The following is a 56,657-nucleotide window of genomic DNA, read 5'->3' on the forward strand; positions in this document are numbered from 1 at the left end:
CGCGCAAAGGCGGCTTCAATAGTGTCATATTTTCGTGGCGTTCGCCCAGAAGCCTTGCGCTTCTTCTCAATCCATTCCGCCATGCGTTCCGGGTAAGACGTTTGGCGCTGCTTCGCCTGCCATTCCGGGCTTGGCCCGAGCCCCTCAATCGCCACGATCTTGCTGACCATGTCGGGGAACATTCCTGCATACCGCAGCGCGACGTTGCCGCCCATGGAATGGCTGACAATGGTAACCGGCCCTACGCCCAGCTGATGCACCATCTGCGCCAGATCATAGACCATATCGTTAGAGTTATAATTGCCGTCAGACACCCAATCGCTGTCGCCATGCCCGCGGTGATCCATCGCGACAACATGCCAGTCTTCGCGCAATTGCTGCGCCACCCAATCCCAGCTGCGCGCGTGATCGCGCCCGCCATGTACCAGAACCAGCGGGGATTTCCCACGATTGCCCCAATCGAGATAATTGAGCTTCAGCCGTTGGGAGATAAAGGTTTGCGAAGTTGGGCCAGCACCGTTCATGCAGCTGCTTTGCGACAGCCGGCCAGGCGATGCAACCTTACCTTTCCTTAGTCGCGGAGAAGGCAAGGCCAGGATGCTTCTCCTGCTGGTAATTCACGTCCCACGGGCTCTTGGCCATAAACACCAGATCGCCATCGCGGTCGCGGGCCAGGTTGGCTCGGTTGAACTCCTCAAACGGCTTCATCGCTTCGTCCGCCCCACTGACCCAGCGTGCCGTGGCAAACGGGGCCGCCTCCAGCTTCGCCTCTACCTTGTATTCCGCCGAAAGCCGCGAAATCAGCACTTCGAGCTGAAGCTGGCCAACTACGCCGACGATCCATTGCGCGCCAATCTCTGGATAGAATACCTGGATCACGCCCTCTTCCGACAAGTCGTCGAGCGCTTTGCGCAGCTGCTTCGTCTTGGTTGGATCGACCAGCACGACACGCCGCAGAATCTCTGGTGCAAAGTTAGGCAGGCCAGTGAAACGAATACTGTTTTTCTCGCTCAGCGTATCCCCGACCCGCAATGTGCCATGGTTGGGAATGCCGATGATGTCACCAGCCTCAGCGGTATCAGCAATCTCGCGATCCTGCGCAAAAAACAGAATGGGCGAGTGGATCGCGATAGGCTTGCCAAGGCCCGAGGGCGTCAACTTCATACCGCGTTTAAAGGTGCCTGAAACCTGCCGCATAAAGGCAATACGGTCGCGGTGATTGGGGTCCATATTGGCCTGAACCTTGAAAATGAAGCCGGTGACTTCATCATGTGTCGGCGCGATGTGCTCTTCGCCCGCTGGTTGCGGACGCGGCGGCGGCGCAAATTTTGCAATCGCCTCAATCAATTCGGTCACACCGAAATTCTTGAGCGCAGAACCGAAATAGACAGGTGTCAGATCACCATTGCGATAGGCATCGAGGTCGAACTCAGGATAGCCGATCTGGGCCAGCTCAATTTCCTCGGCGAACATCTCCGGGATTGCAGGGTCGCAATCGCGCGTGCCGGTGAACTCCTTGGACGGACCTTCTGGCCGCGCGACGCATCCGCTGGCAAAATCGAGTACGCCCTCAAACTGTCCACCCATCCCAACCGGGTAGGCTTGCGGGCTGACATCGAGGGCGAGCATATCGGCTATCTCGTCAAGCAGCTCGAATACTGGGCGACCCTCGCGGTCGACCTTGTTAACGAAGGTGATGATCGGCACGCTGCGCAACCGACACACCTCAAATAGTTTGCGCGTTTGCGGCTCAATACCTTTGGCCGCGTCAATCACCATAATCGCAGAATCGACCGCAGTGAGCGTGCGGTAAGTGTCTTCGGAAAAGTCCTCGTGCCCTGGAGTATCAAGCAGGTTGAACGTCACGCCTTCACGCTCAAACGTCATCACGCTAGACGTAACGGAGATTCCGCGTTGCTGCTCAATCTTCATCCAGTCGGATCGGGCGCGCCGCGCTTGTCCGCGCGCCTTGACCTCACCTGCCAAGTGGATTGCGCCGCCGGTCAGCAGCAGCTTTTCCGTCAGCGTGGTCTTACCTGCATCAGGGTGAGAAATAATTGCGAAAGTTCGGCGGTTGGACATGGATGATCGCACTGCGTCGGCTTAGCCGCGCAGTTCCGCCCCCTGCTTTGCCGCGCTAGCAACAATTGCATCGGAGATCGCCTTGATCTCCTCGTCGGTGAAGCTCTTCTCGCCCGGTTGCAGCGTGACCTCGACAGCGATGGATTTTTTGCCCTCTGCCACGCCTTGCCCCGCGAACACATCAAACACGCGCGCATCCACGATGTTCTTTTTGTCCGCACCCTTAATCGCGCGCAGAAGGTCGCCCGCCGCGAGTTCAGTCGGAACAAGGAAGGCGAAATCGCGGGTTATCGCTTGCAAAGCAGGCGGCGTATAACGCCCACGCGCAAAACTTGCCGCGCCCTTCTTAGCCGGGATCGCATCGAGATGAATCTCTGCAGCGACAACAGGGCCATCAACATCAAACGCCTTCAGAGTGGCGGGGTGCACCGCACCAAAGCGCGCCAGAACATTCTTTGGACCTAGCCTCAGTGTCGCGGACTGACCCGGATGAAATTGCGCCCCGGCATCTCCCATCACCATCAGCTTTTCAACCGGCGCGCCAGCCGCTTTTAGCAGCGTTTCGACCTGCGCCTTGGCATCAAAGGCATCGAAATGAGTCGCTTTGCCAGATGTCCAGCCACGCTGAGTACGTTCTCCAGCGAGGACAATTCCCAACGTAGGCTTCTCATCGCTCGCGCCGTCTTTTCCGCGGAAATAGCGACGGCCAATTTCGAAGACCCGGCTGTAGGACGCACCGCGATCCGCGTTGCGTTTGGCCGCAGACAACAGACCCGGAAGCATTGAAGGACGCATTGCCTTCATGTCCTCGCTGATGGGGTTGTCGAGCACCCATAGCTCAGCGCCATCGGAAAAATGCTCTGCCTGATCGGTCGGAAGGAACGACCATGTGATTGCCTCATCCAGCCCGCCAGCGGATGCCGCACGGCGCAGTTTGCGCTCCAGCACTTGCTCTGGCGAGGCGGTGGGTTTGGCAACGCCCTCTGCACGCGGCAGAGCGACGCTTTCAACCTTATCGAGGCCGTGAATGCGTACAACTTCCTCGACCAGATCAGCAGGACCTTCAATGTCGTGGCGCCGCAATGGGCAGGTTACGTTCCAGCTGGCATCAACCGCAAAATCGAGACCTTCCAGAATGCGCTTTTGCTCATCGGCGGGAATCTCGACACCGCCCAATCGCGCAGTGAGGCCTGTGTCGAAGACAATCACTTTCGGATCGCTTGGCGGAGAGCCTGCACGCACGACTTCGCTGGCCGTACCGCCACCAAGCTCGACGATCATTCCGGTCAGCAGGTCCAGTCCATCGTCAAGAAACGCCGGATCAACACCGCGTTCAAATCGCGTGCGGGCATCGGAAGCAAGGCCGAGCTTGCGCCCGGTCACCCCGATGCGGGGTGGGTCAAAATAGGCAATTTCGAGCAAAACGTCTGTGGTATCATCCGAACAGCCGGAGTGCTCGCCGCCCATAATTCCGGCAATGTCATGCACGCCCGCATCATCGGCGATCACGGTCATGCTGTCATCAAGCGTGTACATCTTCTCATTGAGCGCGACGACCTGCTCACCATTGGACGCGCGCCGCGCGACCACGGCACCGGTCAGCTTTGCAAGATCATAAGCGTGCGCGGGGCGGCCATAGGCCAGCATCACATAATTGGTGAGGTCGACGATCAGCGAGATTGGCTTTTGGCCTGCGCTTTTTAGACGCTGTTGCAGCCAGTCCGGCGATGGGCCGTTTTTGACGCCTTTAACGACGCGACCATAAAATGCCGGGCAACCTTCCGGGTCATCAGTGCGGATTTCAATTGGGCACGCGCCGCTCTCCTCGAAGCTTGGAATGGCTGCAGGCTTGAGTGTGCCCAAACCCGCTGCGGCCAAATCGCGTGCAATGCCATAAACGCCCATACAGTCCGAGTCGGTTGGGCGTGATCGCGACATCAATGATGGGCGATGAGCCATGATAATCGGCAAAGCTATGGCCGACGCTCGCATCATCAGGCAGCTCAATAATCCCGTCATGATCCTCGCCAAGATCAAGCTCGCTGACCGAACACATCATGCCGTTGGACTCGACGCCGCGAATGGCGCTCTTGCGCAATTGCATGCCGTTTGATGGGACGACCGCACCGGGCAGACCAAGAACACCTTTCATCCCGGCACGCGCGTTGGGCGCACCGCACACGACCTGCAAAGGCTCACCCTCGCCTGTATCGACCGTCAGCACTTGCAGCTTGTCTGCATCGGGGTGCTTCTTCGCGGTCAGAACCTCGGCCACAGTGAAGCCAGCGAGCGTTTCCGCCGGGTCCTCGACCCCTTCAACCTCGAGGCCGATCGCGTTCAGCGTATCTGTGATTTCAGAAAGGCTCGCATCCGTTTCGAGGTGGTCTTTCAGCCACGTTGTGGAGAACTTCATGAGCGCGCTCCCACACCAGCGGAAAGGGTCGGCTGATCGAACGGGCTAAACCCATAATGCGACAGCCAGCGCCGGTCTCCGTCGAAGAAAGCACGCAAGTCGTCCATCCCGTATTTCAGCATTGCGAGGCGATCGACGCCCAAACCCCAGGCAAAACCTTGCCATTCGCTTGGGTCCAGCCCCGCAAACTCCAGCACGCGGGCATTGACCATGCCGCTGCCGAGCAACTCCATCCAGTCATGGCCATCGTCGTCACCATGGCCGCCAACGACCCAGCGTCCACCTTCTTTGGAATAGCCGACATCGACCTCAACCGATGGCTCGGTGAACGGGAAGTAAGACGGGCGTAGGCGGAGCACGATGTCATCACGCTCAAAGAATGCCTTGAGGAAAGTCTCCAGCGTCCATTTCAAATGGCCGAGATGGATACCCTTATCAATCACCAGCCCCTCAACCTGATGGAACATCGGCGTGTGCGTTGCATCGCTATCGCTGCGATAGACACGGCCCGGTGCGATGATGCGGATCGGCGCGCCTTGCTTCGCCATGGACCGGATTTGCACCGGCGAGGTGTGAGTCCTGAGCAGCATCTTGTTGCCGTCAGCATCCTGATCGGGGAAATAGAATGTGTCGTGCATAGCGCGCGCGGGATGGCTTTCATCCATATTGAGCGCGGTGAAATTGTGCCAATCGTCCTCGATTTCCGGCCCAGTCGCGACCGCGAAACCCAGATCGGCAAAAATCTCGGCGAGCTCGTCCATAACCTGGCTCACCGGGTGCACACTGCCCGCCGCAGCGGCTGGCGCAGGCAGCGTCAGGTCCAGCGTTTCAGAGGCCAGGCGTGCTTCAAGCTCAGCAGCCTCGAGCACATCTTTCCGCGCCGTCAACGCATCAGCCACGCTGGCGCGCAGCCGCTGAATCTTCGGCCCTTCGGTTTGACGCTCTTCAGGTGTCATCTTGCCCAGCGTCTTGAGCAAAGCCGAAATCGAACCTTGCTTGCCCAAAAACTCAACCCGCAGGCTCTCAAGCGCCGCGGCGCCATCAGCCGCTTCGATCCGCGCAAGTGCGTCACCTTCAAGGGTCGTAAGGTCAGTCATGATCGGTGTCTTTTTTGATAAGTTTCTCTTTGAGCAATGCCCCTAGCGGCACAGGATCAGTTGCCCAAGCCCGCAAATGCACTTTTTCGCCCCGGGGGTGCTACGCCTCTGGAACGTGCAAGACCTGCACTGCTGCCTCCATCCGCCCCCGCATCGCCGCCATCAAAATGGGGTGATCAAGCTGAGCATATTGGCGCGGCGTCATGGTCATAAACCGCTTGAAATCACGAACGAAATGCGCCTGATCGTGATACTGGTTGTCCAGCGCGTCGATCCAGGTCATGGATGGGTCGAGCATATATTTTGCCAGGCTGCGCAGGAAACGTTGGCGGCGTAGCAGCAATTGCGGTGAAAACCCGAAGACCTCTTTGCTAAAGCGCTGCAAAGTCCTTTGCCCAATTCCGGCAGCCTTTGCGAGGTCTGCAGCCGACGCGATTTGCTCAGAAACCAGCGCCTGATGGATAGTCGTAATTCGCGCCTCATTGTGGACCGGGTGATGCAAAAGCCCACGGAATGTATAAATCAACGCCCTAACTTCGCTATCGCGGTCGCCGTCGGCCTCTTTGAGCAATTGCGGTAGCTTGCCGAGCATGTGAGGCAACGCCATCTCAGCGCCATTGTGTACACTGTCGACATAGTCACCCGCAGGCAGACCGACAAACTTGGTCCAACCTAAAGGCAGCAAGCCTATACCCCAGGATCGGCCATCAGCGACCTGAAATCGGGTCGAGAGACTGGTCGGGCCGGACACTGCAAAATTCGGAATGGGTGAAAGTTCTGCGGTACCAATTGCGGCGCACCATCCGTCGCCAAATGATCCGATCCGCAAATTGGCCCATTCCGGATGCAGCCAATCTTCAACCGGACCATCCGCGCCCGCATTGGCGTCTAAGGAATAAAAGGTGGTGATGTAGGGCGCAAGATCAGGTGGCGGCATAACGAAGCGCACCCGCACATTTGCCCCCATTGATCCTGTTGCCTGCATGATCCAACCTCGAATAGCGATAACGGTGCGCCGAGTTCTGGCGCGCGCATCAGATGTAAACTGCTCTAGCGCCGATCATTTTTCAGACACAAGCAAAGCGTAGACCACGTCTCTCAGCAAGACATCCGGCAAACGAACCGCTTCTCTGACAGCCCAAACAAAAAGGGCGACCCAATGGCCGCCCTTCTTTTCAAACTAGCAATGTGTTCCGCCAATTAGCTTGGCCTAGCTTAGCCTGGAAGGGCATCTTTTGCTTGTTTGATGATGGTCGCGAAAGCAGCACTCTCGTTCATCGCGAGATCCGCCATCACCTTACGATCCAGCTCAATACCGGCGAGCTTTACGCCGTGCATGAACTGCGAATAGGTGAGACCTTCTGCGCGGACGGCAGCGTTAATCCGCTGAATCCACAATGCGCGGAAGTTACGCTTCTTAACTTTGCGATCACGATACGCGTACTGGCCGGCCTTTTCGACAGCCTGACGCGCGATGCGAATCGTGTTCTTGCGACGACCGCGATAGCCCTTGGCTTGATCGAGTAGACGCTTGTGCTTCTGGCGTGTGGTGACGCCGCGTTTAATGCGAGGCATGTTTTTATCCTTCTAGAATTCTGTGCCAGCCCGCGCCCTCCACCCTTCCACCCGGATTGTCCCCCGGTAGGCTCCGGGTGGAAGGGTGGAGGGCGCGGGCGGCCCGGCAAATCATATCAACTGAGCCCGTAAGGTGCCCATTTTTTCACGGTCTTGCTGTCAGCTTCGGAAAGGACAGTCGTGCCGCGGTTCTGGCGGATATACTTCGCATTGTGGCTGATCAGACGGTGGCGCTTACCAGCAACACCGTGCTTAACCTTGCCAGTGGCGGTGATTTTGAAGCGTTTCTTCACACCGCTTTTGGTCTTCAACTTGGGCATTTTTATCTCCTTTGATCAGAGACACATTGGACCAGCCCTGGCAGCCCTTGTCGCCAGGCCGGACTCGCAAACTGTGTCGTGAAGGGCGCGCAATTACTCTCGTCGTGCAAAAATGCAAGCGTTTTCGCATGGTGGCCAAGGCTATTTCCTAGAGCACAAATGGTATCCGCAGGATCATCCGCATATCGGTCGCGTCGTCGGTCAATCCGGCCTCAATGCCGAAATTGACGCTGGTGCGCTTGTCGATCTTGTACGTGCCGCCAAGCAGCAGCCGCCCGACTTGCAGATCACGCGACTTTTGCGTCACCGACTCTGCGTCTTCAACCAGCGCCCGTGTGGTGGTTTCCGTACCGAAACCCCAGCTATGCGCATAACCAAAATTGAGAGACAGGCGCGGATTAAGCGCCAAACCTACACCTGCGCTGAACCCGATTGAATCGCCCGGATCGACCCGCTGGATCTCCACGGGAGGAATGGTGGCGCTGACGTCACTCGCGAAGTTCTTCGTATAGCTGATGCTACCGAAGACGACGCCTGGGTCGCTAGGTACAATGGCCGTTACGCTAGGCGTCAGGCTCCAGAAGCCCGAACCCGTAGCGGCTTCACTTGCCTCACCAAATTGGTTACGATTGACTTCAAAAGGACCCTTTCCGGTTGGAATGGTCGCCTGCAATCCGCCAATTACATAAGGGCCAAAGCCGCGGGGGGCGTGCAATTGCTTGCGCACCGACACTTCGAGATCGCCAATTCCATAGCCGTTGGCGCTGTTGTCGACTTCGCGTGTTTCTCCGTCTGCACCCGGTCCCGCGACGGGCGTGAGGATCGAGGTGTCACCACGCGCAATCATCGGCACATCAACGCCGATCTCAATGTCGTTCGTCAGGCCATATTGCAGGCCAACTTTCTGCGTGAACACATCCTGACGGCTCTCGTTGATATCGAACACGCCGATCAACACCGATTCAACCACTTCAACGCCGCGGAATAGTGCACGGTTACGGTCTGCGCGGGCATAGCTCCATTCAACCTCGCCCGACAGCTTACCCTTTTTGGTGATGGCGCTGCCCTGGCGACCTAGCGCAGCAACCTCTGGCTGGCGGTCCTGATCCTCTGGTGCGACACCAACGGCGCCCTGCGGCTCTGAGGAGTCCTGCTGCGCAGGTGATGTCACAGGCTGCGATGCACGTGCGACACGCTCAGGAGCTCCCTGAGGAGCAACGGGCGGCGGTGATGACGCCGTGACGTCATCGCCAATATCGCCCTCGTTAAGCTGCGCCGTTAACATTGGCTCTTCACCAAGCGCGGTTGCCAAACGCCCTTCCAGTGCCTCCAATTGTGCCTGCTGTGCCTGAAGCGCGCGAGATCTGCTGTGCTACCGAAGCCCGCTGTATCGCGACCTCGGCGCGCAATTGTTCAAGCTCGCTGTGATCGCCGGCCTCTTGCGCAGATGCCGCTGACGCAAAAAGAGGCGGCGCCACGAGAAACGCGGCGCCCATGAAAGCCCAAAATACCTGCAATGCTTTGCGCATTGTATGCCACCCGTCTGGTCTCCGGTTGTGGGTAGTCCTAAAGAAGGAAAAATCCCTTAAAAACCGAAGCTTGCTGTCTCCTTAGCAAGTGCGCCCAGAGTGGGGATAAGCGATCCAATTGACCCGACTTCCATGTTCGACAAGTCCAGATCAATCGTGGTCATTGTCGAAATGCTGCGGTCATTGGCGGTGTTGGTGATGACGCTGCCCGTTGCACGGCCAGCGAGGTGAGAAACTTGTGTTCCTGGAACCTCTATGGTTACACGGCTACCTGTATTGTCGCTTTCGGATTGTACCGAAACGCCCTGAGACACTTGCTCAATCGATACAACAGGTCCGCCTTCGACCAGCGTATAAGAAGATCGTAAAACGAGCTCCCCATCAATGCTGGTTTCCTGGATGATGGCCATGTCCAGCTCAATACCGCCGGGAAGAGTAAAGCCGCCGCGCTCTTGTGCCAATGCGGTTTCATCCATCGCCGCGACATCACCAAAAGGCGATTGCGCGGCAACAGGTGCAGCCACAAAAGCGAAAAACGCAACAAGAAGACGTACAATTTTCATCTTCAAAACTCTCCGTAGCCCGGCGCAGTAAGAGTCAGCACTTGCTGACTTACTGGCTGGAACATGCCATGGTCCGGTCCAAAAGCTGCGACGCGGCCCCATTGCGCGTCCGCATTAAAACCATAACCGTTAATATTTGCTCCGCCTGTCACGACAAAATAGACGCCGTTCCAGGTTTCCTCGAATTCATCGCGATCCATCCGGCGCAATCCCAGTGCGGGATCTCCGACCAGAACGAACCCGTCTTCAACGCCCTTCACCACGACGAAGTGGCGGTATCCGTCGGGCGCGATCAATGCGATTCCGGGCACTTCTGCCTCACGCACCTGATCGAGCGTGACCTGAAAGCCGTTCGCCTCAATCCCGCGCGCGCCCAGATATCGCTTCATGTCAAGTAGCGAGAAACCAAGCCGCTGGATCGCATCCTGGTCGCCGTCGCGCCACATACCTTCGAAAACCTGCGCCTCGCCGCGATCCTGACCGTAGTGATACGTCAGCAGGGTTGCGAGGGCTGCCGAGCCACAGCTGAAATCGAACTGCTGCCGAACAACTGTGTCGTACCGGGTCTCCACCAGGCTACGCGGGGCAGTATCAAGCGCAAAACCGCCCTCATGCCCTGCGAGCTGGAACCGGTTGTCATCAACCGGAACTGACGCGCATGCGGGCAGGAGCAGAGCCCCTGCCGCAGCGATTGCCAGTTTAGAGATACCCCGTGACGCCATTCTTACTCGCCGGGCAGCGCGATGTTCACCTGGATAGAGGCGTTGATCGCAACGTTGTTGCCCGTGTTTGCGTTGAGGATCGTCATGCCGTTCATATTGCGGAACGCATTGTCCCGCAGCACGATTGTACCGGTGTTCGAATTATCGCCCACGCTGTTGCTTTCAACCGAGTTGCTCTGATCAGCGTTGTTCAGCTGAGTAAGGTCTTCACGGCCAGCAATCTTGGCGAGTTTACCTTCGCTCACTGGCTTGGCTGTCGCAAAAACAGCCGACTTTTCAGCTGGTTTCGCCTCTCCAGCCAGTGCTGGCGTTGCAACAGCGGCGCAAGCGATAGCGAATGCCATAGATAGTTTGGTCATTGCTTGTCTCCCTAGAAACAAAAGCGGAAACATTGGCAGATCAGGTTGCCCGCACCCGCAAAACAGGGAACGAGTGCGGGCTATCTGAAAAAGCCGCTTAGTTGCCGCCGAAGCCGTCGCCAGACACAGCGATAGTCACGCTAGCGTTCTGCGAAGCGCCTACGCCTGTGTTCTGGTTGAGAGCATTGTTGCCCGCATAGTTGCGGAACGCGTTGCCCGAGTTGCTGAGGCGATTTACGACCCGCGCACCTTCAGCAAGACCGCTATAGTCTACGTCAACGCCGGTTACGACGTTGGACAAAGCCGATTCAGCGACAACCGCGGCGCCGTTGAAGTTGAACTGCTTGTTTGAGCCGACACCCTGGTTGATGTTGTCAGAGTTGTCGTCAAAGCTGTCTTCAAACATGTAATCACGGTTATCGTCGAAGCTATCCTCGATCACATAATCGCGATTGTCGTCAAAGCTATCTTCGATAACGACCGAATCGGCGCCTTCTACGGCAGCTGCATCGACATTCTGCGCATATGCAGTTGTGCCCGTTGCAAGAGCTGCGACCGCAGCAAGAGTTGCGTATTTCATATTCCCGTCTCCTTGGGTGTGCCCCGACCAATCATGGCCTTCGCATGCCGTGCTTTTACGCAGGGGAGTTCTTACGAATGGGAAACCAACGCAGTTAAGGAGAGGTTATTTTTGGTGTGTTTTTGGCGGTTTTCTGCCGATTTTACATCATTTCATGGATTCATAGCTTCGAGAATATCCTCGAGCCGCGCTGGCTCACCCATCGCCAGAACACTACCGTCACTATCGGCATCCAACGGATTGCCCTGCCAATCGCTCATCATGCCACCTGCGCCCTCGACCACAGGCACCAGCGCAGCATAGTCATACAGCTTAAGGCCACTTTCGATCACAAGGTCGATGTGGCCAGAGGCGAGCAACGCGTAGTTATAGCAATCACCACCATAGACGGGGAACGGGTTGTTTGGGTACGCCTTCGCGACCACACGCAGATACGCATCGGCCTCCTCTTCAGAGAAACAATGCGGGCTGGTGGTCGCCACTGATGCACCCTCAAGCGCTCTGCAGCGCCGTGTCGAGACGGGATCGCCGTTAAGGGTGGTTCCATGGCCGATAACGCCAACCCAACGCTCTTTGAGAATTGGCTGGTCGATCACACCCATGACGGGCCAGCCATCCTGCATCAGCGCGATAAGCGTGCCAAAGATCGGTCGGCCTGCGACAAAGCTTTGTGTGCCATCAATCGGATCGAGCACCCACTTGCGACCAGCGCCCTCATTATGGGTGCCGTATTCCTCACCAATAATGCCATCATCAGGCCTTTCCGCCTCAATAAGCGCGCGCATTGCAGCTTCCGCAGCGCGATCAGCCTCCGTCACAGCGGAATGATCTTCTTTGCTTTCCGCTTTCCAATCACCGCGAAATAATGGACGGATTGCGGCACCAGCGGCATCGGCCAATCGGTTCGCAAATTCCCGGTCGCGCGATGAAATCATAACAATATCCTATGGTTGCTGGGAGTATTCGCACGGCGACGTTTCGCCAGACAAGAAAGTTCCAGTTGTACAAAATCGTCACTACAGTTTACATAACGTTACACAAGGGACAGATTCGAGGGTCGTAGAGCATGTCAGCCGCCGGGGCAGATCCAGACATTGTGCGCAGAGGATTCGCGCCAATATCTGGCACGTCCACCGGTGGCGCGCCCCTATCTGAAAACCGGCCACCTGCTGAAGACCTTCGCCCGTGGGTGGCGCGGCTTGTCGCGGCCAAGGTTACCGTCCCACCAGGCACTGAGTTCGCTTGCGGTATGTTGAACGATCTGGTTTATACCCGCATCATCTTCAACGCGAAGTGGTCGGCGGAGACGATCGACGGGCACGGCGAATATGAAAACGAAGTGCTGCAATTCGGGCAGCATTCCAAGTTCATGCCGCTCACTTGTTCCGGCGATATCATGTCAGCGGGTTTCGGACTCAGAGCCGGAGCGTTTCACGCGCTATTCGGTCGTTCAGCTCATGATATCGTGGACCGGATTGAGCAGGTGGATCTGTTTGGATTGATGGATTCCGATTTGCGCGAGCAGTTTACCGGCGCCCATTCCCCCGAAGAGTGGAATCTGGCCATGGAAGAGGGCATCCGGCGTACCATCCGGCGCATCGATCCCGAGCCGCCAAACCCGATCTCGATAGATTTTGAACTGGCTGCTTTTGCCGATCCGACACTTGTTCTGTCAGAATTTGCCGAAGACCAAGGCATCAGCCTGCGCAAGCTGGAGCGGCTGGTGAAACGGGATTTCGGGATGCCGCCCAAAAAAGTCCTGCGCCGCGCACGTGCGCTCGATCTGGCGGCGCAGCTATGCGGTGTTGCGGATGATAAGGAAGAGGAGGAGATGATCCTCCGCTATTTCGATCAGTCGCATCTGATCCGCGAATTTGCCAAGTTCTTCAACTTCACACCGCGCGAATTCCGCTCAAAACCGCGCCCGCTCCTGACCATTACGCTCGAGCAACGGCAGGCGCGACGGCTCGAAGAGCTTGCGCGTATTCCGGAAGGTGCATCGAAGCCCTGGCGGACTGACTAGAATTGCTCTTGAGCAGGGTCAGTCAAACAGGCTGGATACCGAACTTTCATCAGCAATACGGCGCACAGCCTCACCGATCAGCGGGGCAATCGTCAGCGTGCGAATGCGCTGAGAGTCGTTGGCCGCATCGGTCGGATTGATCGTGTCGGTGATGACCAGTTCTTTAAGGTCCGAACCATCAATACGCGCCACAGCACCGCCGGACAGGACGCCGTGCGTTATGTAAGCCGCGACGCTTTTCGCTCCGTTTTCCAGCAAAGCCGATGCCGCGTTACATAAAGTGCCGCCTGAATCGATAATATCATCGATCAGAATGCAATGACGCCCCGAAACATCGCCAATGATGTTCATCACTTCGCTCTCGCCAGGGCGATCACGGCGTTTGTCGACAATGGCGAGCGGTGCGTTATCGAGCCGCTTTGCCAAAGCGCGAGCACGAACCACACCGCCAACATCTGGCGAGACCACCATCAGATCCTGATCGCCGTAGCGTGCCTGAATATCGGCAGCCATAACCGGCGCCGCATAAAGGTTATCGGTTGGGATATCGAAGAAACCCTGAATCTGGCCCGCGTGCAGATCCACAGACAGAACCCGGTCAGCCCCCGCCTGCGTAATGATATTTGCAACAAGCTTCGCCGAAATCGGCGTGCGTGGGCCGGGCTTTCGATCCTGCCGCGCATAACCGAAATAGGGCACAACCGCCGTAATCCGCTTTGCCGATGCACGCTTCAGCGCATCGATGCAGATCAGTAGCTCCATCAGGTTGTCATTAGCCGGGAAACTGGTCGACTGGACCAGAAACACGTCTTCACCGCGCACATTCTCATGAATTTCGACGAATATCTCTTCATCGGCAAACCGGCGCACGCTGGCATCGGTCAATTGCATTTCAAGATATGCCGCAATCGCACGGGCGAGCGGCAGGTTTGAATTGGCGGCCATGATCTTCATGCTGCGCGAATCCCCTCTGTGATATAGCCAGACCGGCTTAGGCGACCGTCATGGTATTGCAACAGAGAGCCCATGCGTTTTCACCGCGCATTTACGCTCAGGTCATCGCGAGATATTTGTTTGCTCGCTTGGCAACCGATTTGCGTGTGTCAGCCGCACATCTCTCCAAGTGAGGGATGAGCCAGATTCGCAAGGCTGGATCATCACTCGACCAATTGAACAACGCCTCCATTGTGAAGTTGAGCACAATCCAATCGGAGTGCTCAGCCATGTTACGCTGAAGAATCGCCAAAGCACGGGTGCGTTGATCCGCAGACATATCGTCTTCGAAGACCATGAATAGCTGCGCCAGAGTCCACTGCGCCGATGGTTGGTCGAGCGCACCGATCTCATCGATAAAGCGATCAAGATATGGCAGCAGCAAATCGTGGCGCTCTTTCTCAATGCGTTTCATCGCATTGGAGACGCGCAGACGCACAACCTCGTCCTTGCTTTGGTAACAGTCGAACAATTCGGCGAAGCGACTCTCGTCTGCCAAAACGCTATTTACGACTTCCACGGTGCGCCCCAATGAGTTCGGGTGCCCGCCGGTCAGCATCACCTCGAACTGTTCGGGCAACCTTGCCTCCGCTACTTTGGGCTGTGTTCGCCCTTGATCCAACGAACCGTGCCAGAGGAAGAGCGCATCACCACGCTGTCTGTCGTCATCCGACCGTCTCGGCGATATTTGACGCCATCGAGCAGTGACCCGCTGGTGACGCCCGTCGCGGCAAAGATGCAATCACCCTTTGCCAGATCGTCGCGTGTATAGATGCGATCCAGATCATCAATGCCCCATTTGCGGGCGCGGGCGCGCTCGTCATCATTACGGAACAGCAGTCTGCCGTTGAATTGCCCGCCAACACAGCGCAGTGCAGCCGCGGCAAGCACACCTTCCGGTGCGCCGCCCTGCCCCATATACATGTCGATCGTGGTGTCCTCATCCGTCACAGCGATGACGCCCGCGACGTCACCATCGCCGATCAGCACGACGCCGCAGCCGATACCGCGCAGTTCCGCGATTAAATCAGCATGGCGCGGGCGATCAAGCACGCATACGATGATGTCACTTGGCTGGACCCCCTTGGCCACAGCCACCGCCTCAACATTCTCGGTCGGGGATTTCGCAAGGTCAATGACGCCATCGGGATACCCAGGGCCAACCGCCAGCTTGTCCATGTAAACGTCCGGGGCGTTAAGCAGATTGCCTTCTTCAGCCGCCGCCAGAACTGCCAGCGCATTGGGGCCAGCCTTGGCGGTAATCGTCGTCCCTTCCAGCGGATCAAGCGCAATGTCGATCTTCGGCCCTTTGCCCGGCGCACCGCCAACTTTCTCGCCGATATAAAGCATGGGCGCTTCGTCGCGCTCGCCCTCTCCAATCACAACTGTTCCATCCATATACAGCTCGTCAAAGGCCTCCCGCATCGCCTCAACGGCGGCGGCATCGGCCGCCTTTTCATCTCCGCGACCAATGAGCTTCGACGCAGCAACAGCAGCCGCTTCGGTGACGCGCACCATTTCCAAAACCAGTACGCGATCAAGTGGGTTTTCAGCAGAATTCATGGTCGGTTCAGTCCCTCTTGCCTTTGACGGTCAAACGTTTCGAAACGGGCGTCACAGGCGGCGCTGCCAAGCAGCAAAATATCCGTGAGCCGATAAACACAGGAGGGGGCATTTGTCGAGTAGCGTGACACGCCTCTTACCAATCGGGACAGCTTCTTGGGCTTTTCTTACTCTAGCCCCTGCCGCACCGCTTTCCGCACAAGATCAAAGCCCGCCACAGTCAGAGAGCGAAACAATCGACATTCTGATCGAGCCGCTGCCGGACCAGCAATTGGTCGAGCAATGCGATGAGGATCAGGAAGCGGCAATCATCTCCGGCGAAATCGTCGTTTGTCGCCAAATTCGCGATCAGAGTGAGTTTCGCTATTCGCGAGATGTGGCCGGAGACGGCCCATCGCGACAAGAGCAGATCGACAATTTTGGACTCCCCAAAGGCCTCCCGGCAGATTTTGCAGGCCCGGGAATATTTAGAGGCAAGCCCACCGCTGGTGAAGGATGTTTGCCGGGATCATGCCCGCCACCTGCGGCCATAATCATTGATCTCGAGGCAATTCCAGAAGCCCCGCCCGGCTCGGATGCTGATCGAATCGGGCGAGGATTGCCGCCTTTGGGAAATGACGAAGGTACGGGGTCCCAGATTGACGAAAGTGAGCTCGCTTTACCTCCTTCGCCTGTGAGGGAGTCGGAGCCAAACTAATCCCGGAGTATCGGCAGGACTAATGGCTCAGCTGTGAGGCTCGGCGATCCATCCAGCAGTTCAAGCGCTTTGGTGACCTTACGTTCTTCGCCTTCATGCGTGACCATCGCGACGAGTACTTCGCTACCTGCGCTTTCGCGGCCCTGCTGGATCAAGCTCTCGATTGAAACGCCCGCATCGCGCATCGCAGCGGTAATCTCTGCCAAAACGCCGGGACGGTCAGTGACAGTAAAGCGGATGTAGTCACGCCCTACGCGACCGCCTGGATCGGCCGGGGCCATGGCCACCAGTTGATCCACGGGGAGCGAAAATGGTGGACCAGTATCGCCCCGCGCAATGTCGACAATGTCGGCGACAACCGCACTCGCAGTAGGGCCTTCGCCCGCACCCGCACCTTGGAATAGCAGGCGGCCTGAAAAATTGCCTTCCGCAACAACAGCATTGGTCGGCCCTGTCACATGGGCAAGCGGATGACGTGTTGGGACGAGGCAGGGTCGCACGCGTTGCAGCAGGCGACTATCGCCTGACGTGCCAGCATCGCAATCGGCCACACCCACCAAGCGGATCACAAAGCCGAGCGCCTTTGCTTGCGCAATATCAGCCGCGCGAACTTCGGTGATGCCAGTCGTTGCAACGGCCTCGAAATCGACTTTAGACCCGAAACCAATCGAGGCGAGGATCGCAAGCTTGTGCGCCGCATCAATCCCGCCAATATCAAACGTCGGATCTGCCTCGGCATACCCTTTGGCCTGCGCCTCGCTCAGCACATCGGCAAAGTCTGCGCCGCTTTTCTCCATCTCTGACAGGATGAAATTACAGGTTCCATTGAGAATGCCATAGATGCGCTCAATGCGGTTAGCGCTCGCCCCTTCGCGCAGGCCCTTCACCACCGGGATGCCGCCAGCAACCGCCGCCTCGAATTTGAGCGACGCCGCATTGGCAGACGCGAGTCCAGCCAACTCAAGGCCGTGATGCGCAACCATGGCTTTGTTAGCGGTTACAAACCCCTTGCCGGATGAGAGCGCACTGCGTGCAAGATCCAGCGCGGGCCCTTCAGACCCCCGACCAGCTCGACAACCACATCGACATCGTCGCGCGCGGCAAGATCGACCATATTATCGACCCAATCGATCCCGGACACATCAAAACCGCGATCTTTTTCGCGGCTACGCGCATTGACGGCGACGACCTCGACCTGACGGCCTGATCGCGCCTCCACCGTACTGCGGTTCTCCTCAAGCAGCCGCAAGACGCCCACGCCAACAGTGCCCAGCCCGGCGATTGCAATGCGTAACGGATCAGTCATTCGCCAAGACCTCTTCGCTAAAACCAAACGCTTCACGCAGCGAGTCCGGAATTCTCAGCGCCGCACCAGTGGCCAAATCGACATGTACCTGAACCAGCGTGATCCGCGCCCGTAGATCGCTGGCCGCATTGTCGCCGACCAGATCGACCGTCATCGTCATACTGCTATTGCCAATCTTGGTGACGGTCAGCTGGCCCTCAATCTCTTCCTCGGCCCTGATCGGCTTGAGGAAATCGACCTCGGCCCGACGCACGTGAAACTCCATATCCGCTGGCATGCCCGACGCGCGCCGATCGCGGAAATATTCGCTCACCAAAATGTCGGCATATTCAAGGTAGCGTGAATTAAAGACCACAGATTGCGGGTCAAGCTCAGCATAGCGCACACGGAAACGGTATTTGAACGGGTTCATAGGCTAGGCGCCTAGCCTACATCACGGCACGCATGGAACCAGTTTGTCTTGATATCGCCCTAGAGCAGATTTGCAGTTGATCAAACGTGGGTCAGCGATTGCGCTGACAGGCCCCCATGTCCTGCATCACGAAGGCATAGTCCGCCTCGGCAACTGAGCGGCTCTCTGCATCACGAGACAGATTCACCCCGGTCGGTAAAGTCGCTGGCAGGCTGCAGGCTAGGCGGAACCACTCGAGAGAATTTGGTTCGGGCGGTCGCGCCGACTGGTCTACGAGCTCGGTAAAAGAGACACCCCAGCGCGGAGCCATACCTGGGCGACGCGTGATGGTAAGCGATACTGGGCGGCCATCGGCAGTTTCGAGAAAAATCTGTGTTTCCGATTCACCCACCAGATTGCCCGGAACGGACAATGCATCGCGAATACCGACAATTTGCGGCGGCGCATCATTTGCAACGAGATCGGTCAAAATGGGCCTTAGCCTTGCCTCGAGCGCTGCCGTCCATGGCAATTGCGCCGATGGGTCCACCAATTGCAGCTGACGCGGTGAGCCTGGCACGGGCTTTGCAAACAGCATCACCTCTTGCTTCTTCAGCTTGGGAGCTTTGCCACGATCAGTCCGCGGAAGGTCAACCAGATAAGTGAGCGATTCGCCAACCGGCACGGAGCCGGAAAGCAAAGCCACCGTCTCCGCTTCTATATAAAGACGAACCATATCGGGCGCGACGTCAGGCGCACGCTCTGGCTTGAGCTCTGCCTGACGGCGAACCTGCGCGCGAATCACCAAAGGAGCGGCGTCAGAAAGCTCTGTAAGATCAGCGTAAGTTGGTTTCGCCCCGACGCTATTGCCGTTTATTTGTTGTGCAGAAAGTGGCGATGAGACCACCAGACAAAGTATGATCGAAAAGGCTTTTGCCCTTTGGTCCAGAGTTCTGTTGCAGGCGGCAGTCACCACATTATCACCTTTAATTGTTCGCAGTCTCAGGCTGAGACGAGTCACACTGAATTACGGCTTAACCCATAAAGCGTTTGCGGTGCTCCGTCATGATGGCTAAGACTTAACAGGTAATAGCCGCCAGGGATTGTGGCTTTGCAACGTCCGTGGGTGGACTTTTCCGGGGAACTTGGGGTGGCGAAAGCCAATCTCTCCGCAAAAGTGTGTCCATTGGTAAATGAGAAATGGGCGCCTGTGCAGAAACTTACGTCTGCACCGGTGCTTTGGGTTGCCGGGCACATCCCGGTGCGGATGATGGAGTGATGCTACCGAATGGCATATGCTGATCAAGAGATGAGTGGCAATCGCGTATTCGCGATTATTGTTGTTGCCCTCCTCCATGTTGGACTTGCGTATGCGCTCGTAACCGGCCTTGCTTACGAAGCGGCCACTAAGGTGATTGAGCGTGTGACTACAGTCGATGTAACTGAGGAACCACCACCGGAAGAACCGGAGGAGCCACCACCACCACCAGAAGAAATTCCGGAAGTTCCGCCTGTCGTGGCGCCGCCACCTGAGCTTCCGCTGACGAACACAGTTTCGCAATCGCAGACGGTTGACGATGCAGATCCAAATAGAGACGTTGATCCTTTGCCAACGACTCGTGCCTGCCCCGATGGGTCGGTGGTTTCTGCAGGGTCACCATGTCCAGAGGCGACGAAAGCCTGCCCAACTGGCGTTCGCGTTCCTGTGTCGCAGGCTTGCCCTGCGCCATCACAGGCTCGCAACGCGTCACCCAAGGGTCAAAATCGCTGGGCTCGCCGGATTCAGGAAAACTACCCGTCCCGTGCGCTTCGCGAGGAAGTTGAAGGGACTGTAGGTGTTTCGGTTACTGTTGGAGCAAATGGCCGAGTGTCGGGATGCAACGTAACACGCTCAAGCGGATCTAGCGTGCTTGATGATGCAGCATGCAAAGGCATGCGGCGTTACGCAAGATTTGATCCCGCATTGAACGACGCAGGAACGCCGACGACTGGTAGCTACAACACGTCAATCCAGTATCGTCTCAACTAAGCACAACAATTTTCCTGCCATGCGGGACAATCAAATTACCTAAAAGGACTATTCGCTATGAACATCCAAATTCTTGCAGCCGCTGGCGGCGAAGAGATCAAAAACTCATTCGGCTTCATGGAGGCGATGAACCAAGGTGGCTTTGTTGCCTGGTTTATCCTCGGTGTCATGGTCATCATGTCAGTGGGTTCATTCTACATTCTGTTCACCAAGCTGCTCGAGCAGCGCAAAGTGATGAACCAGTACAAAGATGTTCGTTCAAAGTTCTGGTCAGCAGGCAGCCTCAAAGAGGGTGCGACGAAGCTCGAGAAGAACAGCGCGTGGCGCCAGCTCGTGGATGATGCGCTGGTTGCCGACGAGCAGCACTCTAAAATGACCGACAAGCTTGAGGCGCATGACTGGATGCACGGTTCGCTCGCGCGTTCAGAAGATGCCATTAACTCAAAGCTGGCTGGCGGCCTGCCGTTTCTGGCAACCGTAGGCGCGACGGCTCCATTTGTTGGTCTGCTCGGTACGGTGATCGGTATTTACCGCGCGCTGATCAATATCGGCATCGCTGGTTCAGCATCGATCGACAAGGTTGCGGGCCCCGTTGGTGAGGCGCTGATTATGACCGCTATTGGTCTGCTGGTCGCTGTTCCTGCCGTGTTTGCCTATAACTGGCTGCAGAGCCGGAACAAGCGTATCGGAGAAATGCTGAGTGCGTTCTCAACCGACCTGCTTGCCTACATCAACTCGAATGGTTCGGTTAAGCCATCTGCACCTGCAGTAGCCAAGGCGCGCACCACTGCGGCTCCAAAGCCTGCAGCTGCCGCACCAAAGAAGTAATTGATCGGTGAATTCCGGGTGGCGGGCACTCTGCCACCCGGACGAGCCCATCAATCCATAAATTCGAGAGATAGGATTTAAACTATGGCGATTTCGACAGGAGGAGGCGCAGAGACGCCCATGTCGGACATCAACACCACGCCGCTTGTGGACGTGATGCTGGTGCTTCTGATCATCTTCCTTATCGCGGTCCCGGTCGCGATCCAGACGATTGAGAAGCTGCGCGTGCCGATCATGGAATCGGAAGAGTCCGATGATAAGGTTGAAAACCTGCTTCTGACTGTCACCACGACCGATGCGGCTGGACGCAGCGCTGGTGAACCCGGCTTCGAGGGCGCATCACGCGAGGGCGAATGCCGGGTGTATTTCAACAATATTACTCCGGTATCGTCAGAAGAGTTGCGCGAGCAGGCTTTCGAGCGGCTTGATCGGATCGTGCAGGCCGCTGGCGGGGCGGAAGTGATTATGGAAGACCCCGATGCCATCCCTCAGGTCCATATTCGCGGCGATGTGAATGCGCCTTGGTCCTGCGTTGCGGGAACGATTTTCAATATTCAGGCCGCTGGTTATCCAACCGTTGGCTTCATCTCGAACCCGGTTGACCCCAACGGTTAATCGGTCGGGATAGAAGGAATTTAGGAGTACAACACTATGGCAATGTCAGGCGGCAAGGATGATGGAGCGCCGATGATGGAAATGAACATGACGCCGCTGATCGACGTCTTGCTCGTTCTCCTCATCATGTTCATCATCACCATCCCCGTGGCCACACACTCGGTCGATATTGACCTTCCTTTGCCGAACCCCAATCCGCCGCCAGTGCTGATTGAGCCGGACAAGAACAAGCTCGTGATTAACGCGCAGGACCAGCTACTCTGGAATGGCGAGCAAATCACAGAGAACGACCTTAGTCACTTTGTTGGCGCAAACGATGGCAATCCAGCCAGAGCCGGAATTGCAGTTCGAACCGGAGGCGCTTGCAAGCTATGAGCAATCTGCACGAATTTTGAACATCATCAAATCGAGCGGTGTGACCAAATTCGGCTTTGTCGGTAATGATCGCTATCGCAGTTTTGGTAAGGCGGCTGGCGTTCAATAACGCTGAGAGCGGAAACAGAACCCAAAGAGGGGGCGGAGCGATCCGTCCCCTTTTTTGTTGGAAAAACAACAACCATTACATGATGTGACTGATCACAGCGGTTCATGCAGAGACCGCTCAAATTTGGTCGATATGCATATTGATGGTATAATATATTCTGACATAACAGGAGAGTGCCGTTGCCTTACGCCGCCGCCCTTTCATCCCGTGCCATCCCTCGCACCCGTTATCAGCGATCATCCGGCTTCAACTCTCCCAAGCGCACGAAATTTTCAAAGCCGATGGGGGAAATGAACACGACACCGCTCATTGATGTACTGCTGGTGCTCATCATCATGATCATCATCACAATTCCGATGGCGACGCATGTGGTCGAAATACCGCTGGCGACTGGAAAGGGAAAATTCGAAATTCAGCGCGAGAACACCGTCACCATCAGCGCGCAGGATCAGCTGTTCTGGAACGGGCAACCGCTCACACGGCAAGAGCTGGCCAACCAATTGGTAAGCGCAGCTAATCGGGTTGAGGAACCCGTGCTCCGGTTCGAGCCCGACGCGCTTGCAAGCTACGACCGGTCAGCCAAGACCATTGCTCTCATAAAGGATTCAGGCGTCACCAAATTCGCCTTTGTCGGTAATGACCGGTTTCGGAATTTCAGGCGTTGATTCAACGTCGATGACCCTGAGCGACACTCCTCGCATAATCGGGCATGGTGTGCATTTGCGTAATGCGTCGCTCTGACATCGCCGTGGGAACAGATGTAAGTATGGTTCGCGCGATGCCTTGAATAATGGCCGGGCCATGTGCACCCCGTCCCGCCAGAGAGGATTCCTGAACAAACATTCTCGCACGTTTGAGCCTCAGACCCTCATACGATTTTGCAACCTGTTCAGCCGGACATGCCGCTAGAATCGTCTGCAATGCCGCTGCGTCTTCCAGACCCTGGCACGCACCTTGGCCCAGATTCGGTTCCATCGCATGAGCGGCATCACCGACGCGAACAAGTCTCAAGCCCAAACCTTTGTCACAGAGCGATGAAGGCGGTACGGTGAAAATGCACAGCAAACGGAACAAGGGCGGCATCGCGGGTCGCAGCAATCGCTTGACCAACCGATGGTGGCCAACCCGAGGCAGCATCCCGGCACTCTGCGAGGCCGGGCATTGCCGCATCGATTGGCTGGGTGCGCATATAGAACCAGTATCGCCGAGCATTCGGAAGTCCGAAGATGCCAAACCGTTCGTGCCGCCCCCAATATTCGGCGGCCAACCCACAAAGATCAGGCCCATCGACCGTTTCTGACAATGCGAGCACGCCGCCATAACCTGCATAGCGCGGCTCAGCCGATTGGGTGCTCAAAGCCCGGATGCCACCAGCATCAATCACCATATCGCAAGAAAGCGCTTCTCCATTCGCCAGAGTGACGCTCCCCGCCTCAATCTGTGTTACCTCGCAATTCAAGCGAAGCCGTTCATGACCGAGGGCTTGTGCTAGAACCGATTGCAGGTCGGACCGCGTCACCATGTACGCGGGCCCTGGCACTTTACGATCGAGTATGGGCCGGCCATCCTGCCTCGCTACCAACATCGTATTGATCGGCTCAGCAACGTTGGCCACTGCTTTCAGGACTCGCAGATCGGCCATGGCCGCGCAGGCATTTGGCCACATACTCAAGGCGGCACCCATCGACCGAGATCTGGGCCGCACGCTCCAGCACAACAACGTCCCACCCGGCATTGCTGAATGCGATGCCCGAAGCCAGGCCTGCAATTCCACCGCCAACGATTATCGCTGTGGGCATACCTTCACTCCTCAATCGCTTTCCGGAAACTCTACCTCGTCCACTCGCATTGCCTGCCCCGCCAGACTCTCTGCCTCCAGCAGCAGCTCATCATCCGCCGCGCCTTGCGGCGTTGCCTCGCGCCCGATCATCACCATTACCGGCACCGCGAGTGGGCTGACTCGGTCCAGCTCGACATGCACCAGCTCGCGCTCTGACCGGTCGAGCAAATCCGCCAAACGCCCGACATCAGTCATACGTTCACGCGCATCAGCCCAGGCCGCCTCCAACAGCACATGATCAGGTTCATACTTACGCAGCACATCGTAAATCAGATCGGTCGAAAATGTGACCTGCTTGCCCGATTTGCGTTTGCCCGGATGCTGCCGCTCAACCAGTCCACCGATCACCGCGACCTCGCGAAAGGCCCGCCGCAGCAGGTGAGAGTTCTGGACCCATTCCACGAACTCATCCTTCAGAATGTCAGGCGACAGCAGCGGCGCGGGGTCTTTCACCGGTTTCAAGCCCCAGACGGCCAGCGAATAATCGTTCGCCACGAAACCCATGGGCTGTAGCCCGCGATCCTCCATCCGCCGCGTAATCAGCATGCCAAGCGACTGGTTCGCATTCCAGCCCTCAAAAGTATAATAGACGGTGTATTCACGCTTCGAGTGCGGGAAGCTCTCGACGAGCAGCTCGCCCGGACCCGGCATTCGACTACGCCAATCCTGCACCTCTAGCCATTCACGCACATCATCGGGGAAACGCCCCCACCCAGCGCGATCGACCAGCATCGCTCGTACGCGCTCAGCCAAGTGAGTGGTGAGCGGCATACGCGCCCCGCCATAGCTCGGAATCATCGCAGACTTCTTGGCCGCCCTGACCAACACTTCCATGTCCTGAACCTTGACCACCTCCAGGCTCATCCCGGCAAAGGCAAATGTATCCCCGGCAGACAAACCCGCAGCAAAGTTTTCCTCTACGCGGCCAAGCGAGCGACCACCCCGACCTCCGCCAGCATTGATACGCACCTCCAGCATCTCGGCATCGATTATGATCCCGGCATTCATCCGGTGGCGCTGCGCATGATCAGGATGAGTCAGGCGCCATTGAAAGCCGCCATCCGGCCCCCTCTCGCGCACGATCCGCTTGAACTTGTCGTAGGCCTTTAGTGCATATCCGCCATTCTCAACAAAGCTGAGCACGCGTGTCCAGACCTCGTCATCCACCCAGGCATACGCCAGGCTGGAGCGGATTTCGGCATGCAATGCGGCTTCGTCAAACGGGCCCGCGCACGCGCAGGCCATGATATGCTGCGCCAACACATCCAACCCGCCGGGGCGAAATTCCTCACCATCGCGCTGCCCCTCATCAACGGCCTCTTGAGCGGCAGTAGCCTCCAGAAACTCGAACCGATTGCCGGGGACCAGCAATGCACGGCTTGCCTGATCGAGCCGGTGATTGGCCCGTCCAATCCGCTGCAACAACCGTGAGGAACCCTTAGGTGCACCCATCTGTACGACCAGATCAATGTCGCCCCAATCGACGCCCAGATCGAGGCTGGCGGTCGCCACCAGAGCGCGCAGCTCGCCACGCGCCATCGCCCCCTCGACCTTGCGCCGCGCCTCTTTCGACAAAGAACCGTGGTGAATGCCGATCGGCAGATTATCCTCGTTCACATCCCACAGGTTCTGGAAGGTGTACTCGGCCAAAAAGCGCGTATTGGTGAAAATCAGCGCGGTCTTATTGGCCCGGATTTGTTCATAGAGTTTGGGGATGGACCACGTGGCGGCATGCCCGCCCCAAGGCACGCGTTCTTCGTCTGGCAGTAAGATTTCAACTTCGGCAGGCGCGCCCTGCTCACCCTGAACCAGCGCAACACTGTCCACATCGCCATGTGGAGCAAGCCAATCACGAAACGCATCAGGCCTAGCGACTGTGGCCGACAACGCCGCACGCTGCATATCAGGCGCAATCGCCTGTAGCCGCGACAGTGCCAGCGCCAGCAAATCGCCGCGCTTGCCCGTCGCAAAGGCATGCACCTCGTCAATCACGATCCGCCTCAAGTCTTTGAAGAGCATGAGACTGTCTGGATAAGACAGCAACAGCGAGAGCGATTCTGGCGTGGTCAGCAGGACATGCGGCGGTTTCGCTCGCTGGCGTTTCTTGCGATCCGAGGGCGTATCGCCGCTGCGCGTTTCGATGCGGATGGGCAGGCCCATCTCCTCCACCGGCGTCACCAGATTGCGCTGCACATCATGCGCGAGCGCTTTTAGCGGAGAGACATAGATGGTGTGCAGCCCATCTGGCGGCGGCGCGGCGTTCAATCGAGAGGGGGTGAACGCCGCCAATGTCGGCAGGAACCCGGCCAGCGTCTTACCCGCCCCCGTATCCGCCACCAGCATGGCATGCTGGCCCGCATCCGAAGCCGCAAGCATTTCGGACTGGTGACGCCGCACGCGCCATCCCCGACCGGCAAACCAGTTTTCGATTTCGAGAGGGACCTGTGCCGTGCTCACGAATGGTGTGTGCGCGAGACCCGCTTAGTCAGGCAAGCCCTATTCTGCGGATTCGGCACCCGAGAAGAAAGCGCCCTGATTGTCTTCCAGTTCCTCGCGAGTCATGCCGAGTAGTTCAGCCAGCTTGTTTTTTTCTGACTCGTCCAAATCAGCGTATTTGCGCGGCTCCGGCAGGGCAGCCATCTGCTCTTCCATTTTTTGCGTAAGATCCGGGATCATCTGCATCATGGCTGGCATCATTTCCTGCATCGCAGCCATCACCTGTGGATCAGTGAAAATCAGGAAGGATTCGCCCGCGTAATACGCGCCGGTATCTGTCTGGAAGAACGCATTGAGTTCAGCCAATTGCGCGTCAGTGAACTTGACCGCATAGGCCCGGGCAAGCCCCGCGCGCAGGGGTGGTTCAATTTCGTCGACGATCCCATCCATCAACTCAAGTGTGAGATTGGTCGTCAGGCTGGTGCGTTGTTCGAACACGGGGTCAACGATCTCCATCACCTCGCCAATGGTCGTGTCGCCCATCGCCTCTACCTCAGCAGAGGATATGCCCATCATCTGAGCGATCATTCCCATTGGCAGCGCGCTGGAAGAGCCGAATAGAGAATCCATCATCGGCTTCATCGTATCGTCCATCATCCGGCGATAGGTACCCTCAGGGAAAATCTTGTCGACCACCTTGATGGCCGCCGGGACTCGTGTCTCTTGCTCAGGGGTCAATGGGTCTGCCGCAAATGCGCCGGAAAGAGCCTCAACAAAGGCAGCATCGCGATCTGATACATGGTCATCTGCATACGCAATCGTCGGCGAAGAGAGAGCCAGAACGCTGGCACCAAGAGGGGCCGCAAGTTTTTTGAAAATCATCATCGTTTCCCTTTTATCTCAGTGTCTAACGCTCTCGCCGCGTTCAAGGCCGGATAGTTCAAGTTGTTCGTCAATTTGCGCGACCAGTCGTGCAAGCCCATCTTCGCTCTCGCTCTCTGCGCGGGCCACCAGCACATCCTGCGTATTCGAGGCACGCAGCAGCCACCAGCCATCATCGTTTGTGATGCGCACACCATCGGTAGTATCAGCAACCGCATCGCTAGCCGCGATCCGCGCGGCAATTTCTTCGATTGCCGTAAACTTGCGCGACTCATCAACCTGAAAGCGCATTTCCGGTGTGTTGATCATGGCAGGCATCGCGCTGCGCAATTCCGTGACCGATTTGCCCAGCCGCGCGCTGGCGGTGATAAGCCGAACCCCAGCATAGAGCGCATCGTCAAATCCGTAATATTCGTCCGCGAAAAAGACGTGACCGCTCATTTCGCCGGCTACCGGGCTGCCTGTTTCCTTCATTTTGGATTTAATCAGCGAGTGCCCTGTCTTCCACATCAACGGGGTGCCGCCATGCGCCGCCACATGGTCAAACAATGCACGGCTTGCCTTCACATCGGCAATGACGGTTGCGCCCTTATGGCGTTGCAAAACGTCCTCTGCATAGATCATCAGCAATTGGTCGCCCCAGATCACGCGACCCTGGCCATCGATTGCGCCGATCCGGTCGCCATCCCCATCGAAAGCCACTCCGAAATCGAGGTTCTTTTCCGCGACAAGCGCACGAAGATCCTCAAGATTGGCTTCGACAGTTGGATCGGGATGATGATTGGGAAATTGGCCATCAACCTCTGTAAACAGCAAGTGATGCTCACCCGGCAGCTGAGCGGCCAGTCGTTCGAGCGCGGGGCCAGCCGCGCCATTCCCGGCATCCCATCCAATCCGCAGCCCCTCGAGTCGCGAGCGGTCTGTCCCGTCAAGCGCCGTAAGCATGCGCGTGACATACTCGTCGAGGATATCCCTCTCTTCGACGCGCCCCGCCCCGTCGAGCCACTGCCCCCCAGCAGCGCGCTCGCCGAGGGCGAGGATGTCGGCACCGAAGAACGGACGCCCCTGAAACACCATCTTGAAGCCGTTATAATTGGGGGGGTTATGGCTGCCGGTTATCTGGATGCCGCCGTGTACATCTTCGGCTGAAGCCTCCGCATAATACAGCATTGGGGTCGCCCCCATTCCGATACGCACCGCATCGCACCCGCTAGCAGTCAGGCCCTCGACCAAGGCATGTTCCAGCATCGGAGAGCTGACCCGGCCATCATAACCCACCGCAACCCGGCTGCCCCCGGCATCGCGAAGCATGGAGCCAAAGGTCCGCCCAATCGCGCGGGCGTCTTCGGCCCCCAATGTCTCTCCAATAATGCCGCGAATATCGTATTCGCGCAGAATGGTCGGATCAAAGCTATGCGCCATAGATGTCAGTCTTTCTCGTTTTTCTTTGCCTCATCGATCAACAGATCGCGGGCGGTATTGATTTCAGCAAGGCGGGCATCGCTGCCACCCCGGTCAGGATGAATTTCGCTGGCAATCCGACGGTGTGCCTCGCGAATTCTATCTGTCCCCGCATTGGGCTCAACACCCAAAAGACGGCGCGCGCGTGACAATTGCTGATCACGCGGTGTGCTTGCTTTCAAGTACTCCCACGGCCAAACACCCAGGGCCCAGCGCCAGCCGACAATAATCAGAATTAGGATTGCGGCGATCTTGATCATGCTACTGGCTTTGCCTCGTCTGCGCCGATACCTGGCAGATTGAGGTTCTGCACAAGACCGCGCAATTCCTGCCGCGCCACCAGATGGCTGGTTCCCAATTCGCCCAAATGCCCCTTGTCGAGAAGCGTCAGCCCAGACGGGAAAAGTTCGCGGTAGATTACCCGCTCTGACAAGCCCTTCGCGACGCGAAAACCCACTCGTTTTGACATCTCTTTCAACGCCTTCTCGATCCGCGCCATATTGCGCGCCTCGGTATAGCCGATGCGATTGCGCACCACCAGCCAATCCATTTCGCGTCGCTGTCCTTCTATCGTGGCACGGCTGCGCTTCATACGCGCCTCCCATATCAGCTCAGCATAGAAAGACAGCTTCTTGACCTTGAAGCTCTCCCCCTCAACCTGACCGATCAGATCGAAATCGACAAAGCTGTCATTCATCGGTGTGACCAGCGTATCGGCATTTTCAACCGCAACGCGGGCCAGCGGATCATCGCGGCCCGGATTGTCGATGATGAGGAAGTCCGCCGTCTTTTCCAGTCGATCAATCGCCAGATGCAACGCCTGATCACTGCGACCTTTGAATACCTCAAAAGCAGGCGTTGGCAGGGTGATGCCGCGCTTTTCCTGAGTCAGCACGCGATTTTCAAGATAGCGATGGGTGGTCCTTTGGCGTGGATCAAGATCCAGCATTGCGACCTTAACCCCGTGATAGGCAAGCGCCACGGCCACATGCACGGCGGTGGTCGATTTGCCAGTTCCGCCTTTCTCATTGGCAAAAACAATGCGATGGGCAACGCTATTGCTCACGTAAACAATTCCCACATTTGGGCCGCATGGTGCGGCATCCGGTACCAAACTGGCATATCGAAAGGACGCTTTGGTGGAAACTGCAACTACGCTGGAAGTGTTGAGAAGTTCTGTTGCGAAACTGCGCGAGAGCAACGCAGAGAAGATCGCCTTAGTGCCCACTATGGGCGCGCTGCACGAGGGGCATCTGACGCTCGTCCGCCGTGCGCGGGAGCTTGCCGAGCACGTCGTCGTATCCATTTTCGTAAACCCGACGCAGTTTGGCGAGGGCGAAGATCTCGACGCCTATCCCCGCCAATTGGCAACGGACAGCGCCTTGCTGGAGAAGGAAGGTGTTGCGCTGATTTGGGCGCCATCGCCCAGCGCGGTTTACCCCGAAGGGTACGCCACGAATGTTTCGGTCGCCGGGGTAAGCAGCGGGCTGTGCGGTGATGATCGCCCCGGCCATTTTGACGGGGTGGCCACCGTCGTCTGCAAGCTGTTCAATCAGGTGCTGCCCGATATCGCCGTGTTTGGCGAAAAAGACTGGCAACAACTGGCCGTGATCCGCCGCATGGCACGTGATCTGGACCTTACCCAGCCTTACGCCAGCGACATTATCGGCGTGCCGACCGTTCGCGAGGACGATGGGTTGGCGATGAGCAGCCGCAATGCGTATTTGTCAGCTGAAGACAGAGCGTCAGCAAGTCATCTGCCCAAGGCGATGCAGGCCGCGATTGCCCAGCTGAAACAAGGCAAAAATGCAGCGCAGACGCTGGCAGGCCTTGAGCAAGCGTTGATTGAGGCTGGCTTTGACAGTGTCGATTATGCCGAATTGCGCAATGCCGACACGATTGCGTTACTGGATCATGTTACTGATAATACCAGACTTTTTGTCGCAGCACGAATTGGTGGCACACGCCTGATCGACAATGTTGCCTTGAAGTAGGCCCCGTAAAATCAGGTAAACAATCACGCTATACACCTTCTCGACATCGCGAAATTTGGTAACCGGAGGTGGGCCAAAGGCCTCCACACCGGAGCGCTTTGGGTCGTACCGAGCCGGGCGTTGCAGAGCTCCTTCTAACCTGCGGCGTCCGGCTTTTTCGTGTTTAGCAGGAAACGGAGTGCTGCAGCGGGTAAGGGGGAAGCGCAGTTGAACGAGCCCTGATGAATGGCAGGCTAGGACAATCGAGCCCCTACGCGCAGCTGATGTTACCGTAATCTGGACAATTGGAGCGCTGGAGCGGGTAAGGGGAATCGAACCCCTCTAGCTAGCTTGGAAGGCTAGAGCATTACCACTATGCTATACCCGCTGAAATCGCGTCTCAGCGAAGGCGCGCAATTGCCACCGAATGGCATGGCCGGTCAACACAAGATTTTGCGTTGGAGACCGTTATTCTGAAGATGGTCCTGATTGAGCCGCGTCCAGACCGTCTGGCGATGCCCCATCGCCTGCGACAGAGACCGTAATCTCAACCCTCCGGTTGGCCGCGCGACCGGCCTCATTCGGGCTGCCATCAGGCAACGCGTTGGGTTCAATCGGGTTTTGCTCGCCGAACGCGATCGAGGTTATGCGCTCTTGCGCAATACCATTTTCGATCAGCCATCCACGCACTGCATCGATACGCGCCTCAGATGCCCGCATATTGACAGCGTCACTGCCCTCCGTATCGCTGTGGGCGCGCAAGGTGATTGCGCCACCTTTCGCGACCTGCTCAGTTGCTATAAGCGTTTGCAGAGCCTCTATTGCCTCGCCAGATAACTCCGCGCCGCCTTCTTCAAATCCGATCCGCACCTCTATCGGCTCCAGCACCGTCGGCGAGGGTAGTGGTTCGATATCGTCGCGAAGGATCGACACGGGTTCCTTCGTTTCGACCGCCTTTGGCTCATTTGGGACAGTGTCAGGCTCCGCCTCGGTGCTTGGCTTACACCCTGAAACGCTTATGATTATCGCAAGTGCACCGAGCGCTGCGCCGGAAAATGTCCGCAATGTCTTAGTATCGTCCATCATGCGGTTTGCGGACCTCCCTGGCTTGAGGGTGTAGCATCTTTTTTGCTCGCGCGCTTGGCTGCCCGTTCCTCCGCGCTGCGCCGTTCGGGCGGTGAGAAACTGATAACCGTGTCGCCAGCACGTGGCTCTGGCCGTGCAGCATGTGTGAAGAACCGCATTCGCCCATCAGCACGGATGAGCATCAGCATATGCGCTGCGTCGGGCAGCACCTCCTGCGCGTCTTCAAAATCGAACTCATCGGACAGTTTTGTCTTGCGGAAAACCCAACCTTGTTCCTAGCGCTCGTTCACCTCCGTGACGCCATAGCCCGCCTCAAACAAGGCCCGGCCGCGCAAGCTGGGCGGCAGTGCATGCTTGTCGTCATCATCGCGTTCTTCGCCGAGTTGATACACTTGGTCTCTGCCCATTTCATGGGCGAATTCATTGCAGACGAGCGTATTATAGGCCTCGTTTTCAGAGGCGGCGATCAGAACCTGATAAGGGCCGAGATCCAGATTGTGTTCGGTTGCTTCGTTAAGGATCTCTCCATGGTAAAACGGGATACCTTTTTGGCGCGCAAGAGCCAGTCTCTGCCAACTGGAATCGACCACCAGAACCGGCGTTTTCAGCTCTCGCATCTGCTCGGCAAAGGCGATAGTCCAGGGGCGGCTACCGACGATCAGGATGCCTGGCCGCGTATCGCCCTTAATCTTAAGCCAGCGCGCCACGATATCGACTGTGAAACCATGCGCGACAATCGTTGCGACAACCACGGCAAAGCTGAGCCCGATCAGAAGATTGCCATCCGCATAGCCCAGTTCTGACAAACGCAGCGCAAACAGGCCCGAGATCGCGACAAGCACAATGCCGCGAGGCGCGATCCACGCGAGAAAAAGCCGCTCGTTCCAAGGGACCGAACTGCCAAGAAGGCTGATCAGAATGGTCGCGGGGCGCACCAGGAACAGCAGCGCCAAAAGAAACGCGTACATGCGCAGGCCGACTTCTGTGCGCGGATCAAGATAGGATATCTCGCTCAAATCGAGCGAAGCGGACAGCAGAATGAAAATCCCCGAGACGAGCAGGACAGCAATGTTTTCCTTGAACGGGTGAATGCTTCTGAGGCTGGAGACATTCATGTTCGCCAGCGCCACGCCCATGACCGTCACAGCAACCAGCCCTGCCTCGTGCTCAATCATATTAGACAGCACAAACACCGTGATGACCGTGATAAACAGGACCGGTACTTTCAGGTATTCCGGCACCAGCCCGCGCGGGAACGCCCAAGCGATGATGACCGCCGCGACATAGCCCATCAGACCCGACAGGATCACTGCAATGATCATGGGTGGCACGACTTCAAACAACGTCGCACCATCAGCTGACAAGCGGAAATATTCGTAAGCGACAACCGCGCACAGCGCGCCGGTGGGATCATTGACAATGGATTCCCATTTGAGGATCGAGGCGGGGCGCTGCTTAACCGATGATTGTCTGAGCAGCGGAATGACCACCGTTGGCCCGGTCACCACCAGAATGCCGCCGAACAAAATCGCCACTGGCCATACCAGGCCCGCGACCTCATGCGCAGCGAGGGCGCCAAAGAACCATCCGACCGCAACCCCGATGGTCGCCAATCGCCAAACCGCGCTGCCCGAATGGCGCAACTCGCGAAAATCGAGGCTTAAACCACCTTCAAACAGGATCAGAGCGACACCGATAGTCACCATCGGATCAAGCAGATCGCCAAAGGCCTGTTCTGGATTGATCACACCCATGATCGGTCCGATCATAAAGCCAGCGGCGAGCATCAGGACAATTGCAGGCCAGCCTGTGCGCCAAGCAACCCACTGCGCGCCAATACCCAAGATGCCTACAAGGGCGATAACCGTGGCTTGCTCAGTCATACTGGACAGAACCGCTCAAGGCGGCGTGTGTTCCCTCCCACAGCCGCGCAAAGCAGCTCAAGCACCCTCAAAGGCCATCAGGGCTGCAACGTCAACGCCCTCATCGCGCAAAGCATCCGCACCGCCCAGATCAGGTAAGTCGATAACGAACGCTGCATGCGACACATTGGCACCCGCCTGACGAAACAGTTTCGCCGAGGCGCAGGCCGTTCCGCCCGTAGCAATAAGATCATCGATCAAGACGACGTTCTGCCCTTGCCTGACCGCGCCGGGATCGATCTCCAGCCGGTCCGTCCCGTATTCCAAAGCATAATCGACACCGATGGTTTTGACCGGCAGCTTGCCCGGCTTTCGGACCGGTACAAAGCCCAGACCCAGTTCGACCGCCACAGCCGCGCCAAAAATAAATCCGCGCGCTTCCATGCCCGCAATTGCTTGTGCGCCAACAGATTGCGCGTGGTCCGCCAGATGATTGATCGTCGCCTTCAGACCTGCACCGTGTCCGATCAATGTGGTGATGTCGCGGAACTGAATGCCAGCCTGCGGAAAGTCAGGCACGGTTCGCACCAGCGCTTTCAACTCATTAGGTGTCATTAGTCTCTGCTCCCCAAAAGCAAAACGCCCCGCCAATCACAGGATTGGCAGGGCGCTCATACATCAAATTGCGAATGAGAGATCAGCTGTCTTTCCGCTTCACAGCTGACCAAATCTGTTTCTTGGACAGATAGGCCAGAGTTGTGGCGAACAGCAGGAAGATCATCACCGGCCAGCCAGTCTGCTTGCGCTTCACAAGGCTCGGCTCGGCAGTCCATGTGAGGAATGCCGCGACATCCTCGCTCATTTGCTGAACGGTCGCAGTCGTACCGTCGTCGTAAGTAACCTGACCCTCTGCAACGATGGGCGGAGCCATCGCGAGGTTGAGGTTCTTGAAGTAGGGATTGTGATAGAGACCGAGACCCGGAGCTGCTTCGGGGAATTCAGCCAACAATTCGGGCTCAGGTTCGTCCTGATAGCCAGCGAGCAGCGATGCCACGTAATTCGTGCCGTCTGGGCGCGCCTTGGTCATCAGGGAAAGGTCTGGCGGGATCGCATTGTTGTTTGCTGCGGCGGCAGCAACATCATTCGGATAGGGGCTGGGAAACGCATCCGTCGGCAGGCCCGGGCGGGTGCTTGCTTCGCCCGTCGCAGGATCAATGCCCGGAACGGTCCAGCTTGCTGCCTCGGCCTTCACCTGCGCCTCGGTATAACCCAGATCAGCGAGGTTGCGGAACGAGACAAATTTCAGGCTGTGGCACGCCGCGCATACTTCTTTGTAAACTTTGTAGCCGCGCTGAAGCTGACCATAATCCCACTTGCCGAATGGCCCGTTAAACGAAAAGTCGATCTGCTCCGGCTTCTTATAGGGCGCATGCGGCACCGGATCTTCGGTAGCAAAAGCATATGCCCCGAAAGCCAATGAGATGAGCGCGACACCGGCGAAACCGAGACCGACAAAAATGGAAATAAGGCGGATCATAAAAGCGTCTTCTTTCTTATTCTCGGCTCATTCGGCTGGCTGCGGAACCGCGCCGCCGGTTGGATTGCCACTGTCCGGACGCGACGTACCCGGGCTACCCAGCTTCGCATTCTCGTCTTCGCCAAGGACCGCTTCGGTAATTGAATATGGCAGAGGCTTTGGCTCCTCAATCTTACTAATGATCGGCAGGATCACGAGGAAGTGGAGGAAGTAATAGGCCGTGAAGAACTGGCTGAGCATCACATAGGGTTCTTCGGCTGGCGCACCGCCAAGATAGAACAGCATCGCCATGGTCGGGATCAGGCCAAACCAAAAGAACTTCTTGAACAGCGGGCGATAGTGACCGCTGCGCACTGGCGACTTGTCCAGCCATGGAAGGAAAAACCAAACCAGGATCGACCCGAACATCGCAATCACGCCCCACAGCTTGGCTGGGAGAATGAAGTCCAAAGTGAAGGCGCGCAGGATCGCGTAGAATGGGAAGAAATACCATTCTGGCAGGATCAGTGCAGGCGTCGAAAGCGGGTTCGCCTCGATATAGTTGTCCGCGTGACCCAGGGCATTCGGCACGAAGAATACGAGCGCGAAAAACAACAGTAGCGCGATGCCGAGGCCAAAGCCGTCCTTGGCCGTGTAGTATGGATGGAAAGGCAGCGTATCGCTTTCCTGCTTCACCTCGACGCCAGTCGGGTTTGACGAGCCAGGAATGTGCAGCGCCCAGATGTGCAGGATCACGACACCCAGGATCACGAACGGCAATAGGAAGTGCAGCGAGAAGAAGCGATTAAGCGCGGCATTGTCCGGCGCAAACCCGCCAACCAGCCACACTTGAAGCGTCTCACCCACCAGCGGGATCGCGCCGAACAGTCCGGTGATCACTTTAGCGCCCCAGAAGCTCATCTGACCCCACGGCAGAACGTAACCCATAAAAGCGGTTGCCATCATCAACAGGAAGATGACCACGCCGAGCAGCCAGATCATCTCACGCGGAGCCTTGTAAGAGCTGTAGAACAGACCCCGGAAGATATGGATGTAGACGACCACGAAGAAGAAGTGCGCGCCGTTCATGTGAGTATAGCGGATGAGCCAGCCCCAGTTCACGTCGCGCATGATGTGCTCAACCTGGCCGAAGGCAACTTCGGTGTTGGCGGCATAATGCATCGCCAGCACGATACCGCTGACAATCTGCACAACCAGGAAGAAACCGGCGAGCACGCCGAAGTTCCAGAAATAAGACAGGTTGCGCGGCACGGGATATCCGGCACCGACAGCGTTATAGACCATGCGCGGCAAAGGAAGCCGCTCGTCTAGGAACTGAGTAAAGCCGTTGCTCGGCTTATATTCGCGTGCCCATGGAAAGCTCATAGTTCTCTCTCTCGCCTAATCAGCCGACAAGAATGGTTGTTTCGCCAGTGAATTCGTAATCCGGCACTTCCAGATTGGTCGGTGCCGGGCCTTTGCGGATACGCCCCGCAGTATCATAATGCGAACCGTGGCAAGGGCAGAAATATCCGTTATATTCGCCTTTGCTCTCACCCTCGGCAGCGCCGAGAGGAACACAGCCGAGGTGGGTGCATACACCCATGGTCACAAGGACATCGTTATTGCCCTCTTTCGTTCGATCCGCCAGTGTTTCAGGCTGACGCAGATCGGACAAAGCGACAGCATTGGCCTCTGCAATTTCCGCATCGGTCAAACGACGCACGAAAAGCGGTTGCTTGCGGAAGATTGCCTTGATCGTTTGGCCTGGCTCAATCGCGCCAATGTCCAGTTCCGTGGTGCTCTCGGCAAGCACATCTTTCGAAGGTGCCATTTGGCTGATCAACGGCAGCAACACTGCCGCGCCACCTACACCCGCGGCAGATACCGCAGCAATATTGATGAAGTCACGGCGACGTACGCCGTCTTCGCCAGCCCCATCAGCCGCGCTCATTTCAGTTGCATCAGCGGTTGCAGTGGTTTCTGCCATCAGCCCCTAGCCTTCTAAATCTCTCTTACTCGTCCATTGAGAGTGGGCGACCCGCTCAAAATGGTAAAGCGTAGCGTGGAAGAAGATGCGTTCAGGACGTCAAAAGGATACGAAAGTTCCCTTGATGACACCGCACTCAACCCAGCGTGGCTGCGCAATTAGCCACATTGTTGCAACTTGCCAACCGCCATTTTGGCAAGGCTCATTCGCTCGTTTGCAACCCGATCATACTGATCTGCCTGCCACCGGTCGGTTGGCGCAGATGCGTAGCCCGCCGAAATGAGTGAAACTGCCTGGGGTCGGCATAGGTATCCTGCCGGATGTCATCTACTTCGCCGACGCCTTCATTACGCAGCCTGGACGCTACGAAACCGGGCAAGTCAAATCGCCAGTGACCGGGTTTGCCAGTCGCGAAAAACTCGTAATCCGCGCCGTTAAACTGAGCGCGCATTGCATCATCCACCTCATAGCTTTCCTGCGCGATGCAGGGGCCAATCGCTGCAGTGATATTGGCCGGTGATGCACCAAGATCGACCATTGCCCGCACGGTATTTTCCAGAACACCGCCAACCGCGCCGCGCCACCCGGCATGCGCTGCGCCGATCACTCCGGCCCGCGAATCAGCCAGGAGAACCGGCGCGCAGTCAGCTGTCACTATGCCGAGAACCATGCTCGGCTGATCTGTCACCATCGCATCAGCTTCGGGCCGTTTGTCCATCTGCCAATGTTCAGTAACAGTCACGACATCAGGCGAATGCACTTGCTTGAGCATAACTTGCTGCGCACCGACCATCACATCGTCGGCAGCTGCGCCCGCTTTGATCGAAAAGCCGTGCGGGACATCGGCCAAGGCCGCGGATCGCAGCAAGACGGTCATCAGGCAAACCTAGCCGAGCGAGCGCGTGACTTGCTCAAACGTATCGCGCGACAAGCCGTCAGCTTTCACAATCCGCTCCAGCTCGGCGCGCATCAGCGCCGCGCGCCCTTCCTCGATCTTGCGCCAACGCCCGAGCGCCGGGACAAACCGCGCCGCAGTCTGCGCGTTGGTGGGATCCAGCGCGAGGATGAAATCAGCGATGATCCGATAACCCTCCCCGCTTGCGGCGTGGAACGCTGCGGGATTACCCGCAAACGCCATGTAGAGCGACCGCGCGCGGTTGGGATTGCTCAGCGTGAAGTCTGGATGATCGGCAAGCGCCTTCACATGCTCCAACGCATTGGGGTGGAGCGACAGCGCCTGCAGGCTGAACCATTTATCGATGACCAGGTCATTCCCGCGATAACGGTCATAAAATGCCGCGAGCCGTTCTTCGCGTTCGGGGCAATCCAGCCCGCAAAGCACCATCAGTGCGCCCTGGCGATCGGTCATATTGTCGGCTGCATCAAATTGCTGGGCCGCTAGCTTTGCTGCGCCCGCCGGATCAGCCGCCGCCAGATATGTGAGCGCCATGGTCTTCATCTTGCGAGCACCCTTTGAAGCTGGATCATGGCCAAAGGCATATTCGATTGCTTTTGCATGATGCGAGGAAAGATCATCCTGCAGCGCGCTACCAATCGCGGCCTTCAACGCCTCACGCTTTTCATGCAGACGCACCGGATCGGCTTTGTCGACCTGCTCCATTAGATAGGCAACGCCCGGCAACGAAAGCAGTTCGCCGCGCATCAGATCATCAATCGCCTCATCATTCAGAATGGCGGCCATCGCTTCGCCAATTCCTGCGCGCTCGGCATGCGCCCGATCCTCGCCAAGCGTATCGGGTGCGTTTGCGACGAGGTGATTGACGCACAGTTCCTGCATCGCTTCATATCGGGCAAACGGATCATCATCATGCGCAGCCAGAAATGCGAGGTCTGTCTGCGCAAGATCGCGTTCAATCATGACTGGCGCAGAAAAACCGCGATTGATTGAGAGTACCGGATCGGTAGCTGTGCCCAGCTCGATACTCGCTTCGGCATCTGACAGCACCACCAGCCGCTCTTCCCCGATCGTATCTGTGGCGCGATCATGCAAGGCCAGTTTGAGCGGAATGGGCATAGGCTGCTTATCACTTTGGCCGGGCGTATCAGGAACGGTCTGCGTAAGGTTGAGAGTTACGGCATCGCCTTCCCGCTTAAGATTGGCGGTCACACGCGGCGTGCCAGCCTGCGAATACCAGAGACGAAACTGCGCGAGGTCGAGGTCGGCGCCATCCTCAATCGCCGTAACGAAATCCTCGCACGTTGCAGCCTCGCCATCGTGCCGGTCAAAATAGAGATCAGTGCCCGAACGGAACCGTTCCTGCCCGGCCATCGTGCGCATCATCCGGATGACCTCTGCGCCCTTGTTGTAAACAGTCGCGGTATAGAAATTGCTGATCTCGCGGAAACTGTCAGGCCGGATTGGATGGGCTAGCGGGCCAGAATCCTCCGGGAACTGTGCGCTGCGCAAAATCCGCACATCTTCGATCCGCTTAACACTTTCCGAATGCATATCCTGACTGAACAGCTGATCGCGCAGAACGGTGAAGCCTTCCTTCAGGCTTAGCTGGAACCAGTCGCGACATGTAACGCGATTACCGGACCAATTGTGGAAGTATTCGTGCGCGATCACGCCTTCGACTGCATCGAAATCGGCATCGGCTGCGGTGTCGGGATCGGCCAGCACATATTTGGTATTAAAGACGTTGAGGCCTTTGTTTTCCATCGCACCCATATTGAAGTCGGAAACGGCGACAATGTTATAGACGTCAAGGTCATATTCGCGACCGAAGGTTTCCTCGTCCCACTTCATGGATCGGATGAGCGATCCCATGGCATGGTCTGTGCGCGGCAGGTCTGCCTCGCGGACCCAGACGGCAAGATCCACCTTCCGGCCATTCATCGTGGTGAAGGTGTCTTTGCGCGCGACCAGATCGCCAGCGACCAGCGCGAAAAGATAAGAGGGCTTGGGCCACGGATCATGCCACTCCGCCCAATGCGTGCCGTCGGTGTTCTCGCCCGCATCGACGCGGTTGCCATTGCACAGCAGGATCGGAAACTGATCCTTCGGCCCGCTCATCCGAACGGTATATGTCGACAAGACATCTGGTCGGTCGGGGAAGAACGTGATCCGCCGAAACCCTTCCGCCTCGCATTGGGTGCACAGCATCCCGCCCGATGCATAAAGGCCCATCAATTGCGTATTGGATGAAGGGTCAAGCTCAGTAATGATTTCGATATCATGGCGATCACCAGACAGGGTAAGGATCAGATCCGAACCGTCCATCGACCAATCATCGGTCGTTTCCCCATCGACCCGTACGTTCTGCGCAGTGATCCCATCGCCATTGAGCCGCAATTGAGGCGAGACGTCCGCAGCCGGATTGCGCTCTACCGAAAAACTCGCCGTCACAATCGTTTGATGAAGGTCCAGTTTGAAGCCAAGCAGTATCGTCGGGATCAACCATGGAAACGGTTTATAGTCCTTGCGATAGATAACGGGGGGCTCGGCCACGGAGGGGGTGCTGCTGAGATTTTCCATGGGTCGAACCTCTAACGACTTTGCAGATACGGTCTACCCTGATCCAACGCTGGTCGAACGCATTGTCATATCCAGCGGATGACAAAACGCCGCGGATTGACTTCGGCCCGCGCTTCGCACAGCGATAGCACCAAACAGGAGGGGTCAGAGAATGCTGTTGGAAGTGTTAGCGAGCGGTACGTCTAGCTTTGATGTCGAGGCGGCTACGCGCATTTATCTCGATACGCTGCAAGGGCCAGCAAAGGAGAAATCCGACGCCTATTTCGAAGGCGGCTATTGGCTGATCCTGTGGGGGGCGGCAGTGGCCGTTCTTATCGACTGGCTGTTTCTTAAGTCTCGCCTGATCACGAAATTTCGCGATCTTGGGGAGAAATGGTTCAAGCGTCCTTTCGCGATCACCTGGCTGACCGCGCTGCTATACGGTTTGATGACCTGGGTCATCCTGATGCCGTGGACCATTTACGAGGATTACATCCGCGAAAAGCAATACGACCTGCTTGATCAAAGCTTCGGCGAATGGTTCAGCGAAGGGTTGATTGCGCTCGCCATCTCGCTGGTCGTAGCGCCGCTGATCTTCGCAATTGTCTACACGATCATCCGCAAATCGCCGCAAAACTGGTGGCTTTGGGGTGCCGGCGTGATCGGCGTATTTCTGTTTCTGGCGGTGATGATTTCGCCGGTCTTCATCGCTCCGCTGTTCAATGAATATACCGAGATGGAGGACGGGCCGCTGCGTGACCGGATTGTGGCGATGGCGCAGGCGTATGACGTTCCGGCTGAGAACATCTATGTGTTTGACCAGTCGACGCAGAACAAACGCATATCAGCCAATGTATCGGGCCTGGGGCCAACCATTCGCATATCGCTTAACGACAATCTGTTGGAGCGCACGACCCCTGAAGAAGTTGCCGCTGTGATGGGGCACGAGCTGGGCCACTATAAACTAAACCACGGGCCAAAGCGGGTGGCCATGATGCTCGCGATTTTCGCCATTGGTCTGTTTGTGACCAGCCGGGCCGCGCCATGGCTGATAGAAAAATACGGGGAACGTTGGGGCGTGCGCGAGATTGGCGACCCAGCCTCCATGCCGGTGCTCAGCATCATTCTGACGGTATTTTTCGCGCTAGCGACCCCGGCCTTCAACAACATCACGCGCATACAGGAGAACCAAGCGGACGCATTCGGGCTGGAGGCCGCAAAGGAGCCGGATGGTTTTGCGCGGGCTGCGATGCGTCTGTCCGAATATCGCAAGCTGGAACCAGGCGCGTTGGAGGAATTCCTTTTCTACACCCACCCATCGGGCGAGAACCGCGTGCGCCGCTCAATGCAATGGAAGGCGGACAATGTCCCGGGCGCGACCATTGAGGCCCCGCCAGAGGGGTATCTCGACCAATAGTGTCACGCCTGCTGATCTTTGGCCTTGGCTATACGGCGAAGCGGATTGCCGAGCGGCTGCGCGCCATCGGCTGGCATGTCGATGCCACGGGCAGTGCGGGCAATATCGATTTCGATGATCGCGACGCTGTGTTGGCGGCGATGGGCGCTGCCACGCAAGTATTGTCATCAGTGCCGCCAGACAGGAAAACAAGGCTTGACCCCGTGCTCGAAACCTATGGCCGCGATTTTCCGACCGCATGGTACGGCTATCTCTCTTCCACTGGCGTTTATGGCGACACGCAGGGCGCATGGGTTGATGAGGGCGCGCCTACAGTGGCCACTACAGGGGCAGGCCGCCGCAATGCGCGGGCTGAGGCTGACGCATTGTGGGTAAAACTGGGCGCGCGCGTGTTTCGCCTGCCGGGCATCTACGGCCCTGGGCGCAGCGCGTTTGAGCGGGTACGCGAGGGCAAAGCACGGCGCATCGATATGCCCGATCAAGTGTTCAGCCGCGTGCATGTCGATGACATTGTCAGCGGCGTTGTCGCCGCGCTCACCGGCGATGCGCCGCCCGGTGCATACAATCTTGCCGATGATCTACCCGCGAGCGGGAATGCGGTTATTGAAAAAGCATGCCGTCTTATGGGCACAGAACTGCCTCCGCTGCAAACGCTGGAAGAGGCGAACCTGTCTGAAATGGCGCTGGGTTTCTATTCTGAAAACCGCCGCGTCGCGAACGGTAAGGCGAAACGCGTGCTGAGCTGGGAGCCGGAATATCCTACTTACCAACAAGGGCTCAGAGCGTGTCTTGCTGAAATGCGCTAGTTCGGCGAGCGACCAGCAAGCCGCAAGGGCGACTGCCCGCCCGCAGGTGCTCTGAGCGAAGCGGGGAAACGGCACCGAGGACGCTCACGCGGAGGCGTGAGCGAAAAACAGAAAATTGTTTTTACGGAGTTTGTTTGGCTCGTAACGCCAGCACCATTCCCACTACCGCCAGCGCCATTCCACCAATGGTCAGCATGGTCCACTGATACCCCTCAAACAGAGTAGAGATCAGCATCGCCACCGAGATTGTCAGAATTGAGTTATATGCCGTGCGCCCTGCACCGATTTCGCGCACCAGATTGTAGTGCAGTGGGAAAGTAATCACTGTTCCAATCAGCGCCAGATAGGCGATCCCGCCCCAATAGCTGGTGCTGTCGGGTATCGGCGGCGGACCAGCAGTCAGCGCGGCAAAGCCTAGATCAAACAGCGTGCCATACAGCATCGCCCAAGCCAGCAGACTGACCATCGGAACAGCCCGCCCTGTCGGGACCGCCTGAATCACATTGGCAACCGACGCAGCCAGGATCCCCAGCATCGCCAACGCAATGCCCAGCCCGACATTACCGCCGATCACACCTGCATCCGGATTAGCGCGCCATTCATGGAAGAGCAGAAGTGAAACGCCGACGATCGCCACGGCGCTGCCCAGCAAGAACCCGCCGCGCACCCGCTCACCCAGAAAGATCCGGCCAAAAATCGCATTTGGGACCATCAGCAGACCAAACATCATCGCAACGATGCCTGAGGTAACGTAGAGTTCCGCATGATAGACGAACAGGAAATTGCCGCTGAACTGGAAAATCCCCACGATCACCGCGAGTACGTGCTCCGGCCGCGTCAGCCGCAGCCGCCGCTTCATCAGCACCGCCACCAGAAAAAGCGCCGGGGTCGCCAGTGCAAAGCGATAGAAGACCGACCAAGCGGCGGGCACACCATCAATCTGGCCAGTGATCACAAACCAGGTTGAACCCCAGATCGTGCCGGTCAACACGAATGGAATGATGATTTTCCAGTTGAGCATTAGGGCCAGGTGAGCGCGATATTGCTCACAAGCCAGTGATCGCCGAAGCTAAAGCACGTGCATCGTCTTCACGCGTGTCCCAGGCTGTCACAAAACGCGCAGCGTCCGCCCCCCAATCGTAGAAATCAAAGCCTTGGGCGCGCAGTGCAGCCCGCTCGCTATCGGTCAATGTGACGAAGACTTCATTCGCCTCAGTTGGGTGCATCAGGCGGTCGCCACACGCACTCGCGATCTCCTGTGCCGCAGCATTGGCAGCACGTGCATTTGCAAGCCACAGATCGCCGTCCAGCATCGCCAAGAGTTGCGCCGCGAGATAGCGCCCCTTGCTTTGTAAATGCCCGGCCCGCTTGCGGCGATAGCGCGCCACATCAGCCTGCTCTGGATCGAAAAAGACGATCGCTTCCGCGCTCATCGCACCGTTTTTGACGCAGCCAAAGCTGAGTGCATCGACGCCCGTCACAACCTCACCCGGGCCACAGTCGAGGAACGCGACCGCATTGCCAAACCGTGCGCCATCCATATGCAGGCCCAAACCGCGCGCCTTGGCCAGATCCGCAATCGCAGCGACTTCTTCTGGGCCATAGACACAGCCATATTCGCTCGCCTGCGTGATCGATATGGCGTGTGGTTGCACCTGATGGACGTCATCTCTGATCGGATCGATCACCGCTGAAATGTCCGCTGGAGTAAGCTTGGCACTTTCCCCATCGGCCAAAATCAGCTTCGCACCATGGAGATAAAATCCGGGCGCGCCGCCTTCATCCATTTCGATATGCGCCTCACGGTGACAGACCACCCCGCCATGCGGCTGAACCATCGTCGACAGCGCCAAACAATTCGCCGCCGTACCCGTAGCAACCCATAGTACTGCGCATTCCCGCCCAAATGTGTTAGAGAATGCCTCATCAAGCGTTTGGGACAACGAGTCGCCATCATACGGTGCATCGGCTTGATCGGCTTCTCGCAGGGCCTCCCATACTTGCGGATGCACGGCGGCGGCGTTGTCTGACAGGAATTGTCTGATCGAAGATGATTGGGCCGAAGACATTGCATATCGCCTTACTGCGCAAATCGCACAGGGCAAGCTGTTCAAGGCTGGTTAGTAGGCAAGAAAGGGCGCGCCATGTCACAATTGGATATCACGCATCGAGAGCACGGACGGGGCGGGGAGTATATCGCGAAGCCTGCGGATAGTGCGCATTTCGGCAGGCTGGAATGGGAACCCGATGAACGGGGCGTCCATATTGCGACGCATACACTTGTGCCCCCGCAAATAGGTGGCCGTGGGATTGCGGCAGAGCTGGTCCACGCGCTGGTCACTGATGCCCGTCAGCACGGTTTCAAGATCGAACCGCGTTGCTCCTATGTCGCTGCGAAGTTTGATCAGAACCCGGAATGGAGCGATTTGCGCGCGTAGAATTGCCTAAAGCAATGCGCCGAAATCACGCTGCCCCATGCTATCAAGCAGTTGCGCACGCAAAGACCGAGCGCGTTCAATCGGAAGCCCTTCAATCTCCAGGCTTCCACCGGCAAGGCCGAGTATCAGGGAAGCATAGCCACGCCGTTGCGCAATCGGTCCGCGGGAAATCTCAACCGATTGCAGCTTTTCCCGATTGGCCACGTCCGTGCGCGGGGCGAGCCACCCTCGCCGCGAATAAAGCTGTGTCTCATCAACCGCGTGACGTTCCAATCGCCAGAGAAAGAACGGGCGTAGAAACAGCGCTGCGACAACGACAATTCCGATGCCAATCAACACAGGCAGATACTCCCAATCGCTAAAGTGAGTGGCCGCTGTCAGACCAGCGCCCATCGGAAGCGCGACAAACAGCGACAAGAGCGCGCTATCAATGCGATACTTCTCGCTTGCTTTATGCCAATCGAGATTTTCGGTCGGTGGCGCAAAGCCAGACTCGCGAGCAATCGGCTCCAGCTCGACCCACTTCGCGAAGGGCGCAACATCATGACTGGAGGCACCGGCATCCTGCGCAAGGCTGACAAACTTTAGCCCATGCCAGCCCAATTGCCGTCGGATAATCTTGGTACCGAATCTGAGCGCCTGCACCCGGTGTGCCGGCATGACCACATCAGTCTTTGTCAGAAGCCCGCGTTGCCGCCGGAACCCCTTATCAGTGCGCGTGAGTGTGAAGCCCCAATCGCGCAGGACCGTTTTTACCAGCCCGGCCAGCGTACCAACTACAGCGAGTGTTCCCAAAACAATCACCAGGCCGACTCCCTGTGCGAGAGGCCCCAGCCCTGACAGGACAGCACCCGGCCCCGCCAGCCGTTCCTGCCAGCTCGACACGTCCCAAAAATCAAACGGAAGCAAATCGCCAAATTGCTGCGCCAAACCAAACAAAACCGCAAGGAAAGCGAGCGAAAACTCGAAAATCCCAAAAGTCACCACGCGAACCGGACCCATCGCGAATATTGGGGGAACTGAGTCTGCTTGATCTGAGGTGGGCAGGCCCCCATCCACGTCAGCCTCCACACCGCTTTTCCGCGCGCGGACCAGCTCGCGCAGCCGCTCGCCTTCTTGTTCACTCAGGAAAGCGAGTGACAGTTCTTCACCGCCGCCGGCGCCCGTGTCGAACTTGACTTCAACCAAGCCAAACAGACGCGGGATCAGTTTCTGTTCAAGGCTAACGTCCTGAATTCGCTCATAAGGCACCGACCGTGCCGAGCGGCTCAACACCCCTTTTTCAACGCGAATATCAGCCTCGCCCACCCGATAGGTTAGGCGATACCAGCACAGATACGCAGAAAGGAAGCTCAGCCCCACAAAGACCAACGCAATTGGCAATACATAAATCAGAAAGTCGCCGATCTTCCCATCATCGATGATTGTCGCCGCAGCAATGCCCAGCGGGATTGCCAGCTGGCCTAGCATAGATACGCCGCGTACGGCAAAGCTTTTGGGGTCGGTGCGCTGCGCGCCATCACCTTTAATTTCTGGGTCGCCCAAGCTGTCCGGACGTTGCCCAGAACGCTTAACAGTCGGCACGCCGACCTTAAGTGTGCCAGTCTCACTCACGCCGTATCACGCTTGATCGCGGCGCGGATCGTCTCGCGCATTTCCATCGCATCCTCGTGCGCCAATCCGGGCAGATGTACCGAAGCATTATGACTGCCTGCAGTATGCAGTGTCAGCGTGGCGATATCATACATGCGCTGAATCGGCCCCTGATTGACATCAATGTGCTGGACCCGGCCAAAAGGCACGACGGCATCGGAGCGGAACAAAATGCCGCTGACAACGCGCAGCCGCTCCTCAGCCAAGGTAAACCCGCGCGCGGAATAGCGGCGCCATGGCAGGCGGAATACGAGGAAGGCCGCCACAAGCAGCGCCGGACCAATAATCACACCGGGCCACAACGGAGCGGCAAATTCCGCAATCGTCGCGCCGATCAGCATCGGAATGGCAAAGAGGATTGCGACCAGGCGGGTCGCCTTCACATGATTGGGGTGCAGCTTAGTTAGCTCGGTTTCGTCCATACCGCTTTATGTAGCTAACACAGTGCGAGCTTTCAATTGTGTGATTGGTTTGAGCACACAGACTGGAGGGCAGGTTCTACTTTTTGTTTGGCCTCAAGCGCCGGCGCTCGCGTCCGCTCGCTTAGGCTTCCGCGTCCTTAGGCGCGACGGGCAGTCGCCCTTGCGGCTAGCTAATCGCTCGCCGGACTGGTGCTGGATCGGGCCGCAGGCCCGCAAGCACGACTGGGCGCCCGCAGGTGCTTGACGCAAAGCGTCAAAACCGCACCGAGGATGCTCACGCGGAGGCGTGAGCGAAAAACAGAAAACCCAAAAATGGTGCGGGATGCAGTCTGCCGCTAACCGGTCTCAGCCCTAAAGTTCCCGTGCAAACGGGAAGATAACGGGAATTTTTCGGATTTTCCTCTTTTTGGAGGGTCAAGCGTCCTGAGCGCCCCAGAAAAGCGCCATTTGTCAGTGCAATTCCCGTATAATGGAAACGGGAAAGAGCTTAGGCGTATACGGGAACATCAATCGCTTTCTTCGGGAAGACCCGATTAGCCAGCGTGGGTTTATTGGGGCGTCACAAGATCGAGATGGCTTACTCGAAGGGCCTGCGCGATCTCGTAGATCGAAACGATTGTTGGATTGCGTTTGCCGCGCTCAAGGTCGCTAACATACTGCTGAGAAAAGCCTGATTTCTCTGCGAGCTGTTCCTGCGTAAGGCCGCGCTGCTTGCGGATGCGGGCACAATTGTCGCCGACCAGTTTACGCATATCCATGCAGAAACCATTGGCGCGGCACTGCAATGTTGTTTATCAACTATAGTATGTTAGATACTGTATCCACACCGATGATCCTCCTCGTGACTTCTATGCTTTCCGGTCCTCAGAGTGACCCGACCGCTAAGGAGCCACACGCTGAACCGGACGCCATTGAACTCTGGCGCGGATTGGAAGCGGGGATGGAACCAGCTAAGGCAGCGGATACGGCCAGCACGATTCACGGTGTGAAGCGCACCAAGGTAATCAATCGGCGCAAACCAGAAAAGTCCGATCGGGTACGTGTAACGCATATGAGGGACGCGATTGCGATTGGCGATTTGCCGTTTCGACTTGCGCTAAAGTTCAAGGCTTCTAACCTCGATGAGGTCGTTCTCGGTTCGCAAAACCAGTGCGGCGAGCAAGCCGAGAGCATCTCCGCCAAACTTACTCAGGGTCTCAAGCAAAAATATCTCGAAAGCATCTATGAGGACCCAATGGACCGGATCGACGTGCTGGAAGCGTATCGCGACTCTGCGGTAAGCGGCGAGAAACAATCCTTCACCAGCTTTTATGCCAATGACACAGTAGCAGTTGGTCTCACATTTGTATTTGAACAAGAGGAGCCGCCACTACACCCAGGTTATGGCAGCAAACTTGCTCTATCCCTCTACCGCCTCGCACGCACGCAGTATGATCAGCGCCGCTCTGAATGCTCAGGAACCGGGCATCGCCGGGTTGATATCTTGATCCAGTATATGACCCGCGAACGCCTCACGGAGGCAATGGAGCAGACAACGCGCATCATCAAAGAAGAACAAGACGAGTTGGCCGAACAACTCTAGTTGGCCGGCCAGAGCGTTTCAGAAATCTGGTCCACTCCAAGGATCAGGTAGGATACCGCTGCGTCTTCCACCATAGCTTCCCCAGCCTCCCCCTCCAACGCTGTACGCGTCAAGGAATGGATGAGCGCTTACCCTTGGCCCGGAAGATGCATATTCAAAGCCGTTCTTGCGTTTGCGATGCGCTCCTTCCACGGCATATCGCAGGGCATCGATCACATGGTTGTGTTTGTCGGCCAGCACATTGCGGATCTCGCCCGTCTGGCGATCGATCCCCCAGCTGTAGTGAATGAGCTCATCAACAAGGTACTGGCAGCGTGGATGGACGATAATGTCGTAGCTCTTGAGAAACTCTATCCCTTCTTCAATCGATCCAGGGCCTTTGGCTGCGCCTTCGATCGAAAATCCGCGCTTGGCGAGATAGTCGATTGTCTCGGGTCGCGCGCTGTCTGCAGTTATCTTTGCGCGAGCCGCACCTTCAATGCCCGGAAAGGAACTCGGGTTGTACCAACGCGGAGGGCGCCTCAGATCGCTACCTGCGAACAACGCCGGTATCTCGTCGATGGGGCATCCGACAGCATAGGCTTCATCATCCACGAATAGGGCTTTTCCGGCTGGTGTCCGTCGTCATGACATTTGGCACAGACTGAGAGTTGATCGTTTGGAGGACTGGCCTCGTCTGTTGGTTTCAGTTTAGGCGGCTAGCTTGCGGTGAAGCAAGCGGCGATGTTTTAGCGTCTTTTGTTTGATCCTTTCTCTTCGCTTGATGATGGCTGCGGCTCTACCGAAGTAGACGTCGGCAGGTGTGACGTTGTCGAGGCTCTCGTGATAGCGCTGATGGTTGTAATGCTCGACGAACGCTTTGATTTGGTTTTCTAGATCGCCTGGCAGGAAGTAGTTCTCCAGCAGAACACGGTTCTTGAGCGTCTGATGCCAGCGCTCGATCTTGCCTTGGGTCTGCGGATGGAAGGGCGCGCTTCGCACGTGATCCATCTTCTTGGCGCTGATGTAATCAGCCAGCTCTCCAGCGATGTAACAGGGACCGTTGTCCGATAGCAGGCGCGGCTTATGCAGCACATTGGCATGGCTACAGTCTGAAGCAGTAAGAGCCATATCGAGGGTCTCAGTGACGTCTTCGGCTCGCATGGTGGTGCACAGCTTCCAGCTGATGATGTAGCGCGAGTAATCATCGAGCACGGTGGAGAGGTACATCCAGCCCCACCCGATGATCTTGAAGTAGGTGAAGTCCGTCTGCCACATCTCGTTCGGTCGCATGGTTTGCGTGTGGAACTGGTCTGCCGCCTTGATCACCGTGTAAGCAGGACTGGTGATCAGATCATGAGCCCTCAGAAGTCGGTAAACGGTCGCTTCAGAGACGAAGTAGCGCTTCTCATCAGTGAAGCGCACCGCAAGTTCACGCGGACTGAGCTCGCTATGCTCCAGCGCCATATCAACGATCTGGTCCTGCACTTCGGGCGCAATGCGGTTCCATACCCTGCTTGGCGTTGAGGGACGATCCTTGAGCGCCTCAGGCCCGCCTTCTAGGTAGCGGTCATACCAGCGGTAGAAGGTCCGCCGCGCCACGCCGAGCTGATCCAGCGTGCGCTTGGCAGGCAGATGTGACTGCTCGACCAGCTTGATGATCTCCAGCTTCTCAGATGCAGGGTATCTCATGCGTCGTCTCCCCCAAGCCCGGTCATGCTTTTTTTGAGCAACCGGTTCTCCAGGGTCAGATCAGCAACACACTCCTTCAGATCACGCGCCTCATTACGCAGATCCTTCACCTCATCCGTGGTCGCAGCACGGGCTGTATCGCCAGCAAGACGGCGTTTACCCGCTTCCATGAATTCCTTCGACCAGGTGTAATACAGGCTTTGCGCGATCCCTTCACGGCGGCACAGCTCAGCAATGCTATCATCGCCGCGCAGACCTTCCAATACGATCCTGATCTTGTCTTCGGCTGAGAAGTGCCGCCGCGTCCGACGGCGGATGTCCTTCACAACCTGCTCCGCAGGTTGCTTCGACTTCGACTTTTTGGTTCTCATCTTCGTTCCTTCGTCACTACGACGAGAACCAAAACTCTCCTAAACTTCAACCGCTAATCTGTGCCATAGGTGCTGACGGGGAACATTCCGGCTGGATCATAGGCTGCGCTCACGATCCCGTCGCTTTTCTCAATCCACGAACCGGGAAAGCATCGGATCAGAACTGTTGGGTCCTTGCTGAAGCCCCAGTCAGCACCAAACCTAAAATCAGCATCGTCCGGCGCATCGAACGGGCTAATCTGCCAATTGTGAAACACCTGTGCTTCGCTGCGCTGAAGGTATTTGCCTTCCCAGATGTTGGCATGCTTTTCAGGATCTCGCCTGCGGTCGTATTCCATATCGCGGCGCAGAACCTGTGGAAACCAGGGGTTATCGCGCCACTGGATTTCCAGAACGATTGAGCCAGGCGGCGGGAGCTGCCCTCGAAACAATGCGTCGACCGGATCGGATGGATAACGCGGGTTGAAACTCCACCAGATCTCGCTGCCCTCCTTGCGGATCGTGGGAATGAGCGCGTCGAGCGAAGACTGCGACAAAGTGGTCGCTTCCTCGACCCAAGCTAGATCATATCCTTCGAGCGATTTGATCGAAGCCTCTTTGCCGTTGAGACCCATAAAAGAAATCTGCGAGCCATTGCGGCCGGTGATCTCGCGCTCGGTGCATTTGAAGAAGGACCCCAGCCCCATGCGCTCGATCGATTGTTCAATCAGCTTCTTAGAGGAATCGCGTATCGAGTTCTGAAACTCGCGCGTGCACAGGATTCGGATCGGGCGCTGCCGAGCAAGGATTACTATCTTTTGAGCAATCGTCCATGATTTGCCGCCGCCTCGTCCGCCATAAAGCACACGGTGGCGAACCGGCTCGCCAGCTTTGTTGCGCGGAACATCAAGCCAAACGGCCCATTCAGGAAAGCTTGCCTGGGTCATTTGTTGTCCCACAAATTATCTTTAGGCAGCTCGACTTTCGATCCCTCGGCCTTGTGAATGGTGATATCCAGGCTATCGGCCTCTTCCCTTTGCTCGTACCGGCGCATAGCGCTGCATGATATCAATGAACTTCGCGAAATCGCGAGCATCACCGCTCAGGGCTAAGTGTATCAACCGTTCGGTCACGATCTCTGCTATGGACAGCGACAGCTCTTCGCCGCCTTTACGGATAGTGCGTTTTGCGGAAAGCGCGCGCGAGATCGCTTCTTCCATGCTGATGGTTTGTTTGCGCTTTCTGCCCTTGTTCTTGCGCGCAACCTGATTGCCGGGCTTGAAGCGGTGCTGCTTGGGCGGCTTGCCAAAGCCAACTTCATAATCCTTGCTCATGCTGCCTCTCCCTGCGACGCTCTCCTGCGTACGATCTGACCGGTCGCGGCGTTCACGGGCTCAATCCCAGTCACATCGCAAAAGCGCCTGAGGCTCACGTCAGCGTACTGGGGATCAAGCTCCATAAGAGCTGCGCGTCTGCCCGTGCGTTCGGCGGCAATAAGCGTTGTGCCCGAGCCACCAAAGACGTCGAGCACAAGATCGCCTCTGTTCGAGCAATCGAGGATCGCATCCGCGACCAAGGCAACCGGCTTGACCGTAGGATGCATGGCCAAGGCTCGCCCGCGCCCTTTCTGAAATGAGTTCATTCCCGGCAATTGCCACACATTAGTGCGCGTGCGGCCATGTTTGCCGAGTTCGACATTATTGACATGCTGCGCTTTGCCTGACTTGAAGACTGCAACCAGCTCATGCTGAGAGCGGTAGAGACTGCCCATGCCACCTGCTGACTTTACCCAACAGCAGATGTTCTTAAGCTCGGTGTAGATTTCACCTGCTGCCAGCAGGGTTTGCAGACCGCGCCAGTCCATACAGATAAAGTGCACCGATCCGTCCATACTGTTGGCAATCAGTCGCTGGCATGCTGCACGCAGAAATGCGTTGAACTCTACTTGCGACATCTCCCCAGAGCCCATCACAAACTCGCTATGCTGGGCTTTGCCGAGCCCTGAGACATGCCCCTGTATGGGCACATTGAACGGCGGATCGCAAAACACCATGCGCGCTTTTTCACCGTCAAGCAGAGCACGGTAGCTCTCCTGTTCCAGCGCATTGCCAACAAAGAGTCGGTGCTTGCCCAACAGCCAGAGATCGCCGAGCCGAGCCACCGCTTCGACAGTTGCAGGATCTATCAGGTCATCGTCGTAGTTTTCCTCGGCGACCGGGCGATGCAGGTCCTCAATCAGCGTATCAATCTTGCCCATCTCAAAGCCCGTATCGGTAATCTCAAATGGCTCATCGGCTAGCGTGAGTTCCTCGAGCTCCAGCGCGAGGACATCATCGTCCCAGGTACTGAGCTCTGCAATTCGATTGTCGGCGAGCATAAACGCGCGTTTCTGTTGATCGCTCAAATGCTCAATCGCCACTGTTGGGACATTTGCCAGACCTAGTTTCTTCGCGGCTTCCACGCGTCCATGGCCTGCAATAAGCGATCCATGCCGATCGATAAGTACCGGAGAATTGAAGCCAAACGATTGGATCGACTTTGCGATCTTCTCGATCTGTTTGTCGGAGTGTTTGCGGGCATTGCGCGGATCGGGCGTAAGCGAGTTCGGATCGCGGTAGCTCATAGCAAGCTGTGTCATGGCTGATCTCCTTGAAAAAAGACCAGACCTATTAAGTACACAAATCGCTGTTCCGCAATGCTGAACGCGTTGAACATGCCAGAGGGTGTTATGATGCCTTCAAGTAATTGAAAACGTGCGGACGATAGCGCAGAAATTTGTCTGAAAGTGCAGATCATGTAGGCTCCTTGTGAATAGGAGCCTCCCATTAATCGCATGATTTTGCGCCGAGCAAGGCTGACAGGTCTGATTTTCTTTAGGAGAGGGTCGTGGCGAAGATTCGGCGCCCCAGCTTCCTCATTCTGCTGCCGCGACTACCGAAACGCAGATGGCGCGCTCGCAATACGAAGCTCTCTAAACGCAGACGTCCGCTAAGGTCCAAAAAAGTTCCTTAATGATGGTCAGGTGACCTTCTTTTTGGCCATTCCGGCCTAGGAGAATGACAATGACTTACTCACACTTTGACCCAGCCGCGCAAGGCCGAGTGCCATGGAACTTTGGTGCGAAAGTTGGCCCAAAGCGTCCATTCAATCAGAAACAGATATGGGCGATCCGCTTTTTCCTTGATCGCGAGGAACGCGTTAGAGACCGAGCGCTGTTCGACTTGGCCATCGACAGCAAGCTGCGAGGTTGTGACCTTGTAGAGCTCAAGATTGGCGACGTGGTCAGCGGCCCGGACATTAGGAAGCGAGCTGCGATCACTCAAAGGAAAACAGGACGGCCTGTTCAGTTCGAAGTCGCGGCAGACGCAAGAGCCAGCCTATTCGCGTGGCTCGAACTTCGAGGCGGTTCGGTCGAAGACTTTGTGTTTCCAAGCCGAGTGGACCACTCCCGGCATCTCAGCACGCGGCAGTATGCGAGACTTGTAGATGAGTGGGTCGAGGCGATCGGGCTCCGCCCAGAGGAGTATGGAACGCACTCGCTTCGTCGAACCAAGGCTTCGATCATTTACAAAGCCACGGGGAACATCCGAGCGATCCAAATTTTGCTTGGCCATTCCAAGATTGAGAACACGGTCCGTTATCTGGGTGTCGACATCGAAGACGCTCTCACGCTCGCAGAAAAGACGGAAATCTGACCGATGTTGGGCGCCAGCTTCGAGCGGGCTGGCGTCCGATTTTGGGGTGGGAAGCCGACATTGCGTGCGAGGTGCAGCGAACCAGTGCCTTAGGTCGCAGACGGGCACTGGTTCTGCGTGGCGGTTAATCGAAACGCGCAATTATGCAAATGCTGTGCTTGTTTGGCTGTGAGGCTGTCCCGATATTGTAGGTGCGGGCAGTATTGGCGGGCACGGTGCGATCATCACCCTTTAAGTCCCTGGACCGCACGGTTCAGACTGTTCGGACCTAACCAATGAAATCGAAGTCCGATTTGCATTTGGTGATTCGCGAGATGGCAACAATTTAGGTGCTTTGATGGTCCCAGACTCGCGGCGTCACTGATCTGTCATCAAGAATTTATGCACAGGCTATCCATCATGACTGCCCCTTGGTGAAGCGATATAAGTTGTCGCAAACGTACAGTAAATCCGAAAGTCTCACTTTTACTGTAACCTTGACTTGGACCCCGAAAGATAAGTCCTTCGGCATAAATATTGATCAAGGGGTTTGGGGCTTATGATCCGCTCATTGCTGTTGTCGACAGCGAGTTTGGCGTGTTTGGCGACGGCTACGCATGCTAATGCCCAAGCGAGCACAGAGACCTATACGTATGATGCGCTGGGACGACTGGTAAAAGCGCATACAACTGGCGGCCAAAGTCATAATGATGCGCATTCGGTGTGCTATGACGAAGCTGGTAATCGCACGCAGTATAAGACAACAGCGAACGGAACGGCTGCAAGCTGCATGGATGTTGGGTCAGGCGGTGGAACACCTCCGCCACCACCACCTCCGCCCCCACCGCCGCCACCACCGAGCAATAATCCTCCGGTAGCGCAGAACGATAGTATTGCGGGGCAGTGCTTCTACTCCAACTTCACAAATGTGACGCTCAACGATAGCGATCCTGATGGCGATGCGCTCAGCGTTACTTCTGTCGTCAAGACCAATTCCGGAAGTTCGGGGGCTTCGCTTGAGCCCAATGGTCTGATTGAGGTTTTCTTCGGTCCGAACTTTGAGACGACGACCTTCACATACACCGTTCAAGACACGCATGGCGCAACCGATACCGCGACCCTTTCAGTGAGTTCTGCATGCGGTGGCGGTGGTGGAGGGCCTCCGTTCTAATGCATCTTACTACGAGAGAGATCAGCATGAAGATTGGATTTTCCAAGCCTCACACATTTGTACTTCCCGCTTTTGTTGCGCTTGGAATGTTAGCGGTGTCCACCAGTGCTGCCGCTCAGAAAGAAGGTGCTGCAAAGCGCTCTTCACCAATCTGCATGGTTCGCGGCGAAGGCGAAGAAGCCTTCACCATCATTGCTCCAACCATCCCGTCAGCGCGTTCGATGTGGTTTAAGGGGTATCGGCGTCTCCCGTGTGGAAAGGCCTTTGCCTCGCGCGAGGCCAGAGAAGAATGGCGCGACAATATCTGTGCGATCGCCGCTACTTGGAGCGAGGATGCTCACGACGGTTTTGAGAAACAGGTCGGCGAGCGTCCCGCTGTGCTGTGCGGCATGGCCGAGCAGGCCACCGCTCGGTGGAAGAGACGCGGCAAGAAAATGCAAAACGGGGCGGCAAACTGATGCTGGGTTTGAGTGGGGCAGCCACAATGCAATCAAAAATCGTTAAGGTCGGCCTGATTGCCCTTGCTGCAATTGGCTTCACCTCGGTCGGCCACGCCCAGCAGATCAAGCCATTGAGCGTTGAGCAAGACCCTAACGGGTACGATATGATCCACGGTGAGACACAGGTCCGCCTCCCGGTCCTATCAGTGCCAGCGGCACCGCGCCTGACCTTCACCAAACTTTCTGACTGGTTCGTTCATCTGCAAGGCAACGTACAAGCCAACACCTATGGCAATTATTCGATTGAGCTGAACACCCAAGGCGCCACCTCCCACAGCTT

The 56,657-nt window shown here is 57.0% G+C and carries 57 protein-coding genes, 1 tRNA gene and 4 pseudogenes (2 of these 62 only partly in view); 16 read left to right on the forward strand and 46 right to left on the reverse strand.

Annotation, left to right across the window (positions count from 1 at the left end):
* From ACZ1GM_RS14835 to hisN, 13 genes and pseudogenes are all read right to left on the reverse strand, one after another.
* Positions 1-524: the 5' portion of an alpha/beta fold hydrolase gene (locus ACZ1GM_RS14835; protein ID WP_472677133.1), read on the reverse strand. It extends 346 nt beyond the left edge of the window; only the first 524 of its 870 coding nucleotides appear in the window; its start codon is at positions 522-524; its stop codon lies off the left edge, out of view.
* Positions 525-561: 37 nt separating this feature from the next.
* Positions 562-2,082 (reverse strand): peptide chain release factor 3, encoded by a 1,521-nt coding sequence (locus tag ACZ1GM_RS14840; RefSeq protein WP_472677134.1) that lies wholly within the window; start codon positions 2,080-2,082, stop codon positions 562-564.
* Positions 2,083-2,103: 21 nt separating this feature from the next.
* Positions 2,104-4,495 (reverse strand): annotated as a pseudogene (gene pheT, locus ACZ1GM_RS14845) (phenylalanine--tRNA ligase subunit beta).
* Positions 4,492-5,592 carry a phenylalanine--tRNA ligase subunit alpha gene (pheS, locus tag ACZ1GM_RS14850; protein ID WP_472677135.1) on the reverse strand — a complete coding sequence of 367 codons (1,101 nt, stop codon included), beginning with the start codon at positions 5,590-5,592 and terminating at the stop codon, positions 4,492-4,494. Before pheS ends, pheT begins: the two are co-directional and overlap by 4 nt.
* Positions 5,593-5,692: 100 nt before the next feature.
* Positions 5,693-6,577 (reverse strand): helix-turn-helix domain-containing protein, encoded by an 885-nt coding sequence (locus tag ACZ1GM_RS14855; protein WP_472677136.1) that lies wholly within the window; start codon positions 6,575-6,577, stop codon positions 5,693-5,695.
* Between the two features lie 230 nt (positions 6,578-6,807).
* Positions 6,808-7,167: a 50S ribosomal protein L20 gene (gene rplT / locus ACZ1GM_RS14860; protein WP_472677137.1), complete on the reverse strand. Its 360-nt coding sequence runs from the start codon at positions 7,165-7,167 to the stop codon at positions 6,808-6,810.
* 116 nt (positions 7,168-7,283) lie between these two features.
* Positions 7,284-7,487 (reverse strand): 50S ribosomal protein L35, encoded by a 204-nt coding sequence (gene rpmI / locus ACZ1GM_RS14865; protein WP_472677138.1) that lies wholly within the window; start codon positions 7,485-7,487, stop codon positions 7,284-7,286.
* A 148-nt stretch (positions 7,488-7,635) separates the two neighbouring features.
* Positions 7,636-8,820, reverse strand: coding sequence for a transporter (locus ACZ1GM_RS14870; RefSeq protein WP_472677139.1), 1,185 nt, complete (start codon positions 8,818-8,820; stop codon positions 7,636-7,638).
* A gap of 252 nt (positions 8,821-9,072) precedes the next feature.
* Positions 9,073-9,579, reverse strand: coding sequence for a hypothetical protein (locus tag ACZ1GM_RS14875; protein ID WP_472677140.1), 507 nt, complete (start codon positions 9,577-9,579; stop codon positions 9,073-9,075).
* Between the two features lie 2 nt (positions 9,580-9,581).
* A complete protein-coding gene (locus ACZ1GM_RS14880; RefSeq protein ID WP_472677141.1) occupies positions 9,582-10,301 on the reverse strand; it encodes a C39 family peptidase in 720 nt (239 codons plus the stop codon).
* Positions 10,302-10,303: 2 nt separating this feature from the next.
* Entirely contained in the window at positions 10,304-10,660 is a 357-nt protein-coding gene (locus ACZ1GM_RS14885; protein WP_472677142.1) for a hypothetical protein, read from the reverse strand.
* A gap of 97 nt (positions 10,661-10,757) precedes the next feature.
* Complete coding sequence (locus tag ACZ1GM_RS14890; RefSeq protein ID WP_472677143.1) at positions 10,758-11,240, reverse strand: hypothetical protein; 483 nt, start codon at positions 11,238-11,240, stop codon at positions 10,758-10,760.
* A 152-nt stretch (positions 11,241-11,392) separates the two neighbouring features.
* Positions 11,393-12,175 (reverse strand): histidinol-phosphatase, encoded by a 783-nt coding sequence (hisN, locus tag ACZ1GM_RS14895; RefSeq protein WP_472677144.1) that lies wholly within the window; start codon positions 12,173-12,175, stop codon positions 11,393-11,395.
* Positions 12,176-12,306: 131 nt separating this feature from the next.
* Here hisN and ACZ1GM_RS14900 point away from each other — a divergent pair, with 131 nt between their 5' ends.
* A complete protein-coding gene (locus ACZ1GM_RS14900) occupies positions 12,307-13,263 on the forward strand; it encodes a helix-turn-helix domain-containing protein (RefSeq protein ID WP_472677145.1) in 957 nt (318 codons plus the stop codon).
* Positions 13,264-13,281: 18 nt separating this feature from the next.
* On the opposite strand, the gene ACZ1GM_RS14905 is transcribed toward ACZ1GM_RS14900, so the two are convergent.
* The 3 genes from ACZ1GM_RS14905 to glpX form a co-directional block, all read right to left on the reverse strand.
* Positions 13,282-14,217, reverse strand: a complete 936-nt coding sequence (locus ACZ1GM_RS14905) for a ribose-phosphate pyrophosphokinase (RefSeq protein ID WP_472677146.1) — start codon at positions 14,215-14,217, stop codon at positions 13,282-13,284.
* Positions 14,218-14,314: 97 nt separating this feature from the next.
* Positions 14,315-14,836, reverse strand: a complete 522-nt coding sequence (locus ACZ1GM_RS14910) for a hypothetical protein (protein ID WP_472677147.1) — start codon at positions 14,834-14,836, stop codon at positions 14,315-14,317.
* Between the two features lie 11 nt (positions 14,837-14,847).
* The gene (glpX, locus tag ACZ1GM_RS14915; protein ID WP_472677148.1) at positions 14,848-15,819 is read right to left on the reverse strand and encodes a class II fructose-bisphosphatase; all 972 of its coding nucleotides are present in this window, start codon (positions 15,817-15,819) and stop codon (positions 14,848-14,850) included.
* Positions 15,820-15,943: 124 nt separating this feature from the next.
* Between glpX and ACZ1GM_RS14920 the strand changes: the two genes are divergently transcribed.
* Positions 15,944-16,516: a hypothetical protein gene (locus tag ACZ1GM_RS14920; protein WP_472677149.1), complete on the forward strand. Its 573-nt coding sequence runs from the start codon at positions 15,944-15,946 to the stop codon at positions 16,514-16,516.
* Here the strand turns inward: ACZ1GM_RS14920 and ACZ1GM_RS14925 are convergent.
* The 3 genes and pseudogenes from ACZ1GM_RS14925 to ACZ1GM_RS14935 form a co-directional block, all read right to left on the reverse strand.
* Positions 16,513-17,822 (reverse strand): annotated as a pseudogene (locus tag ACZ1GM_RS14925) (homoserine dehydrogenase). The gene ACZ1GM_RS14920 and the pseudogene ACZ1GM_RS14925 overlap by 4 nt on opposite strands.
* Complete coding sequence (locus ACZ1GM_RS14930; protein ID WP_472677150.1) at positions 17,815-18,234, reverse strand: acyl-CoA thioesterase; 420 nt, start codon at positions 18,232-18,234, stop codon at positions 17,815-17,817. Before ACZ1GM_RS14930 ends, ACZ1GM_RS14925 begins: the two are co-directional and overlap by 8 nt.
* Positions 18,235-18,325: 91 nt before the next feature.
* Complete coding sequence (locus tag ACZ1GM_RS14935) at positions 18,326-19,018, reverse strand: hypothetical protein (protein ID WP_472677151.1); 693 nt, start codon at positions 19,016-19,018, stop codon at positions 18,326-18,328.
* 483 nt (positions 19,019-19,501) lie between these two features.
* Here ACZ1GM_RS14935 and ACZ1GM_RS14940 point away from each other — a divergent pair, with 483 nt between their 5' ends.
* The 5 genes and pseudogenes from ACZ1GM_RS14940 to ACZ1GM_RS14960 all read left to right on the forward strand — a co-directional run bounded on the left by ACZ1GM_RS14940 (position 19,502) and on the right by ACZ1GM_RS14960 (position 22,834).
* Entirely contained in the window at positions 19,502-20,242 is a 741-nt protein-coding gene (locus ACZ1GM_RS14940) for an energy transducer TonB (RefSeq protein WP_472677152.1), read from the forward strand.
* 57 nt (positions 20,243-20,299) lie between these two features.
* A complete protein-coding gene (locus ACZ1GM_RS14945) occupies positions 20,300-21,070 on the forward strand; it encodes a MotA/TolQ/ExbB proton channel family protein (RefSeq protein WP_472677153.1) in 771 nt (256 codons plus the stop codon).
* Between the two features lie 84 nt (positions 21,071-21,154).
* A complete protein-coding gene (locus ACZ1GM_RS14950; RefSeq protein ID WP_472677154.1) occupies positions 21,155-21,685 on the forward strand; it encodes an ExbD/TolR family protein in 531 nt (176 codons plus the stop codon).
* 36 nt (positions 21,686-21,721) lie between these two features.
* A pseudogene (locus tag ACZ1GM_RS14955) lies at positions 21,722-22,169 on the forward strand (ExbD/TolR family protein).
* Between the two features lie 290 nt (positions 22,170-22,459).
* Complete coding sequence (locus ACZ1GM_RS14960; RefSeq protein ID WP_472677155.1) at positions 22,460-22,834, forward strand: ExbD/TolR family protein; 375 nt, start codon at positions 22,460-22,462, stop codon at positions 22,832-22,834.
* A 1-nt stretch (position 22,835) separates the two neighbouring features.
* Here ACZ1GM_RS14960 and ACZ1GM_RS14965 read toward each other — a convergent pair whose 3' ends face one another.
* From ACZ1GM_RS14965 to ACZ1GM_RS15000, 8 genes are all read right to left on the reverse strand, one after another.
* The gene (locus ACZ1GM_RS14965) at positions 22,836-23,306 is read right to left on the reverse strand and encodes an FAD-dependent monooxygenase (protein WP_472677156.1); all 471 of its coding nucleotides are present in this window, start codon (positions 23,304-23,306) and stop codon (positions 22,836-22,838) included.
* The gene (locus ACZ1GM_RS14970; protein ID WP_472678625.1) at positions 23,194-23,691 is read right to left on the reverse strand and encodes a hypothetical protein; all 498 of its coding nucleotides are present in this window, start codon (positions 23,689-23,691) and stop codon (positions 23,194-23,196) included. The genes ACZ1GM_RS14965 and ACZ1GM_RS14970 overlap by 113 nt, the downstream gene beginning before the upstream one ends.
* Positions 23,692-23,767: 76 nt before the next feature.
* Positions 23,768-23,968: an NAD(P)-binding protein gene (locus ACZ1GM_RS14975; RefSeq protein WP_472677157.1), complete on the reverse strand. Its 201-nt coding sequence runs from the start codon at positions 23,966-23,968 to the stop codon at positions 23,768-23,770.
* A gap of 11 nt (positions 23,969-23,979) precedes the next feature.
* The gene (locus tag ACZ1GM_RS14980) at positions 23,980-26,466 is read right to left on the reverse strand and encodes a ligase-associated DNA damage response DEXH box helicase (RefSeq protein ID WP_472677158.1); all 2,487 of its coding nucleotides are present in this window, start codon (positions 26,464-26,466) and stop codon (positions 23,980-23,982) included.
* 39 nt (positions 26,467-26,505) lie between these two features.
* On the reverse strand, positions 26,506-27,330 hold the full coding sequence (locus ACZ1GM_RS14985) for a DUF2059 domain-containing protein (protein WP_472677159.1): 825 nt from the start codon (positions 27,328-27,330) through the stop codon (positions 26,506-26,508).
* A 15-nt stretch (positions 27,331-27,345) separates the two neighbouring features.
* Positions 27,346-28,749, reverse strand: a complete 1,404-nt coding sequence (gene pgmG / locus ACZ1GM_RS14990) for a phosphoglucomutase/phosphomannomutase PgmG (protein WP_472677160.1) — start codon at positions 28,747-28,749, stop codon at positions 27,346-27,348.
* A gap of 5 nt (positions 28,750-28,754) precedes the next feature.
* Positions 28,755-29,048: a J domain-containing protein gene (locus ACZ1GM_RS14995; protein ID WP_472677161.1), complete on the reverse strand. Its 294-nt coding sequence runs from the start codon at positions 29,046-29,048 to the stop codon at positions 28,755-28,757.
* Positions 29,045-29,854 carry a division plane positioning ATPase MipZ gene (locus tag ACZ1GM_RS15000; RefSeq protein WP_472677162.1) on the reverse strand — a complete coding sequence of 270 codons (810 nt, stop codon included), beginning with the start codon at positions 29,852-29,854 and terminating at the stop codon, positions 29,045-29,047. The genes ACZ1GM_RS14995 and ACZ1GM_RS15000 overlap by 4 nt, the downstream gene beginning before the upstream one ends.
* Positions 29,855-29,927: 73 nt before the next feature.
* Between ACZ1GM_RS15000 and panC the strand changes: the two genes are divergently transcribed.
* Entirely contained in the window at positions 29,928-30,782 is an 855-nt protein-coding gene (panC, locus tag ACZ1GM_RS15005) for a pantoate--beta-alanine ligase (protein ID WP_472677163.1), read from the forward strand.
* 293 nt (positions 30,783-31,075) lie between these two features.
* Here the strand turns inward: panC and ACZ1GM_RS15010 are convergent.
* The 9 genes and pseudogenes from ACZ1GM_RS15010 to pepN form a co-directional block, all read right to left on the reverse strand.
* Positions 31,076-31,149 (reverse strand) — tRNA-Gly (locus tag ACZ1GM_RS15010).
* An 80-nt stretch (positions 31,150-31,229) separates the two neighbouring features.
* On the reverse strand, positions 31,230-31,847 hold the full coding sequence (locus ACZ1GM_RS15015) for an OmpA family protein (RefSeq protein ID WP_472677164.1): 618 nt from the start codon (positions 31,845-31,847) through the stop codon (positions 31,230-31,232).
* Positions 31,844-33,730: pseudogene (locus ACZ1GM_RS15020) on the reverse strand (cation:proton antiporter). The gene ACZ1GM_RS15015 and the pseudogene ACZ1GM_RS15020 overlap by 4 nt, the downstream one beginning before the upstream one ends.
* A 57-nt stretch (positions 33,731-33,787) precedes the next feature.
* Complete coding sequence (locus tag ACZ1GM_RS15025; RefSeq protein WP_472677165.1) at positions 33,788-34,324, reverse strand: adenine phosphoribosyltransferase; 537 nt, start codon at positions 34,322-34,324, stop codon at positions 33,788-33,790.
* A gap of 82 nt (positions 34,325-34,406) precedes the next feature.
* Positions 34,407-35,246, reverse strand: a complete 840-nt coding sequence (locus tag ACZ1GM_RS15030) for a cytochrome c1 (RefSeq protein ID WP_472677166.1) — start codon at positions 35,244-35,246, stop codon at positions 34,407-34,409.
* 27 nt (positions 35,247-35,273) lie between these two features.
* The gene (locus ACZ1GM_RS15035) at positions 35,274-36,611 is read right to left on the reverse strand and encodes a cytochrome b (RefSeq protein WP_472677167.1); all 1,338 of its coding nucleotides are present in this window, start codon (positions 36,609-36,611) and stop codon (positions 35,274-35,276) included.
* A gap of 19 nt (positions 36,612-36,630) precedes the next feature.
* Positions 36,631-37,215 (reverse strand): ubiquinol-cytochrome c reductase iron-sulfur subunit, encoded by a 585-nt coding sequence (petA, locus tag ACZ1GM_RS15040; RefSeq protein WP_472677168.1) that lies wholly within the window; start codon positions 37,213-37,215, stop codon positions 36,631-36,633.
* A 202-nt stretch (positions 37,216-37,417) separates the two neighbouring features.
* Positions 37,418-38,092 (reverse strand): peptidoglycan editing factor PgeF, encoded by a 675-nt coding sequence (gene pgeF, locus ACZ1GM_RS15045; RefSeq protein ID WP_472677169.1) that lies wholly within the window; start codon positions 38,090-38,092, stop codon positions 37,418-37,420.
* 9 nt (positions 38,093-38,101) lie between these two features.
* Complete coding sequence (pepN, locus tag ACZ1GM_RS15050; RefSeq protein ID WP_472677170.1) at positions 38,102-40,714, reverse strand: aminopeptidase N; 2,613 nt, start codon at positions 40,712-40,714, stop codon at positions 38,102-38,104.
* 151 nt (positions 40,715-40,865) lie between these two features.
* Here pepN and ACZ1GM_RS15055 point away from each other — a divergent pair, with 151 nt between their 5' ends.
* Positions 40,866-42,110, forward strand: a complete 1,245-nt coding sequence (locus ACZ1GM_RS15055) for a M48 family metallopeptidase (RefSeq protein ID WP_472677171.1) — start codon at positions 40,866-40,868, stop codon at positions 42,108-42,110.
* Positions 42,110-42,916, forward strand: coding sequence for a Rossmann-fold NAD(P)-binding domain-containing protein (locus ACZ1GM_RS15060; RefSeq protein WP_472677172.1), 807 nt, complete (start codon positions 42,110-42,112; stop codon positions 42,914-42,916). The genes ACZ1GM_RS15055 and ACZ1GM_RS15060 overlap by 1 nt, the downstream gene beginning before the upstream one ends.
* 121 nt (positions 42,917-43,037) lie before the next feature.
* On the opposite strand, the gene ACZ1GM_RS15065 is transcribed toward ACZ1GM_RS15060, so the two are convergent.
* Positions 43,038-43,937, reverse strand: coding sequence for a DMT family transporter (locus ACZ1GM_RS15065; RefSeq protein ID WP_472677173.1), 900 nt, complete (start codon positions 43,935-43,937; stop codon positions 43,038-43,040).
* A 25-nt stretch (positions 43,938-43,962) separates the two neighbouring features.
* Positions 43,963-44,985, reverse strand: a complete 1,023-nt coding sequence (locus tag ACZ1GM_RS15070; RefSeq protein ID WP_472677174.1) for a threonine aldolase family protein — start codon at positions 44,983-44,985, stop codon at positions 43,963-43,965.
* Positions 44,986-45,060: 75 nt separating this feature from the next.
* Here ACZ1GM_RS15070 and ACZ1GM_RS15075 point away from each other — a divergent pair, with 75 nt between their 5' ends.
* The gene (locus ACZ1GM_RS15075) at positions 45,061-45,354 is read left to right on the forward strand and encodes a GNAT family N-acetyltransferase (protein WP_472677175.1); all 294 of its coding nucleotides are present in this window, start codon (positions 45,061-45,063) and stop codon (positions 45,352-45,354) included.
* Between the two features lie 6 nt (positions 45,355-45,360).
* On the opposite strand, the gene ACZ1GM_RS15080 is transcribed toward ACZ1GM_RS15075, so the two are convergent.
* The 3 genes from ACZ1GM_RS15080 to ACZ1GM_RS15090 all read right to left on the reverse strand — a co-directional run bounded on the left by ACZ1GM_RS15080 (position 45,361) and on the right by ACZ1GM_RS15090 (position 48,187).
* Positions 45,361-46,968: a PH domain-containing protein gene (locus tag ACZ1GM_RS15080; RefSeq protein WP_472677176.1), complete on the reverse strand. Its 1,608-nt coding sequence runs from the start codon at positions 46,966-46,968 to the stop codon at positions 45,361-45,363.
* Entirely contained in the window at positions 46,965-47,429 is a 465-nt protein-coding gene (locus ACZ1GM_RS15085; RefSeq protein ID WP_472677177.1) for a PH domain-containing protein, read from the reverse strand. Before ACZ1GM_RS15085 ends, ACZ1GM_RS15080 begins: the two co-directional genes overlap by 4 nt.
* A gap of 548 nt (positions 47,430-47,977) precedes the next feature.
* Positions 47,978-48,187, reverse strand: coding sequence for a helix-turn-helix domain-containing protein (locus ACZ1GM_RS15090; protein ID WP_472677178.1), 210 nt, complete (start codon positions 48,185-48,187; stop codon positions 47,978-47,980).
* Positions 48,188-48,234: 47 nt separating this feature from the next.
* On the opposite strand from ACZ1GM_RS15090, the gene ACZ1GM_RS15095 reads away from it, so the two are divergent.
* Positions 48,235-49,011, forward strand: a complete 777-nt coding sequence (locus ACZ1GM_RS15095; RefSeq protein ID WP_472677179.1) for a hypothetical protein — start codon at positions 48,235-48,237, stop codon at positions 49,009-49,011.
* Between the two features lie 18 nt (positions 49,012-49,029).
* Here the strand turns inward: ACZ1GM_RS15095 and ACZ1GM_RS15100 are convergent, their stop codons facing one another.
* The 5 genes from ACZ1GM_RS15100 to ACZ1GM_RS15120 all read right to left on the reverse strand — a co-directional run bounded on the left by ACZ1GM_RS15100 (position 49,030) and on the right by ACZ1GM_RS15120 (position 53,670).
* Positions 49,030-49,605, reverse strand: a complete 576-nt coding sequence (locus ACZ1GM_RS15100) for a terminase large subunit (RefSeq protein ID WP_472677180.1) — start codon at positions 49,603-49,605, stop codon at positions 49,030-49,032.
* A gap of 96 nt (positions 49,606-49,701) precedes the next feature.
* Positions 49,702-51,053 (reverse strand): IS3 family transposase gene (locus ACZ1GM_RS15105; RefSeq protein WP_472676197.1). Its coding sequence is split into 2 segments (ribosomal slippage): positions 49,702-50,717 and positions 50,717-51,053, totalling 1,353 coding nucleotides; the frame shifts between segments, so codons are not numbered across the junction.
* Positions 51,054-51,106: 53 nt separating this feature from the next.
* Positions 51,107-51,979, reverse strand: coding sequence for a PBSX family phage terminase large subunit (locus tag ACZ1GM_RS15110; protein WP_472677181.1), 873 nt, complete (start codon positions 51,977-51,979; stop codon positions 51,107-51,109).
* A 72-nt stretch (positions 51,980-52,051) separates the two neighbouring features.
* Positions 52,052-52,366, reverse strand: a complete 315-nt coding sequence (locus tag ACZ1GM_RS15115; RefSeq protein WP_472677182.1) for a DUF5681 domain-containing protein — start codon at positions 52,364-52,366, stop codon at positions 52,052-52,054.
* The gene (locus tag ACZ1GM_RS15120; protein WP_472677183.1) at positions 52,363-53,670 is read right to left on the reverse strand and encodes a site-specific DNA-methyltransferase; all 1,308 of its coding nucleotides are present in this window, start codon (positions 53,668-53,670) and stop codon (positions 52,363-52,365) included. Before ACZ1GM_RS15120 ends, ACZ1GM_RS15115 begins: the two co-directional genes overlap by 4 nt.
* Positions 53,671-54,094: 424 nt before the next feature.
* On the opposite strand from ACZ1GM_RS15120, the gene ACZ1GM_RS15125 reads away from it, so the two are divergent.
* From ACZ1GM_RS15125 to ACZ1GM_RS15140, 4 genes are all read left to right on the forward strand, one after another.
* Positions 54,095-54,727 (forward strand): tyrosine-type recombinase/integrase, encoded by a 633-nt coding sequence (locus ACZ1GM_RS15125; protein ID WP_472677184.1) that lies wholly within the window; start codon positions 54,095-54,097, stop codon positions 54,725-54,727.
* Between the two features lie 538 nt (positions 54,728-55,265).
* Complete coding sequence (locus ACZ1GM_RS15130) at positions 55,266-55,877, forward strand: Ig-like domain-containing protein (protein WP_472677185.1); 612 nt, start codon at positions 55,266-55,268, stop codon at positions 55,875-55,877.
* Positions 55,878-55,903: 26 nt separating this feature from the next.
* Positions 55,904-56,335, forward strand: coding sequence for a hypothetical protein (locus ACZ1GM_RS15135; protein WP_472677186.1), 432 nt, complete (start codon positions 55,904-55,906; stop codon positions 56,333-56,335).
* Positions 56,336-56,361: 26 nt separating this feature from the next.
* Positions 56,362-56,657 carry the 5' portion of a hypothetical protein gene (locus tag ACZ1GM_RS15140; RefSeq protein ID WP_472677187.1) on the forward strand. It continues 1,189 nt past the right edge of the window, so only the first 296 of its 1,485 coding nucleotides appear in the window; its start codon is at positions 56,362-56,364; its stop codon lies off the right edge, out of view.

The sequence above is a fragment of the Qipengyuania sp. JB2-7 genome (assembly GCF_055693485.1).

Coding starts and splice junctions, on each gene's coding strand:
- ACZ1GM_RS14840 (WP_472677134.1), bottom strand. CDS start 2,082: ATGTCCAACCGCCGAACTTTCGCAATTATTTCTCACCCTGATGCAGGT.
- pheS (WP_472677135.1), bottom strand. CDS start 5,592: ATGACTGACCTTACGACCCTTGAAGGTGACGCACTTGCGCGGATCGAA.
- ACZ1GM_RS14855 (WP_472677136.1), bottom strand. CDS start 6,577: ATGCAGGCAACAGGATCAATGGGGGCAAATGTGCGGGTGCGCTTCGTT.
- rplT (WP_472677137.1), bottom strand. CDS start 7,167: ATGCCTCGCATTAAACGCGGCGTCACCACACGCCAGAAGCACAAGCGT.
- rpmI (WP_472677138.1), bottom strand. CDS start 7,487: ATGCCCAAGTTGAAGACCAAAAGCGGTGTGAAGAAACGCTTCAAAATC.
- ACZ1GM_RS14875 (WP_472677140.1), bottom strand. CDS start 9,579: ATGAAAATTGTACGTCTTCTTGTTGCGTTTTTCGCTTTTGTGGCTGCA.
- ACZ1GM_RS14880 (WP_472677141.1), bottom strand. CDS start 10,301: ATGGCGTCACGGGGTATCTCTAAACTGGCAATCGCTGCGGCAGGGGCT.
- ACZ1GM_RS14885 (WP_472677142.1), bottom strand. CDS start 10,660: ATGACCAAACTATCTATGGCATTCGCTATCGCTTGCGCCGCTGTTGCA.
- ACZ1GM_RS14890 (WP_472677143.1), bottom strand. CDS start 11,240: ATGAAATACGCAACTCTTGCTGCGGTCGCAGCTCTTGCAACGGGCACA.
- hisN (WP_472677144.1), bottom strand. CDS start 12,175: ATGATTTCATCGCGCGACCGGGAATTTGCGAACCGATTGGCCGATGCC.
- ACZ1GM_RS14900 (WP_472677145.1), top strand. CDS start 12,307: ATGTCAGCCGCCGGGGCAGATCCAGACATTGTGCGCAGAGGATTCGCG.
- ACZ1GM_RS14905 (WP_472677146.1), bottom strand. CDS start 14,217: ATGAAGATCATGGCCGCCAATTCAAACCTGCCGCTCGCCCGTGCGATT.
- glpX (WP_472677148.1), bottom strand. CDS start 15,819: ATGAATTCTGCTGAAAACCCACTTGATCGCGTACTGGTTTTGGAAATG.
- ACZ1GM_RS14930 (WP_472677150.1), bottom strand. CDS start 18,234: ATGAACCCGTTCAAATACCGTTTCCGTGTGCGCTATGCTGAGCTTGAC.
- ACZ1GM_RS14940 (WP_472677152.1), top strand. CDS start 19,502: ATGGCATATGCTGATCAAGAGATGAGTGGCAATCGCGTATTCGCGATT.
- ACZ1GM_RS14945 (WP_472677153.1), top strand. CDS start 20,300: ATGAACATCCAAATTCTTGCAGCCGCTGGCGGCGAAGAGATCAAAAAC.
- ACZ1GM_RS14950 (WP_472677154.1), top strand. CDS start 21,155: ATGGCGATTTCGACAGGAGGAGGCGCAGAGACGCCCATGTCGGACATC.
- ACZ1GM_RS14960 (WP_472677155.1), top strand. CDS start 22,460: ATGAACACGACACCGCTCATTGATGTACTGCTGGTGCTCATCATCATG.
- ACZ1GM_RS14965 (WP_472677156.1), bottom strand. CDS start 23,306: ATGCTGCCTCGGGTTGGCCACCATCGGTTGGTCAAGCGATTGCTGCGA.
- ACZ1GM_RS14970 (WP_472678625.1), bottom strand. CDS start 23,691: ATGGTGACGCGGTCCGACCTGCAATCGGTTCTAGCACAAGCCCTCGGT.
- ACZ1GM_RS14975 (WP_472677157.1), bottom strand. CDS start 23,968: ATGCCCACAGCGATAATCGTTGGCGGTGGAATTGCAGGCCTGGCTTCG.
- ACZ1GM_RS14985 (WP_472677159.1), bottom strand. CDS start 27,330: ATGATGATTTTCAAAAAACTTGCGGCCCCTCTTGGTGCCAGCGTTCTG.
- pgmG (WP_472677160.1), bottom strand. CDS start 28,749: ATGGCGCATAGCTTTGATCCGACCATTCTGCGCGAATACGATATTCGC.
- ACZ1GM_RS14995 (WP_472677161.1), bottom strand. CDS start 29,048: ATGATCAAGATCGCCGCAATCCTAATTCTGATTATTGTCGGCTGGCGC.
- ACZ1GM_RS15015 (WP_472677164.1), bottom strand. CDS start 31,847: ATGATGGACGATACTAAGACATTGCGGACATTTTCCGGCGCAGCGCTC.
- ACZ1GM_RS15025 (WP_472677165.1), bottom strand. CDS start 34,324: ATGACACCTAATGAGTTGAAAGCGCTGGTGCGAACCGTGCCTGACTTT.
- ACZ1GM_RS15030 (WP_472677166.1), bottom strand. CDS start 35,246: ATGATCCGCCTTATTTCCATTTTTGTCGGTCTCGGTTTCGCCGGTGTC.
- ACZ1GM_RS15035 (WP_472677167.1), bottom strand. CDS start 36,611: ATGAGCTTTCCATGGGCACGCGAATATAAGCCGAGCAACGGCTTTACT.
- petA (WP_472677168.1), bottom strand. CDS start 37,215: ATGGCAGAAACCACTGCAACCGCTGATGCAACTGAAATGAGCGCGGCT.
- pgeF (WP_472677169.1), bottom strand. CDS start 38,092: ATGACCGTCTTGCTGCGATCCGCGGCCTTGGCCGATGTCCCGCACGGC.
- pepN (WP_472677170.1), bottom strand. CDS start 40,714: ATGGAAAATCTCAGCAGCACCCCCTCCGTGGCCGAGCCCCCCGTTATC.
- ACZ1GM_RS15055 (WP_472677171.1), top strand. CDS start 40,866: ATGCTGTTGGAAGTGTTAGCGAGCGGTACGTCTAGCTTTGATGTCGAG.
- ACZ1GM_RS15065 (WP_472677173.1), bottom strand. CDS start 43,937: ATGCTCAACTGGAAAATCATCATTCCATTCGTGTTGACCGGCACGATC.
- ACZ1GM_RS15070 (WP_472677174.1), bottom strand. CDS start 44,985: ATGTCTTCGGCCCAATCATCTTCGATCAGACAATTCCTGTCAGACAAC.
- ACZ1GM_RS15075 (WP_472677175.1), top strand. CDS start 45,061: ATGTCACAATTGGATATCACGCATCGAGAGCACGGACGGGGCGGGGAG.
- ACZ1GM_RS15085 (WP_472677177.1), bottom strand. CDS start 47,429: ATGGACGAAACCGAGCTAACTAAGCTGCACCCCAATCATGTGAAGGCG.
- ACZ1GM_RS15090 (WP_472677178.1), bottom strand. CDS start 48,187: ATGGATATGCGTAAACTGGTCGGCGACAATTGTGCCCGCATCCGCAAG.
- ACZ1GM_RS15095 (WP_472677179.1), top strand. CDS start 48,235: ATGTTAGATACTGTATCCACACCGATGATCCTCCTCGTGACTTCTATG.
- ACZ1GM_RS15110 (WP_472677181.1), bottom strand. CDS start 51,979: ATGACCCAGGCAAGCTTTCCTGAATGGGCCGTTTGGCTTGATGTTCCG.
- ACZ1GM_RS15115 (WP_472677182.1), bottom strand. CDS start 52,366: ATGAGCAAGGATTATGAAGTTGGCTTTGGCAAGCCGCCCAAGCAGCAC.
- ACZ1GM_RS15120 (WP_472677183.1), bottom strand. CDS start 53,670: ATGACACAGCTTGCTATGAGCTACCGCGATCCGAACTCGCTTACGCCC.
- ACZ1GM_RS15125 (WP_472677184.1), top strand. CDS start 54,095: ATGACTTACTCACACTTTGACCCAGCCGCGCAAGGCCGAGTGCCATGG.
- ACZ1GM_RS15130 (WP_472677185.1), top strand. CDS start 55,266: ATGATCCGCTCATTGCTGTTGTCGACAGCGAGTTTGGCGTGTTTGGCG.
- ACZ1GM_RS15135 (WP_472677186.1), top strand. CDS start 55,904: ATGAAGATTGGATTTTCCAAGCCTCACACATTTGTACTTCCCGCTTTT.